At 68.1% G+C, this 57,671-nt stretch carries 49 protein-coding genes and 1 pseudogene (2 of these 50 cut by a window edge); 37 read left to right on the forward strand and 13 right to left on the reverse strand.

Translation table 11 applies throughout. The annotated features are described in order from the left end of the window. From EJ903_RS09795 to EJ903_RS09815, 5 genes are all read right to left on the reverse strand, one after another. Window positions 1-747, reverse strand: partial view of a polysaccharide deacetylase family protein gene (locus tag EJ903_RS09795; RefSeq protein WP_126614605.1) — the 5' portion only. Its footprint begins 69 nt before the window's first position; 747 of the gene's 816 nt are visible here — the first part of the coding sequence; the start codon lies at window positions 745-747; its stop codon lies beyond the left edge, outside the window. Between the two features lie 154 nt (window positions 748-901). Next, on the reverse strand, window positions 902-1,918 hold the full coding sequence (locus tag EJ903_RS09800) for a TRAP transporter substrate-binding protein (protein WP_126614607.1): 1,017 nt from the start codon (window positions 1,916-1,918) through the stop codon (window positions 902-904). A gap of 61 nt (window positions 1,919-1,979) precedes the next feature. Next, entirely contained in the window at window positions 1,980-3,257 is a 1,278-nt protein-coding gene (locus EJ903_RS09805; RefSeq protein ID WP_126614609.1) for a TRAP transporter large permease, read from the reverse strand. Between the two features lie 37 nt (window positions 3,258-3,294). Then, window positions 3,295-3,819 carry a TRAP transporter small permease gene (locus EJ903_RS09810; RefSeq protein ID WP_126614611.1) on the reverse strand — a complete coding sequence of 175 codons (525 nt, stop codon included), beginning with the start codon at window positions 3,817-3,819 and terminating at the stop codon, window positions 3,295-3,297. Continuing rightward, window positions 3,816-4,361 (reverse strand): gluconokinase, encoded by a 546-nt coding sequence (locus tag EJ903_RS09815; protein WP_246015408.1) that lies wholly within the window; start codon window positions 4,359-4,361, stop codon window positions 3,816-3,818. The genes EJ903_RS09810 and EJ903_RS09815 overlap by 4 nt, the downstream gene beginning before the upstream one ends. Window positions 4,362-4,680: 319 nt before the next feature. On the opposite strand from EJ903_RS09815, the gene EJ903_RS09820 reads away from it, so the two are divergent. From EJ903_RS09820 to EJ903_RS09845, 6 genes are all read left to right on the forward strand, one after another. After that, a complete protein-coding gene (locus tag EJ903_RS09820; protein ID WP_126614613.1) occupies window positions 4,681-5,385 on the forward strand; it encodes a GntR family transcriptional regulator in 705 nt (234 codons plus the stop codon). A 184-nt stretch (window positions 5,386-5,569) separates the two neighbouring features. Further along, window positions 5,570-6,775 carry a D-mannonate dehydratase ManD gene (gene manD / locus EJ903_RS09825; RefSeq protein ID WP_126614615.1) on the forward strand — a complete coding sequence of 402 codons (1,206 nt, stop codon included), beginning with the start codon at window positions 5,570-5,572 and terminating at the stop codon, window positions 6,773-6,775. Between the two features lie 5 nt (window positions 6,776-6,780). Beyond that, complete coding sequence (locus EJ903_RS09830; RefSeq protein ID WP_246015410.1) at window positions 6,781-8,262, forward strand: mannitol dehydrogenase family protein; 1,482 nt, start codon at window positions 6,781-6,783, stop codon at window positions 8,260-8,262. Between the two features lie 48 nt (window positions 8,263-8,310). Further along, window positions 8,311-9,330: a Zn-dependent oxidoreductase gene (locus EJ903_RS09835; RefSeq protein WP_126614617.1), complete on the forward strand. Its 1,020-nt coding sequence runs from the start codon at window positions 8,311-8,313 to the stop codon at window positions 9,328-9,330. 56 nt (window positions 9,331-9,386) lie between these two features. Continuing rightward, window positions 9,387-10,409: a TRAP transporter substrate-binding protein gene (locus EJ903_RS09840; protein ID WP_126614619.1), complete on the forward strand. Its 1,023-nt coding sequence runs from the start codon at window positions 9,387-9,389 to the stop codon at window positions 10,407-10,409. Window positions 10,410-10,500: 91 nt separating this feature from the next. Continuing rightward, window positions 10,501-12,381, forward strand: a complete 1,881-nt coding sequence (locus EJ903_RS09845) for a TRAP transporter large permease (RefSeq protein ID WP_246015412.1) — start codon at window positions 10,501-10,503, stop codon at window positions 12,379-12,381. Window positions 12,382-12,422: 41 nt separating this feature from the next. Here the strand turns inward: EJ903_RS09845 and EJ903_RS09850 are convergent, their stop codons facing one another. After that, window positions 12,423-15,020, reverse strand: a complete 2,598-nt coding sequence (locus EJ903_RS09850) for a methyl-accepting chemotaxis protein (protein WP_126614621.1) — start codon at window positions 15,018-15,020, stop codon at window positions 12,423-12,425. A 279-nt stretch (window positions 15,021-15,299) separates the two neighbouring features. Next, complete coding sequence (locus EJ903_RS09855) at window positions 15,300-16,115, reverse strand: GntR family transcriptional regulator (RefSeq protein ID WP_174237275.1); 816 nt, start codon at window positions 16,113-16,115, stop codon at window positions 15,300-15,302. Window positions 16,116-16,302: 187 nt separating this feature from the next. Here EJ903_RS09855 and EJ903_RS09860 point away from each other — a divergent pair, with 187 nt between their 5' ends. The 10 genes from EJ903_RS09860 (at window position 16,303) to EJ903_RS09905 (ending at window position 25,774) form a co-directional block, all read left to right on the forward strand. Continuing rightward, entirely contained in the window at window positions 16,303-16,890 is a 588-nt protein-coding gene (locus EJ903_RS09860; RefSeq protein ID WP_126614623.1) for an amino acid synthesis family protein, read from the forward strand. Continuing rightward, window positions 16,883-17,728, forward strand: a complete 846-nt coding sequence (locus EJ903_RS09865; protein WP_126614625.1) for an alpha/beta fold hydrolase — start codon at window positions 16,883-16,885, stop codon at window positions 17,726-17,728. Before EJ903_RS09860 ends, EJ903_RS09865 begins: the two co-directional genes overlap by 8 nt. Before the next feature lie 47 nt (window positions 17,729-17,775). Beyond that, a complete protein-coding gene (locus EJ903_RS09870) occupies window positions 17,776-18,702 on the forward strand; it encodes a flavin reductase family protein (RefSeq protein ID WP_126614627.1) in 927 nt (308 codons plus the stop codon). 56 nt (window positions 18,703-18,758) lie between these two features. After that, entirely contained in the window at window positions 18,759-19,796 is a 1,038-nt protein-coding gene (locus tag EJ903_RS09875) for an LLM class flavin-dependent oxidoreductase (protein WP_126614629.1), read from the forward strand. 24 nt (window positions 19,797-19,820) lie between these two features. Next, window positions 19,821-21,296: an aldehyde dehydrogenase gene (locus tag EJ903_RS09880; protein ID WP_126614631.1), complete on the forward strand. Its 1,476-nt coding sequence runs from the start codon at window positions 19,821-19,823 to the stop codon at window positions 21,294-21,296. A gap of 118 nt (window positions 21,297-21,414) precedes the next feature. Next, window positions 21,415-21,729, forward strand: a complete 315-nt coding sequence (locus EJ903_RS09885) for an NIPSNAP family protein (protein WP_126614633.1) — start codon at window positions 21,415-21,417, stop codon at window positions 21,727-21,729. A gap of 105 nt (window positions 21,730-21,834) precedes the next feature. Continuing rightward, a complete protein-coding gene (locus tag EJ903_RS09890) occupies window positions 21,835-22,860 on the forward strand; it encodes an ABC transporter substrate-binding protein (RefSeq protein ID WP_126614635.1) in 1,026 nt (341 codons plus the stop codon). Between the two features lie 125 nt (window positions 22,861-22,985). Continuing rightward, on the forward strand, window positions 22,986-23,864 hold the full coding sequence (locus EJ903_RS09895) for an ABC transporter permease (RefSeq protein ID WP_126614637.1): 879 nt from the start codon (window positions 22,986-22,988) through the stop codon (window positions 23,862-23,864). A gap of 3 nt (window positions 23,865-23,867) precedes the next feature. Beyond that, window positions 23,868-24,665: an ABC transporter permease gene (locus EJ903_RS09900; RefSeq protein ID WP_126614639.1), complete on the forward strand. Its 798-nt coding sequence runs from the start codon at window positions 23,868-23,870 to the stop codon at window positions 24,663-24,665. Beyond that, complete coding sequence (locus EJ903_RS09905; RefSeq protein WP_126614641.1) at window positions 24,662-25,774, forward strand: ABC transporter ATP-binding protein; 1,113 nt, start codon at window positions 24,662-24,664, stop codon at window positions 25,772-25,774. Before EJ903_RS09900 ends, EJ903_RS09905 begins: the two co-directional genes overlap by 4 nt. A gap of 85 nt (window positions 25,775-25,859) precedes the next feature. Here the strand turns inward: EJ903_RS09905 and EJ903_RS09910 are convergent, their stop codons facing one another. Continuing rightward, complete coding sequence (locus EJ903_RS09910) at window positions 25,860-27,182, reverse strand: ammonium transporter (RefSeq protein WP_126614643.1); 1,323 nt, start codon at window positions 27,180-27,182, stop codon at window positions 25,860-25,862. Between the two features lie 374 nt (window positions 27,183-27,556). Here EJ903_RS09910 and EJ903_RS09915 point away from each other — a divergent pair, with 374 nt between their 5' ends. The 11 genes from EJ903_RS09915 to folD all read left to right on the forward strand — a co-directional run bounded on the left by EJ903_RS09915 (window position 27,557) and on the right by folD (window position 40,006). Beyond that, entirely contained in the window at window positions 27,557-28,237 is a 681-nt protein-coding gene (locus EJ903_RS09915) for a helix-turn-helix domain-containing protein (protein ID WP_126614645.1), read from the forward strand. A gap of 282 nt (window positions 28,238-28,519) precedes the next feature. Next, window positions 28,520-29,359, forward strand: coding sequence for a class II glutamine amidotransferase (locus EJ903_RS09920; protein WP_342772164.1), 840 nt, complete (start codon window positions 28,520-28,522; stop codon window positions 29,357-29,359). After that, window positions 29,356-30,051, forward strand: a complete 696-nt coding sequence (locus tag EJ903_RS09925; RefSeq protein ID WP_126614649.1) for a GltB/FmdC/FwdC-like GXGXG domain-containing protein — start codon at window positions 29,356-29,358, stop codon at window positions 30,049-30,051. The genes EJ903_RS09920 and EJ903_RS09925 overlap by 4 nt, the downstream gene beginning before the upstream one ends. 16 nt (window positions 30,052-30,067) lie before the next feature. Next, window positions 30,068-31,399 carry an FMN-binding glutamate synthase family protein gene (locus EJ903_RS09930; RefSeq protein ID WP_126614651.1) on the forward strand — a complete coding sequence of 444 codons (1,332 nt, stop codon included), beginning with the start codon at window positions 30,068-30,070 and terminating at the stop codon, window positions 31,397-31,399. A 98-nt stretch (window positions 31,400-31,497) separates the two neighbouring features. Next, entirely contained in the window at window positions 31,498-32,814 is a 1,317-nt protein-coding gene (gene glnT, locus EJ903_RS09935) for a type III glutamate--ammonia ligase (RefSeq protein WP_126614653.1), read from the forward strand. Between the two features lie 110 nt (window positions 32,815-32,924). Then, window positions 32,925-34,175 carry a sarcosine oxidase subunit beta family protein gene (locus tag EJ903_RS09940; protein WP_126614655.1) on the forward strand — a complete coding sequence of 417 codons (1,251 nt, stop codon included), beginning with the start codon at window positions 32,925-32,927 and terminating at the stop codon, window positions 34,173-34,175. Window position 34,176: 1 nt separating this feature from the next. Further along, window positions 34,177-34,470: a sarcosine oxidase subunit delta gene (locus tag EJ903_RS09945; protein WP_126614657.1), complete on the forward strand. Its 294-nt coding sequence runs from the start codon at window positions 34,177-34,179 to the stop codon at window positions 34,468-34,470. Continuing rightward, on the forward strand, window positions 34,467-37,466 hold the full coding sequence (locus tag EJ903_RS09950) for a sarcosine oxidase subunit alpha family protein (RefSeq protein ID WP_126614659.1): 3,000 nt from the start codon (window positions 34,467-34,469) through the stop codon (window positions 37,464-37,466). The genes EJ903_RS09945 and EJ903_RS09950 overlap by 4 nt, the downstream gene beginning before the upstream one ends. Then, window positions 37,459-38,064: a sarcosine oxidase subunit gamma gene (locus tag EJ903_RS09955; RefSeq protein WP_126614661.1), complete on the forward strand. Its 606-nt coding sequence runs from the start codon at window positions 37,459-37,461 to the stop codon at window positions 38,062-38,064. Before EJ903_RS09950 ends, EJ903_RS09955 begins: the two co-directional genes overlap by 8 nt. Window positions 38,065-38,194: 130 nt before the next feature. Then, complete coding sequence (purU, locus tag EJ903_RS09960; RefSeq protein ID WP_126614663.1) at window positions 38,195-39,058, forward strand: formyltetrahydrofolate deformylase; 864 nt, start codon at window positions 38,195-38,197, stop codon at window positions 39,056-39,058. 27 nt (window positions 39,059-39,085) lie between these two features. Further along, window positions 39,086-40,006, forward strand: a complete 921-nt coding sequence (folD, locus tag EJ903_RS09965; protein WP_126614665.1) for a bifunctional methylenetetrahydrofolate dehydrogenase/methenyltetrahydrofolate cyclohydrolase FolD — start codon at window positions 39,086-39,088, stop codon at window positions 40,004-40,006. A gap of 4 nt (window positions 40,007-40,010) precedes the next feature. On the opposite strand, the gene EJ903_RS09970 is transcribed toward folD, so the two are convergent. After that, window positions 40,011-41,294: a LysR family transcriptional regulator gene (locus EJ903_RS09970; RefSeq protein ID WP_210211412.1), complete on the reverse strand. Its 1,284-nt coding sequence runs from the start codon at window positions 41,292-41,294 to the stop codon at window positions 40,011-40,013. 284 nt (window positions 41,295-41,578) lie between these two features. On the opposite strand from EJ903_RS09970, the gene EJ903_RS09975 reads away from it, so the two are divergent. The 7 genes from EJ903_RS09975 (at window position 41,579) to gntR (ending at window position 49,392) form a co-directional block, all read left to right on the forward strand. Beyond that, on the forward strand, window positions 41,579-42,697 hold the full coding sequence (locus EJ903_RS09975; RefSeq protein ID WP_126614667.1) for a 4-oxalomesaconate tautomerase: 1,119 nt from the start codon (window positions 41,579-41,581) through the stop codon (window positions 42,695-42,697). Between the two features lie 21 nt (window positions 42,698-42,718). Further along, on the forward strand, window positions 42,719-44,080 hold the full coding sequence (locus tag EJ903_RS09980; RefSeq protein WP_126614669.1) for an MFS transporter: 1,362 nt from the start codon (window positions 42,719-42,721) through the stop codon (window positions 44,078-44,080). Window positions 44,081-44,140: 60 nt separating this feature from the next. Then, a complete protein-coding gene (locus EJ903_RS09985) occupies window positions 44,141-45,442 on the forward strand; it encodes a gallate dioxygenase (RefSeq protein ID WP_126614671.1) in 1,302 nt (433 codons plus the stop codon). A 10-nt stretch (window positions 45,443-45,452) separates the two neighbouring features. Then, window positions 45,453-46,481 carry an amidohydrolase family protein gene (locus EJ903_RS09990; protein ID WP_126614673.1) on the forward strand — a complete coding sequence of 343 codons (1,029 nt, stop codon included), beginning with the start codon at window positions 45,453-45,455 and terminating at the stop codon, window positions 46,479-46,481. Window positions 46,482-46,483: 2 nt separating this feature from the next. Then, window positions 46,484-47,185: a 4-carboxy-4-hydroxy-2-oxoadipate aldolase/oxaloacetate decarboxylase gene (gene ligK, locus EJ903_RS09995; RefSeq protein ID WP_281274759.1), complete on the forward strand. Its 702-nt coding sequence runs from the start codon at window positions 46,484-46,486 to the stop codon at window positions 47,183-47,185. Window positions 47,186-47,189: 4 nt separating this feature from the next. Continuing rightward, complete coding sequence (locus EJ903_RS10000) at window positions 47,190-48,119, forward strand: DUF1932 domain-containing protein (RefSeq protein WP_126614675.1); 930 nt, start codon at window positions 47,190-47,192, stop codon at window positions 48,117-48,119. A 184-nt stretch (window positions 48,120-48,303) separates the two neighbouring features. After that, the gene (gene gntR, locus EJ903_RS10005; protein WP_246015414.1) at window positions 48,304-49,392 is read left to right on the forward strand and encodes an HTH-type transcriptional regulator GntR; all 1,089 of its coding nucleotides are present in this window, start codon (window positions 48,304-48,306) and stop codon (window positions 49,390-49,392) included. Between the two features lie 66 nt (window positions 49,393-49,458). On the opposite strand, the gene EJ903_RS10010 is transcribed toward gntR, so the two are convergent. The 3 genes and pseudogenes from EJ903_RS10010 to EJ903_RS28145 all read right to left on the reverse strand — a co-directional run. Further along, window positions 49,459-49,776 carry a hypothetical protein gene (locus EJ903_RS10010; protein WP_126614677.1) on the reverse strand — a complete coding sequence of 106 codons (318 nt, stop codon included), beginning with the start codon at window positions 49,774-49,776 and terminating at the stop codon, window positions 49,459-49,461. A gap of 78 nt (window positions 49,777-49,854) precedes the next feature. Further along, window positions 49,855-51,072 (reverse strand): aminotransferase-like domain-containing protein, encoded by a 1,218-nt coding sequence (locus EJ903_RS10015; protein WP_210211413.1) that lies wholly within the window; start codon window positions 51,070-51,072, stop codon window positions 49,855-49,857. Window positions 51,073-51,104: 32 nt separating this feature from the next. After that, a pseudogene (locus tag EJ903_RS28145) lies at window positions 51,105-51,470 on the reverse strand (GntR family transcriptional regulator); the annotation flags it as partial. On the opposite strand from EJ903_RS28145, the gene EJ903_RS10020 reads away from it, so the two are divergent. The 3 genes from EJ903_RS10020 (at window position 51,388) to EJ903_RS10030 (ending at window position 55,665) form a co-directional block, all read left to right on the forward strand. Next, on the forward strand, window positions 51,388-52,011 hold the full coding sequence (locus tag EJ903_RS10020) for an FMN-binding negative transcriptional regulator (RefSeq protein ID WP_126614679.1): 624 nt from the start codon (window positions 51,388-51,390) through the stop codon (window positions 52,009-52,011). The pseudogene EJ903_RS28145 and the gene EJ903_RS10020 overlap by 83 nt on opposite strands. Window positions 52,012-52,441: 430 nt before the next feature. Further along, the gene (menD, locus tag EJ903_RS10025; RefSeq protein WP_126614681.1) at window positions 52,442-54,376 is read left to right on the forward strand and encodes a 2-succinyl-5-enolpyruvyl-6-hydroxy-3-cyclohexene-1-carboxylic-acid synthase; all 1,935 of its coding nucleotides are present in this window, start codon (window positions 52,442-52,444) and stop codon (window positions 54,374-54,376) included. A 101-nt stretch (window positions 54,377-54,477) separates the two neighbouring features. After that, window positions 54,478-55,665, forward strand: a complete 1,188-nt coding sequence (locus EJ903_RS10030; RefSeq protein ID WP_246015416.1) for an MFS transporter — start codon at window positions 54,478-54,480, stop codon at window positions 55,663-55,665. Window positions 55,666-55,769: 104 nt separating this feature from the next. Here EJ903_RS10030 and EJ903_RS10035 read toward each other — a convergent pair whose 3' ends face one another. Next, window positions 55,770-57,671: the 3' portion of a methyl-accepting chemotaxis protein gene (locus tag EJ903_RS10035; RefSeq protein ID WP_126614685.1), read on the reverse strand. Its footprint extends 132 nt past the window's final position; only the last 1,902 of its 2,034 coding nucleotides appear in the window; its start codon lies off the right edge, out of view — the gene reads right to left on this strand; it ends in the stop codon at window positions 55,770-55,772.

Genomic DNA, 57,671 nt, shown 5'->3' on the forward strand with positions numbered 1-57,671 from the left:
GTGGCCAGCCTCCAGGATGGTCGGCAGGGCTTTCACCGTTTCGGCCTTTGTGCTGTGCATCAGCACCACCGCCCCCGGGGCCAGCCGGTCGGTGACGCGGGCGGCGATGGTGGCCGCCGGGGTGTTCTTCCAATCCTGGCTGTCGATGGTCCACAGCACCGTCTGCATCCCCTGGGCGGTGGCCAGCCCCGTGGTGGTGTCGTCAAAATCACCGAAGGGCGGACGAAACCAGCGGGGACGAACGCCGATGGCGGCCAAGGCGGCGTTGGCGCGGGACAGGTTGCGCTCTTGTTCGGTTGCCGACAGGTCGCTCATCATCGGGTGGGTGTGGCTGTGGCTGCCCACCTCGTTGCCGGATTCGGCGATGGCCTTGGCGATCGGCACGCCAGCCCCGGCGATCTTGCGCCCGATGCAAAAGAAGGTCGCCCGCGCCTCGTGCTGTTTCAGCAGATCGAGGATGCGGCGGTCGTTGGCGTCGGGACCGTCGTCGATGGTCAGCGCGACGACGCGCGCGCCCGCCGCCGCCGGGTTGATCCGGGCCAGATCGAGCGACGCGCCGGGAATCAAGTGTCGAGTGTCGAAGGGGACCGAGCCATGGGTCGCGGCGAAGCTGCGCGGCTTGTCCACCGGCCCAGTGGCGGAACCAGCCACAGCGGCGCGCGGTCCCACCGCCACCAACGCGGCGGACCCGGCCAGAGCGGCGCGCCGGGACAGGGCAAGGCGGTGCGGCGGGCAACGGCTGGTCATCACGCAAAAACCCCGGTCAGCGAAAACCGGGGCAGAGTGTCCGGGCAAACGGCGCAACGCAAGGCCGTTCGCCCGGACGCGTTCACCCGGACACCCCCGCAGCCTTACCCCTTGGGGGAGACGGCGGGGGTGACGGGCACCCGTGGCTTTGGCCTTACGGCTTGCGGACCTTGGCGATTTCGGCCTGGAGATCCTTCAGCAGCTCCGCCCCACCCTCGGCGGCGTATTTGTCAAAGGCGGGCTTGACCATCTCGCGCATGCGGGCGACCTCGGCCGCGCTCAGCTCGTTGATCTTCATGCCCTTTTCCTTCAACAGGGCCAGGCTCTGGGTGGTGGCCTCGCGGCTGTCCTTGCGCTCGAAGGCGCGGGACGCGACGGCGGCCTCGTTCAGGATCTTGCGCTCGTCGGCCGACAGGCCGTCGTACCAACGCTTGCTCGCCAGCACGATCCACGGGCTGTAGACGTGGCGCGAGATCGTCATGTAGCCCTGGACCTCGTAGAATTTGGAGGACAGGATCGTCGTCACCGGGTTTTCCTGGCCGTCCACCGTGCCGGTTTCCAGCGCGGTGAAGAGTTCGGAGAAGGCCAGCGGAACCGCGTTCGCGCCAAAGCGGTTGAACATGTCGATGTAGACCGGGTTCTGCATGACGCGCAGCTTGATGCCGCTCAGATCCTCGATCTTCGTCACCGCGCGCTTGCTGTTGGTCAGGTTGCGGAAACCGTTTTCCCAATAGACCAGCCCGACCAGCCCCTTTTCGTTCAGCGACGCGATCAGCTTCTGGCCGAACGGCCCGTCGAGCACGGCGTCGGCCTCCGCCTCGTCGTTGAACAGGAAGGGCAGGTCATAGACGCCGAAATCCTTGACGATGCCGACCAGCGTGGCGGTGGAGCCGACCATCATCTCCTGCGCGCCGCCGATCAGCGCGTTCTGCATCTGGATGTCGTTGCCCAGGCTGGCGTCGCCGAAGCCCTTCAGCTTCAGCTTGCCGCCCGACCGCTTGGCCAGCTCCTCGGCGAAGAATTTCACCGCGCGGCCCTGGTTGCTGGACTCCGACAGGCCATAGCCGAAGCGGATGATGCGCGGCTTGATGTCCTGCGCAGAGGCCGCGACCGGAGCGAGGATGGCGGCGGCCAGCCCGGTGGCCAGCAGCAGTTTGCGGAACAGCGTCATGGTGTCGTTCTCCCAACGGTGTGTTTTGCGGTTTTTGGCAACGGCGTTTTGCAAGGGGGGCTTATTTGAAGGCGCGCAGCGGGACCGTGATGATCTCCGGCACGGCGATCAGCAGGCCGGTCAGCACGATGTAGGTCAGCAGGAAGGGCCAGATGCCGCGCGTGGCGCTTTCCAGCGAGATGCGGGCGACGCCGCACACCACGTTCAGCACCGTGCAGACCGGCGGGTGGATCAGGCCCAGCGTGCCGATCAGCACGAACATCACCCCGAAATAGGTCGGGTCGATGCCCGCCGCCACCGCCAGCGGGGTCAGGACCGGCCCCAGAACCAGGATGGTCGGCGTCAGATCCATCACCGTGCCCACCGCCAGCAGCAGCAGCGCGATGGCCAGCATCAACAGCTTGGGTTGATCCATCAGCGGGTGCAGCAGCTCGGTCATCTGCTGCGGCAGATCGGCCAGCGTGACCATGTAGGACGACACCAGCGCCGCCGCGCACAGGAACATCACCGTGCTGGTGGTGCGCGCCGCCTGGACCAGCAGCGGCACGATCTGCGCCAACGTCACCTGGCGGTAGATGAACAGCGCGACGAACAGCGAATAGACGGCGGCGACCACGGCGGCCTCGGTCGGGGTGAACAGCCCGCCGCGCAACCCGCCGATGATGATGACCGGCAGGGCCAGCGCCCACACGCCGTCGACCAGCGCCTTCACCCGCTCACGCCCGCTCGCCTTGGGTTGCAGCTTCACCGTCATGTCGCGGACCACGAACATCCAGGCCGCGACCAGACCGATGCCCATCAGCAGGCCGGGCACGATCCCCGCCATGAACAGCGAGCTGATCGAGGTGTTGGTGGTGACGCCGAAGATGATGAACGGCATGCTGGGCGGAATGATCGGGGCGATGATGCCGCCCGACGCGATCAGACCGGCCGAACGCGGCACCGGATAGCCATGGTCGCGCATCATCGGGATCAGCAGGGTGGCGAGCGCGGCGGTGTCGGCGATGGCCGACCCGGACAGGCTGGCCAGCATCACCGACGCGCCGATGGTGACATAGCCCAAGCCGCCCTTGATGTGGCCGACCAGGCTGACCGCCAGATTGATGATGCGCTGGGAAATGCCGCCCGCGTTCATCAGCTCACCGGCCAGGATGAAGAAGGGAACGGCCATCAGCGGGAAATTGTCGGCCCCGCTCAGCATGTTCTGGGCGACCAGCTGCGCGTCGAAAAAGTCGAGATGGACCATCAGCGCGACGCCGGTCAGCATCAGCGCGAAGGCGATGGGCATCCCCAGCAGCATGAAGCCGAACAGCGAGGACAGGAAAATCGTCAGGGTCATGGCGTGGGTCCGTCCTTGCGGATCAATGCGACGGGGATCAATGCTCGACCGGCGCGGCGCCAAAGGCCGCGTTCGGGTCGCCGGGGATGCGGGCCTTGGCGTCGCCCGCCAGGATGCGCCACAGATTGGCCAGCACGGTCAGCGCCATGGCGATGGCCGGGAAGAACCCCGCCGCCGCGTAGAAGGCCATGGGGAAGCGCAGCACGGTGGAACGGGTTTCCAGGCCGATCAGCAGCTGAATCCAACTGCCCTCGATGAACAGCCACAGGGCGTAGAGCATCAGCAGATGCGCCACCACCGCGCAGGCCCGCCGCGCCTTGAACGGCAAGCGGGCCTGGAGCAGTTCCAACCCCAGATGCTGTTGGTGGCGCAGCGCCAGCGTCGCCCCCAGGAACACCAGCCAGACGAACATCAGGCGGGAGATTTCCTCCGCCGCGACGATGCCGCTGTTGAAGGCGTAGCGCAGGACCACATTGCCGAAGATCAGCGCGACCATCACGGCCAGCATCGCCGCCATGATCCATTCGGTGATTTTTTCCAGCCGATCAGCCACACCCATCATGCGTTCCCCCCGGCGGTCGCGGTCGCCGCCTTGCCGTTGTTGGTCAGATAACCGCAAGCGTCCGCCACAATCTGGTCGACCGGCAACAGGATCGACCGGGTCAGGGCGTTTTCCTCCGGTCCGGGCGCTTCCAGATCGGCGAATTGGCTGTCGATCAGCGCGGTCGGCATGAAATGGGCGGTGCGCGCCGCCATGCGGTCGGCGATCACCGCCTTGGTCCCGTCCAGATGCAGGAACCGCACCCGCGCGCTGTCGCCGCGCAACTGGTCGCGGTAGCGCCGCTTCAGGGCGGAACAGGCCACCACCAGCGCCTCGCTCCGGCGGTCGGCGTCGGCGATGAAACCGGCCAGCACGGCCAGCCAGCCTTCGCGGTCGGCGTCGGTCAACGGCACGCCCGCCGACATTTTGGCGATGTTGGCCTCGGGGTGGTGGGCGTCGCCTTCGATGAAGGCACAACCCAGCGCCTGCGCCAAGCCGCGCCCGACGCTGGATTTGCCGCAGCCGCACACCCCCATGACCACGACAATGGGTGGACCGATCATGAGCATCCATTTCCGCTGGAAGACCGACGCGCCCAGCCTGGTCAGCCGGTGCGCGATCGTTATGTTAGCGCTATCATTACCGCGCCGCCGCGAGCCACCCGGCGACAAAACCGGGATGGCCAGAGCGGCGATGCGTTGAAGCGGCGTTAGTGTTAGCGCTAACTTTGCCATTCGTAAAGTCTTTTGTTGGAGTCGCGAACCAACAAAAACGCGGATGCGGACGCCCGTCCCGTCACCTTCCCAGATTGGCTGTTGCGCTGGGGCATGAATGCTTGTACGCTAGTATACAAGTTTGTTGACCCAACGGTGCGCACCGATCATGCCCTTGCCCCATTCCGCCACCGCGCGCGGTCCGCGTCAGCACGATGTGTATGACACCTTGCGCCACGCGATCCTGAACGGGGATCTGCGGCCCGGCGAAGGGCTGTCGGAAACCAAGCTCGCCGCGCAGTTCGGCGTCAGCCGCACGCCGGTGCGCGACGCGGTGCGGCGGCTGTCCGACGATGGATTCCTGCGCGTGGTCCCGCAGGTCGGCACCTTTGTCGCCCCCATCCAATTGACGGCGGTGGCCGACAGCCAATTCGTGCGCGAGACGCTGGAATGCCGCACCATCCGGCTGGCCGCCGAACGGCTGGACCCGGTGCAGGCCAGCGCCCTGGACCGCCATCTGGCCGCGCAGGAGCGCGCGGTCGCCGCCAACGACGCCGCCGCCTTTTTCGCCGCCGACGAGGCGATGCACGCCGACCTGATCCGCATCGCCGGTCGCCCGGCGGTGTGGAACCTGATTCTGGACGTCAAGGCGCAGTTGGACCGCGTGCGCTGCCTGTCGCTGGAAAGCGCCGACTGGCTCGCCATGATCTTTGACCAGCACCGCGTCATCATCGAGCGCACGCGCGCCCGCGACGCCGATGGAGCCGAGGCGGCGATGCGCGCGCATCTGCGCAGCGTGTTCGACGCCATCGACCGCATCGCCGCCACCAACCAAGAGTATTTCGAGGACACCCCGGCCGACCCGGCGCGCTGACCCGCAACGGATCCGGGCAGCACCCCCGACACCCGCAACCGACCACCCGCTTCACCGCGCATCGTGCCCCGCCCTTTGGGCGGACCGTCGGCGCGCGCCCCGACATCCCCACGCCCGACGCCGCGCCGGATCCCCCGATTCCGGCCACGCGCTCGCTTGCCCTCATCCTGAGTGGATTTGCGCCATGAAGATCACCAACGCCCGCATCATCGTCACCTGCCCCGGCCGCAACTTCGTCACCCTGAAGATCGAAACCGACGAGGGCGTCACCGGCCTGGGCGACGCGACGCTGAACGGCCGCGAGTTGTCGGTCGCCTCCTATCTGACCGACCACGTCATCCCCTGCCTGATCGGGCGCGACCCGCAGCGGATCGAGGACATCTGGCAGTATCTCTACCGGGGGGCCTATTGGCGGCGCGGCCCCGTGACCATGGCGGCCATCGCCGCCGTGGACACCGCCCTGTGGGACATCAAGGGCAAGATCGCCGGTCTGCCGCTCTACCAGCTTCTCGGCGGGCAGAGCCGCGACGGGGTGATGGTCTACGCCCACGCCAACGGGCGCGACGTGCCCGAAACGCTCGACCGCGTCGGCGAATACATCGAAAAGGGCTACAAGGCGATCCGCGCGCAGTCGGGCGTTCCCGGCCTGTCGGGCGTCTATGGCATCGCCAAGGGAAAATTCTACGAACCGGCGACCAAGGGGCTGCCGCAGGAATCGGTGTGGTCGACCGAAGCCTATCTCGATTTCGTGCCCTCGCTGTTCGAGGCGCTGCGCGTGAAATACGGCATGGGGCCGCATCTGCTGCACGACGTTCACCACCGGCTGACCCCGATCGAGGCCGCGCGGCTGGGCAAGAGCCTGGAACCCTACCGCCTGTTCTGGATGGAGGACCCGACACCGGCGGAAAACCAGGAGGCGTTCCGCCTGATCCGCCAGCACACCACCACCCCCATCGCCGTGGGCGAGGTGTTCAACAGCGTCTGGGATTGCAAGGATCTGATCCAGAACCAGTTGATCGACTACATCCGCGCGTCGGTGGCGCACGCGGGCGGCATCACCCACCTGCGCCGCATCGCTGATCTGGCCGCGCTCTATCAGGTGCGCACCGGCTGCCACGGGGCGACCGATCTGTCGCCGGTCTGCATGGGGGCAGCACTCCATCTCGGCCTCGCCATCCCCAATCTGGGGGTGCAGGAGCATATGGAGCACAGCCCGGAAACCGACACCGTGTTCCCGCACAGCTACACGCTGACCGACGGTTACATGCATCCGGGCGAAACCCCCGGCCATGGTGTGGAGATCGACGAGGAACTCGCCGCCAAATACCCCTACGCCCCCGCCGCCCTGCCGGTCGCCCGGCTGGCCGACGGCACCCTGTGGAACTGGTGAGCGCCATGCACCACTCCACCATGCGCCTTTCCCCCGCCGCCCTGCCCAACCTGCCCACCACCGTCCAGCGCCCAGGCTACGACCGCGCCGCGCTGGAGCCGGGAATCGTCCATCTCGGCCTGGGGGCGTTCCACCGCGCCCACCAGGCCGTCTACACCGACGAGGCTTTGAACCGCGCCTTCGGCCCGTGGGGCATCATCGGCGTCAGCCTGCGCAGCCCCGACACCCGCGACGCGCTCGCCCCGCAGGATGGGCTGTACAGCGTGGCGATCCGCGACGCCGACGGCCAGACCCTGCGCGTCGTCGGCAGCGTGCTGGAGGGGCTGGTCGCCCCGGAGGATCCGGCGGCGGTGCTTGACCGCTTGACCCGCCCGTCGGTGCGCATCGTCACCCTGACCGTGACGGAAAAGGGCTATTGCCACGACCCGGCCACCGGCGCGCTGAACGAAGCCCATCCCGACATCGTGCATGATCTGGCCAACCCGCAACAGCCGCGCACCGCGCTGGGCTTCCTGGTCGAGGCGCTGGCCCGCCGCCGCGCCGCCGGGCTGGTTCCCTTCACGGTGTTGAGCTGCGACAACCTGCCCAGCAACGGCGACACGCTGGCCGGTCTGCTGCGCCGCTTCGCCAGCCTGCGCGACCCCGCCTTTGGCGCGTGGGTGGCCGAGGCGGTGGCCTGCCCCAACAGCATGGTCGACCGCATCGTACCCGCCACCACCGACGACGACCGCGCCCGCATGGCCGCCGCGCTGGGCGTGGCCGACGCCTGGCCGGTGATGACCGAACGCTTCACCCAATGGGTGGTGGAGGACCGCTTTCCCGTCGGGCGTCCGGCCTGGGACACGGTGGGGGTGGAGATGGTCGCCGACGTCCATCCCTATGAAACCATGAAGCTGCGCCTGCTCAACGGCAGCCACTCCACCCTCGCCTATCTCGGCTACCTCGCCGGGTACGAGACGGTGGCCGAGGCCATCGCCGATCCCGGCATGGCCCGCCTGATCCGGGGCCTGATGGACGAGGAGGCCGGGCCGACGCTGCATCTGCCGCCCGGTGCCGATCTGGACGGTTACAAGGCCGCGCTGCTGGAACGGTTCCGCAACCCGGCGCTGCGGCACCGCACCTGGCAGATCGCCATGGACGGCACGCAAAAGCTGCCGCAACGGCTGCTGGGAACCGCGCGCGACCGGCTGGCAGCGGGCCTGACCATCGACCGGCTGGCGCTGGGGGTGGCGGCCTGGATGCGCTACGCCGCCGGGGTGGACGAACGGGGCCAAGCCATCGACGTGCGCGACCCGATGGCCGACCAACTCGCCGCCATCGCCGCCAAGGCGGGGGGCGATCCCGACCGGTTGGCGGATGGGCTGCTGGGCCTGACCGCCGTGTTCGGCACCGATCTGCCCGCCGACCCGCGTTTCACCGACCCGGTGCGCGCCGCGCTGCGCCGCCTGTTCATCGAGGGCGCGCGCGCCGTGCTCACCGCCGCCTGATCCGTCACCGACCCGTTTTCCCCCTGCTGTTTGTGAGGGAGTGATCCCATGGTTGCCCTGCTCGTCGAAAAACCCCACGCCTTGGCCATGGTCCCGGACACCGACCCGACGGTCGCCGCCGGAGAGGTTCTGGTTCGTGTCCAGCGCGCGGGAATCTGCGGCTCCGACATGCACATCTATCACGGAGCCAACCCGTTCGCCGTCTACCCCCGCGTCATCGGCCACGAGTTCGCCGGAATCGTCGAGGCGGTCGGGGCCGGGGTGGAAACGGTGGCGGTCGGCGACCACGTCGTCGTCGATCCGGTGGTGTCCTGCGGGCGCTGCTACGCCTGCCGCGCCGGGCGCACCAACGTGTGCGGCACGCTGGAGGTGTTCGGCGTCCACCGCGACGGCGGATTCCGCAACCGGGTCGCCGTGCCCGCCGCCAACGCCATCAAGGTCCGCCACGACCTGCCCTTTTCCATCGCCGCGCTGGCCGAACCGCTGTCCATCGCCGCGAACGTGCTGTCCCGCACCGGCATCGGAGCCGACGACATCGTGCTGATCTATGGCGCGGGAACCGTTGGGCTGACGGTGGTGCAGGTGGCCAAGCTGCACGGCGCGCGCTGCATCGTCGTCGATCTGGACGACGCCCGGCTGGAGCGCGCCCGCGATTTCGGCGCGGACGTGACCCTGAACTCCACCCGCCAGTCGGTGCCCGACGCCGTGCGCGACGAGAATGACGGGCTGGGGCCGACCATCGTCATCGACGGGGCCGGGGTTCCCGCCCTGCTGGAGGAGGCCTGCCGCGTCGCCAGCCCGGCAGGGCGCATCGGCCTGCTCGGCTTCTCGCCCGCCCCCTGCAACATCAGCCAGCAGGAAATCGTCAAGAAGGAGCTGACGCTTGTCGGTTCCCGCCTGAACCGTCGGTTGCTGCCGCAGGTGATCGACTGGATCGAAACCGGTCGGTTGCAGCCCGAAAAACTCATCACCCAGGTGTTCCCGGCGGCCGACGCCGCCGAAGCCTTTGCCCTGATCGAACGCGATCCGGGCCGCACGGTGAAGGTCCAGTTGGATTTCAGCCTCTGACCGCCGTCACCGCCGCACCCAATCAAAACACCCATCATCCGGGAGGATTATCAATCATGACCACCGCCCTCACCCGCCGCCGCGTCACCGGCGCGCTGGCCACCCTGTGCGCCGCCGTCGCCCTGCTGACCGCGTTGCCGCAGGACGCCGCCGCCCAGGCGAAGTATCGCTTGCGCTACGGGACCGCCTTCCCCGCCGACCACCCCGCCGTGCTGCGCATCACCGAAGCGGCCGAGGCGATCAAGGCCGAAACCGGCGGGCAGGTGGACATCCAGGTGTTCCCCAACAGCCAGATGGGCAGCGAGCCGGAGATGTTCAGCCAGGTGCGTTCCGGCGCGCTGGATTTCATGTCCACCTCCGGCGTCAACCAGACCATCGTTCCGGTCGCCAGCATCAACGCCGTCGCCTTCGCCTTTGCCGATTACAAGCAGGTGTGGGCGGCGATGGACGGCGAACTGGGCGCGCATGTCCGCGCCGCCTTCGACAAGGCCGGGCTGCACGCCTTTGACAAGATGCTGGACAACGGCTATCGCAACATCACCACCAGCGGCAAGCCGGTGAACTCGCCCGACGATCTGAAGGGCCTGAAAATCCGCGTGCCGGGCAACCCGCTGTGGGTGTCGGTGTTCAAGGGGCTGGGCGCGTCGCCGACGCCGATCCAGTTCGGCGAGCTGTACGCCGCCTTGCAGACCCGCGTGGTGGACGGGCAGGAAAACCCGCTGGCCCTGATCCAGAGCGCCAAGCTGTACGAGGTGCAGAAATACGTCGCCCGCACCGGCCACATCTGGGACGGCCATTACATCTTCATGGGCAACAAGAAGTGGGCGACCCTGCCCGCCGACATCCAGGCCAGCATTTCCAAGCATTTCGCCGCCGCCGCCGTGAAGGAGCGCGAGGACGTCGCCATCCTGAACGAACAGGCGGTGGACGCGATGCAGGCCGCCGGCATCGTCTTCACCGACCCCGACAAGAAGCCGTTCCGCGATGCCCTGAAGGCCGCCGGGTTCTATGAGGAGTTCAAGGGGAAATACGGCGAGGCCGCCTGGAGCATTCTGGAAAAATACTCCGGCCCGCTCTGATCGCCCCGCGCCCACGCGCGCCTGGAACCGCGACCGGGAACGGCCCCGCCCGTCCCCGGTCCCCTCCTCCTTCGACAAGGCTTGAGCCGACATGAGCACCGCGATGACACCGCCCCAGCCGCGTTCCGGGCTGGCGGCCACCCAGCGCAGCCCGTTGTTGCATAGGTTCGACAGCGCCCTGACCACCGTCACCGAAGGGGCGGCGGCCCTTCTGGTCGCCGCCGAGGCGGTGTTGCTGGCCAGCGGGACCACGGCGCGTTACGTCTTCCACACCCCGCTCGTCTGGTCGGACGAACTGGCCTCGCTCATCTTCCTGTGGTTGGCGATGCTGGGCGCGGTCGTCGCCCTGCGGCGGGGGGAGCACATGCGCCTGACCGCCTTCGTCCGCAACCTGCCCGACGAAACCCGCTCCTGGCTCGACACGCTGGGCATGGGGCTGGTGATCGCCCTGCTGCTGGCCCTGCTGCCCGCCACGCTGGAGCATTTCGAGGATCTGTCGATCAGCACCACGCCCGTGCTGGAAATCAGCGAGGGGTTCCGCGTCGCCGCCGTGCTGGTCGGCTTCGGCCTGATGCTGGTGACGGCCATCGACGTGACGCTGAAGCGCGCCCGCCTGACGCAGATCGCCGTGGTCGCGCTGGGGATCGCCGCCGCCGCCGGGCTGTTCTGGGTGCTCGCCGCCCGCTTTGAAGCGATGGGCAACGCCAATCTGTTGATCTTTTTCCTGGGCATCGTCAGCTTTTGCATGGTGATCGGCGCGCCCATCGCCTTTGCCTTCTGCCTGGGGACCGTCAGCTACCTGACCTTCGCCACGCAAATCCCGTTGACCATCGTGCCGAGCCGCATGGACGAGGGCATGTCCCATCTGATCCTGCTGGCCGTGCCGATGTTCATCCTGCTGGGCGCGCTGATCGAAATCGCCGGACTGGCCCGCGCCATGATTTCCTTCCTGGTGGCGCTGCTGGGCCATCTGCGCGGCGGTCTGCAATATGTGCTGCTGGGGGCGATGTATCTGGTGTCCGGCATTTCCGGGGCCAAGGCCGCCGACATGGCGGCGGTGGCCCCCACCCTGTTCCCGGAAATGAAGAAGCGCGGCAACCATGAAGGCGATCTGACCTCGCTGCTGTCGGCCTCGGCGGTGATGTCGGAAACCATCCCGCCCAGCATCGTGCTGATCACCGTGGGTTCCGTGACCGGCGTGTCGATCGCCGCGCTGTTCACCGGCGGCCTTCTGCCCGCCGTGGTCGGCATGGCGGTTCTGTGCGTCGTCGTGTATTTCCAGACGCGCAACGAAGACATGTCGCAGGTCCAGCGCTTCACCGGGCGCGACAAGCTGCGGCTGTTCGCCGTCGCCATTCCCGGCCTGGGCCTGCCGGTGGTCATCCGCACCGCCGTGGTGGAGGGGGTGGCGACCGCCACCGAAGTGTCCACCATCGGCATCGTCTACACCGTCATCGTCGGGCTGGTGTTCTACCGCCAATTCGATTGGAAACGGGTCTACCCGATCCTGGTCGAAACCGCGTCGCTGTCGGGGGCGATCCTGCTGGTGGTGGGGGCCGCCACGGCGATGGCCTGGGCGCTGACACAGTCCGGCTTCTCCCGCCAGTTGGTGGAGGTGATGACGATGGTTCCGGGCGGCAAGCTGGGCTTCCTGCTGACCTCCGCCGTCGCCTTCATCATTCTGGGCAGCGTGCTGGAAGGGGTTCCCGCCATCGTGCTGTTCGGCCCGCTGCTGTTCCCCATCGCCCGCATGATGGGGGTGAACGAGGTGCATTACGCCATCGTCGCCGTTTTCGCCATGGGCTTCGGCCTGTTCATGCCGCCCTTCGGCGTCGGCTTCTATCTGGCCTGCGCGATCGGTCGGGTGTCGCCCGATCTGGCGATCCGCCGGGTTTGGCCGCACATGGGGGCGCTGCTGGTGGCGCTGCTGCTGATCGTGCTGATCCCCTGGATCTCCATCGGCTTCCTGTAACCGGACCAACCAGGGGCCGCTGCGCGGTCCGGACCGGCTGGTCAGGAGGCGCGCAGATCACCGACCAGCGCATCGACCTGCCCCGCCAGACGGCGCAGCTCTTCCCGCACCACGCCGGACGCCGACAGCACGCGGCCGGCCGCCTCACCGGATTCACGGGCGGCCCCGGCGACCGACTCGATGCGGTCGTGAACGTGCCGGGTGCTGTCCGACGCTTCCGCCACGTTGCGGGCGATGTCGCGGGTGGCGGCGCTTTGCTGGTCCACCGCCGCCGCGATGACGGTGGCGATCTCGTTCACCTCCTGAATCGTGCCCGCGATGGACCGGATGGCCGCCACCGCCTCGCCTGTCACCGCCTGCATCGCCGCGATCTGGGCGGCGATGTCCTCCGTTGCCTGGGCGGTCTGGGTGGCAAGGCTTTTCACTTCGCTGGCCACCACGGCAAAACCCTTGCCGGTCTCGCCCGCGCGCGCCGCTTCGATGGTGGCGTTCAGGGCCAACAGCTTGGTTTGGGTGGCGATGGACTGGATCAGGCTGATGACGTCGCCGATCCGGCCCGCCGCCTGGGCCAACCCCTCCACCGTCCGGTCGGTGCGTTCCGCCTCCGTCGCCGCCTTGCGCGCGATCTCCTTGGAGGCGTTGACCTGACCGCCGATCTCCCGGATCGAGGCCGACAGCTCTTCGGTGGCCGCCGCCACCGCCTTGACATTGCCTTCGGCGTGCTGGGAGGAGTCGGCGGCGGTCGCGGCCTCGCTCGCGGTCTGCCCGGCGCTGCCGCTCATCCGTTCGGACATGCCCTGCATCTCGGTCGCGGCCTGAGCCACCCGTTCCAGAACCTGCCGCACGCCGCTTTCGAAGGTCTGCGCCACGCCGAGCAAGGTCCGACGGCGTTCCCCCTCGGCGCGGGCGCGTTCGGCCTCGGCCCGCTCGTTCGCCGCATGGGCGGCGCGCGCGGTGTCGCGGAAAACCGTCAGGGCGCGGGTCATCTCGCCGATCTCGTCGGTCCCGGCGGGGGGAATGGCGGTGTCCAGGCCACCCGTGGCGATGGCGTGCATCGCGTCGGACAGACGGCTGAGCCGCCCCACGATGTGACGGCCAACAACCAGCCAGGCCAACGCCCCGGCCCCGACCAGACTGCCCAGAGCGAACAGCACCAGCACGCGCCGGGCCGTGGCGAGCACGTCGCCCGCCTCGTCCACCGCGCGCGCCGCCTCCTGGGTCATGGTCTTGATCTGGTGATCGACGGTGCCGACGAAGCGCTCCGCCAAGCGGCGGCTGTCCGACAGCACCCGGTGCGCGTCATCGGCCGCCGCCAGTTCGGCCCGGCGCAGGCTGAACAGGCCGCCATCGCCAACCCCGAAGGTCATCAGGGTGCGCAGCCGCGCCGCCAGCCCCGCCACCTCGTCGCCACCATCCACGCTCAGCTTGGCCATGCGCGCGTCCAACGCGCTGGCCGTTTCGGAGAAGCGGCGTTCCAGAACCATCAGACGCTGTTCATCGGGGGCCTGCGCCGCCTCGTTCAACGCGCCGACCAGGGCGCTGGCCTGGGTGGACAGTTCCAGATGCGCCCGGAACCGTTCCAGACCACGCCCCAGCAACTCCTGAATCGCGTCCTGCACCTGGGTACGGACCAGGAAATTCGCCCGCTTGATCTCGCTCTGCACCTTGCGCAGCACCGGATCGAGCGCGTCGAGAAGGTCCGTGGCGGTGGTGCGCACCGTCTCCGCCCCGCCTTGCCCCTCAACGACGGCACCGCCCCCAGCCAGCGCCCGGCGACGGCGATCAAAGGGACTCTCCGCGCCATAGCCGATGGCGAACAGCGCGTCGATCTGGGGTCGGATGTCCGGCGGCAAGCGCGCGCCGACCGCCGCCGCCGCACCCGACACCCGCGACGCGGCGTCCAAAAAGGATTGCTGCGCCGAATCGACGGCAGACGCCTCGCCCACCGCCGCCCGCGTCACCGCATCGACCGCTTCGGCAATCGCCCCGCGCAGATCATACACCCCGATCATCGCCCGCACGGCGTCCGACAGGCCGCCCATGTCGCGCGCGGTTCCGTCGCTCAAGGCGTCGCCCTTGCCGCGCAACTCCTCGCCCGCCCGCTCCACCAGGGGGGCCAGCGTGCCCAGAAACCCGTCATACGCGGCGGCCAAGGCCCCGGACGCCGCCTCCCGCCGGTCGCGCAGCGCCAGCCGACGGGCGACGGCCTCGTTCTCCGCCTCCAGGGTCCCGATCAAAGCGTTGCCGGCGGCGCGCACGTCGGCCAGCGCCGCATCACCCGACCGGCGCGCGGCCAGCGTGTCCACCAGAGCCAGAAAGACTCGCGCCCGTTCGGTGTTGTCTGCGTGCAGGCGCGCCCGCTGCGCCTCTGTGCTGGCGGCGTCCAGCGCCGGGGCGGCGGTGGCGATGCGGCCGCTTTCACCCGACAGCCGGGTTGCCAGTTCCATGTCCGGCAGACTTTGCGTTGCCATCCGCAGCATCGGCGTTTCCACCACCGAAAAGGCCATCAACCCCACGGCGCTGGCGGCGACCGTCATGCCCGCCATTCCGGCGAAGGCCATCAACAGCTTGGCGCGAACACCAAAACGGCGAAGTCCCGCACCGGATTCAGGCACGGCAGCGGATGCGGCGGTGAGCATGGCGAAGTCCTCCTGGGCCAGTCCGGGCAGCAGGCGGGCAACACACCCACCGGCCATGGCGGGGGTGTTGGCCAAAGTCCCGGTGACGGTGGCGATGGAACGGGGGGATGGGCGCGGGGCGGTGGGACCGGTCCGGAGCGGGGCATCATCCCTGCGGCCGGTGAGCCATACGGTCGTCTCGCGACGACGGCATGGTTCCGGGCGGGACCGATCCTGTCAACACAATATTCTCTACAGGAAAGACATTATCCTTAGGGTGGATTTTACCGCCACCCGCGCTCAGACGCGCCGTCCGCGCCGACGCGCAGCGGAAGCGGGGGCGGAAGCGGGGGCGGAAGCGGGACCGGGGTCAGGAGCATCGGCGGGGAGCGTCGTCACGCGCCCGGTCATCGACTGGTCGATCGCGATGTCGCCGCGCAGGATGCGCAGAGCGATGTCGCCCGCCTGGGTGACGTGGGACAGGCAGGCCCGTTCGGCGCGGTCGGCGTCGCGGGCGCGCAGAGCGGTCAGGATCGCCTCCATCTCGCTCGGCCCCTTCGTGCTGCGACCGGCCGAACTGATGGTCATGGCCCGCAGATGGGTGATGCGGGCGTTCAGCGTCTGGACGATGCCCCACGCCACCGTCTTGCCGCCGCTGAGGAACATGATCTCGTAAAACAGCGTGGTCGCGTCCAGGATCCGCTTGATGTCGTGATCGGCGTAACCGCTGCGGATGCTGTCGAGCGCGGCGGACAACCGGGCGAAATCCTCCTCCGCCGCCATCAGGGCGCAGGCCCGCGCCGCCGCCGCCTCCAGAATGGAGCGCAGTTCGTAAATCTGCGCGGCGGCCGACACCGACAGATGGGCGACGATCGGCCCCTGGTGCGGGATGGTTTCCACCAACCCTTCCGTTTCCAGATGCCGCAACGCCTCGCGCACCACCGTGCGGCTCACACCCAGCCGTTCGACCAGCGCGCGTTCGACCAACCGTTCGCCCGGCTTGAACTGCAACCCGACGATCGCGTCGCGCAGCTTTTCCAGCGCCAGCACGCGCAGGGTCTTGATCTCGCGGTCCACCTTCATCGGGCTGACGCCCTGGGTCGTCGGATCCGTCATCTCTCTGGTCTCTCCCACCCGTGTTGGCATGCCTTACCACCAAATCCGGGACCGCACAAATCGCGCAAACGACGGGGCACGGCTGCGCTTGACGGTCTACGATATGATGGTATACCATAATACAAGATGATGACTTTGCCAATGCGGCGCACCGTTTCCAGTGCTTCCCCTCGATGGAGAGAGCGGTATGGGTCTCGAACTTCGGAAAACCGTCCTGTATGTCGACGACACGCGGATCGAGGGCGGTCGCCCGGTCCCACAGCCTTTCACCCTGATCGCCGCTGCCGCCGTTTTGAAAAATCCCTGGGCCGGGCGCGGCTTCGTTGAGGATCTGAAGCCGGAGATCCACGCCATCGCCCCGCTGCTGGGCGAATTGCTGACCGATCAGGTGCTGAAGGCCGCCGGCGGCGGCGACGCGGTCGAGGGCTATGGCAAGGCCGCCATCGTCGGCACCTCGGGCGAGGTCGAACACGCCTCCGCGCTCATACACACCCTGCGCTTTGGCAACAAATACCGCACGGCGGTGGGGGCCAAGAGCTATCTGAGCTTCACCAACACCCGTGGCGGCCCGAATTGCCCGGTGGTGATCCCCTTGATGCACAAGCACGACGAGGGGATGCGGTCCCATTACCTCACCATCCAGTTCTCCATCCTCGACGCGCCGGGACCCGATGAGATCGTCGTGGCGCTGGGGGCGTCCATCGGCGGACGGCCGCACCACCGCATCGGCGACCGCTATCAGGACCTCCAGGAGCTGGGAAGCACCAATGGCTGACCCGGCGGCGCAGGGCGACGGGATGGCGGGTCTCACCGCCTTCCGCACGACCGGACCAACAGAGGCGGGGAATGCGGAAGCGCCGCCGCTGCTCTTCATCCACGGTGTCGGGCTGCGCAAGGAGGTGTGGGAACCCCAAATCGCCGCCTTCGCCCGCAACCGCCGCGTCATTGCCTATGACATGCTGGGCCATGGCGGCAGCGGTCTGGGCAACGGCGACATGGGCCTGGATGCCTTTGTGGCGCAGGCCGCCGATCTGCTCGCCGCGCTGGGGATCACGCGGGCCGATGTGGTCGGCCATTCGATGGGGGCGCTGGTGGCTCTGGGTCTGGCCCTGGCCCATCCCGACCGGATCAACCGCCTGGTCGCGCTGAACGCGGTGTACCAACGCACCACCGACCAGCGCGCCGCCGTGCTGGAGCGCGCGGCGGAGATCGAGCGGGTCGGCCCACGCGCCGCCGCCGACCGCGCGGTCGCCCGCTGGTTCGGCGACACCCCACCCCCAGCCTTGCGCCCGCTGGCCACCCAGGTGCGGGAGTGGCTGGAAAACGCCGATCCGGTGGGCTACGCCCGCGCCTACCGCATCTTCGCGTCCAGCGACGCCATACACGCCGGGCGTCTGCCGACGCTGGCGATGCCGGTCCTCTACCTGACCGGGGAATTGGACGCGAACTCCTCCCCAGCCATGTCGGATCGGATGGCGGCGGAAACACCGCAGGGCCGCGCGCGGATTCTGCCGGGCGAACGCCACATGATGGCGATGGTGTCGCCCGACGCGGTGAACACGGCGCTGCGCGCGTTCCTCAATCCCTCCACCCTCGACGGGCAGGCGGCCTGACAGCACGCCTCCCCCACAGGACTCCAACCGGACAAGGACCGTCGGCCATGGACAGAATTGACCCCCGCGAGCTGCGCACCGCGCTCGGGGCCTTCGCCACCGGGGTGACGGTCGTCACCACCATCGATTCCGAAGGTCAACCGCGCGGCTTCACCGCCAATTCCTTCACTTCCGTCTCGCTCGACCCGCCGCTGGTGCTGGTCTGTCTGGCCAAGGGGGCGGCCAGCCGTCCGGTGTTCGAGGCCGCCGCCGGTTACGCCGTCAACATTCTGGCGGAGGATCAGCGCGAGGTGTCCCGCGTCTTCGCTTCCCGCAGCGAGGACCGTTTCGCCAGCGTGACCTGGCACCCCGGCCCCGCCGGAAACCCGGTGTTCGCCGGAACCTCGGCCTGGTTGGACTGCACCCTCGACCGCAGCGTCGACGCGGGCGACCACATCATCCTGATCGGGCAGGTCCGGGGCTTTGGCCAGTCGCCGGTCAACCCGCTCGGCTATTGCCGGGGGGCCTACATCACCTTCGGCCTGGACCAGACGGCGATGACCGGTGCCGGGCGACACAGCGAGGTCGGAGTCATTCTGGAACGGGACGGTGCCGTGCTGCTGCTGGTGGATCAGGGCGGCGGTCTTGCCCTGCCCACCGCCGCCGCGCTGGGCAAGCCCGGACAGGAGGGCGGGTTGCGAGACCGGCTTCAGGCGCTGGGGGGCGGCGCCGACATCGGCTTCCTCTTCGCCGTGTTCGAGGATGACGGGAACCGCCGTCAGTCCATCTATTATCGCGGCACGCTGTCAGCGCCGCCGACCGACGCGACCGCCCGGCTGGTCCCGTTCGATGACATCCCCTGGGATCGGTTGCCGGACGGGGCGGTGCGCAGCATGCTGCGCCGCTACGTCGCCGAACGGCGGGAAGACCGCTTCGGAATCTATGTCGGTGACGCCGAACGCGGGACCGTGCAACCGCTCTCCCACGTCGCCTGATCCATTCCCATCACCGCCGCGCCGACCGGTGCCGGATTTCCAGCGAGGCTCGCGTCATGAAGTTTTCGCTTTTCGTCCATATGGAACGAACCGATCCAGCCAAATCCCACGCCGACCTGTTCCACGAGCTGACGGAGCTGGTGCAGATCGCCGAGGCCGCCGGGTTTGAAGCCGCCTGGATCGGCGAGCATCACGGCATGGAATTCACCATCGCCCCCAACCCCTTCATCAACATCGCCTATCTTGCCGCGAAAACCAGCCGCATCCGGTTGGGAACCGGGACCGTGATCGCCCCCTTCTGGCACCCGATCAAGCTGGCGGGCGAAGCCGCGCTGACCGACATCGCCACCGGCGGGCGGCTTGATCTGGGCATCGCGCGCGGGGCCTATTCCTTTGAATACGAACGCCTGATGCCCGGCCTCGACGCCTGGACCGCCGGTCAGCGGCTGCGCGAGCTGGTGCCGACCCTGCGGCGGCTGTGGGATGGCGATTACGCCCATCAGGGGGAATTCTGGTCCTTTCCCGCCACCACCTCGGCCCCCAAGCCGATGCAGGCGGGCCACCCGCCGCTGTGGGTGGCGGCGCGCGATCCCAACTCCCACGATTTCGCCGTGGTCAACGGCTGCAACGTCCAGGTCACGCCGCTGGCCTCGGGCGATGGCGAGGTCGCCAGCCTGATGGAGCGGTTCAACACCGCCTGCGCGGCCCATCCCGAAACGCCGCGCCCCAAAATCATGCTGCTGCAACACACCTTCGTCGCCGACAGCGCGGCGGAGGCCGACCGGCTGGCCGACGAGCTGAGCGCCTTCTACTGCACCTTCGGCGCGTGGTTCAAAAACCAGCGCCCGATCCGCCAGGGTTTCATCGAACCGCTGACGGCGCAGGACCGGGCCGAAATGCCGATGTACGCGCCCGACCTGATCCGGCGAAATCTGGTCATCGGGCAGCCCGACGAGGTGATTGCCCGACTGTCCGGGTACAAAGCGCTGGGATACGATCAATACAGCCTGTGGATCGATTCGGGCCTGAGCCACGAGCGCAAGAAGAAATCCCTGGAACTCTTCATCCGCAACGTGATGCCCGCCTTCGCGTAACATCTGTCTGCTGAGGGGATGACTATGCCGTTGCCGCGTTTTCCGGCTTACATCGAAGGTGTGTTCGAAGAGGGATCTTCGACCTTTGAGAGCATCGACCCCTCGACCGAACGGCCGTGGGCGGTCATGCCCGCCGCCACCGCCGACGACGTTGATCGGGCGGTGCGCGCCGCCCACCGGGCGCTGAACGACCCCGCCTGGGCCGGTCTCACCGCCTCGGCGCGCGGCGCGTTGCTGCATCGGCTGGGCGATCTGGTCGCCGAACACAGCGAAACGCTGGCCCAGTTGGAAACCCGCGACACCGGCAAGATCATCCGCGAAACCAGCGCCCAGATCGGTTATGTCGCCCAGTATTACCGCTATTACGGCGGCTTGGCCGACAAGATCGAAGGCCGTTGCCTGCCGGTGGACAAGCCGGACATGGACGCCTTCCTGCGGCGCGAACCCATCGGGGTGGTCGCCGCCGTGGTCCCGTGGAACTCGCAACTGTTCCTGTCGGCGGTGAAGTTGGGTCCCGCACTCGCCGCTGGCTGCACCGTCGTTCTCAAGGCGTCGGAAGACGGCCCGGCCCCGTTGCTGGAGTTTGCCCGGCTGGTGGACAAGGCCGGTTTCCCCAAGGGGGTGGTCAACATCGTCACCGGCCATGGCGAGGCCTGCGGGCAGACGCTGACCGCCCACCCGCTGGTGTCGCGCGTCGCCTTCACCGGCGGGCCGTCCACCGCCCGCCACATCCTGCGCAACACCGCTGCCAATCTGGCCCACACCACGCTGGAACTGGGCGGCAAATCGCCGGTGGTGGTGTTCGCCGACGCCGATCTCGACAGCGCGACCAACGCGGTGGTGGCCGGGATCTTCGCCGCCTCCGGGCAAAGCTGCGTCGCCGGATCGCGGCTGCTGGTCGAACGCCCGATCCACGACCGCCTGATCGGGCGGCTGGTGGACAAGGCCAAGGCCATCCGCATCGGCGACCCGCAGAACCGCGCGACGGAGATGGGGCCGTTGGCCACCGCCCGGCAGATCGCCCACATCGAGGATGTCGTGGCCCGCAGCCTGAACGCGGGCGCACGGCTGATGACGGGGGGGCAGCGCCACGGCGCGGCGGGCGGCGGGTTCTTCTACGAACCGACGATCCTGGCCTGCGCCGACCAGTCCGTCGCCTGCGTGCAGGAGGAGCTGTTCGGCCCGGTTCTCAGCGTCATCCCCTTCGACGACGAAGAGGACGCGGTGGCCAAGGCCAACGACACCGCCTTCGGGCTGGCGGCGGGGGTGTTCACCAGCAGCCTGACCCGCGCCCACCGGATGATCCGCCGCATCCGCGCCGGGGTGGTCTGGGTCAACACCTACCGCGCCGTGTCGCCCATCGTGCCGTTCGGCGGCTATGGCCTGAGCGGCCTGGGCCGCGAGGGCGGGCAGGACGCGATCCTGGAATACACACGGGTCAAGGCGGTCTGGATCCGCACGTCGGACGAACCGATCGCCGATCCCTTTGTCATGCGTTAGCGCGGATCGTGTGGCGTCGCAACCGGTGCCACACGCAGATCCGCCCGATCAAGCCCAGCACTGAGCACCGCGCCGTGCGCCACGCGCAGGGCGCGGCGCTCCAACCAAAGGGACTGAGATGCTGTACGAAATGCGCACCTACCGGCTGAAGACCGGTGCCGTTCCCGCCTATCTCGCGCTGGTGGGGGAGGACGGGCTGGCGATCCAACGGCAGCATCTCGGCACCCTCGTCGGCTATTTCCATTCCGAGATCGGTCGCCTGAACGAGATCGTCCACATCTGGGCCTACAGCGATCTCAACGACCGGGACGCCCGCCGGGCCGCGCTGGCGGCGGACCCGCGTTGGCAGGCGTTTCTGCCCAGGCTTCAGGCGCTGATCGAGGAGATGGAGAACAAGATCCTCAAGCCCGCCCCGTTCTCCCCGCTGGGTTGACCGGCGGCCCCGGCAACGGAAGGGCCAAGAGGACCGGACGGCGGCGCGCCGCACGTCCCAAGACCAGGAGCAAACCCGGACGATTCAACGAACAGGAGAGTGTGGATGAGAGCGTTGCAGTCCATCGGCGTCATCGGTGCCATCCTCGGCGCGCTGACCCTGTCGGGCACCCCGGCCCACGCCAAGGACATGGTGTTCACAAGCTGGGGCGGGACCACCCAGGACGCGCAGAAGCAAAGCTGGGCGGTCCCCTTCTCAAAGCAATCCGGCGTGACCGTTCTCCAGGACGGTCCGACCGATTACGGCAAGCTGAAGGCCATGGTCGAAAGCGGCAAGCCCGCCTGGACCGTCGTCGATGTCGAAAATGATTTCGCCGTGAAGGCGGGCAAGGACGGGCTGCTGGAGCCGCTCGACTTCTCGATCATCGACAAGAGCACGCTCGACCCGCGTTTCGTCACGCCCTATTCGGTCGGCAGCTTCTATTATTCCTTCGTGCTGGGCTTCAACAAGGACCAGTTCGGCAAGAAGACACCGAAAAGCTGGGCCGACCTGTTCGATCTGAAGACGTTCCCCGGCAAGCGCACGCTTTACAAATGGTCGGCCCCCGGCGTGCTGGAGCTGGCCTTGCTGGCCGACGGCGTCGCCCCGAACGCGCTCTACCCGCTCGACCTCGACCGCGCCTTCAAGAAGCTGGACACCATCAAATCCAGCATCGTCTGGTGGTCGGGCGGCGCGCAGTCGCAACAGCTTCTGGTGTCGGGCGAGGCCCCCATCGGCATGTTCTGGAACGGGCGCATCGACGCCATCCGCAAATCCGGCGTCGATGTCGGCGTGTCGTGGGAGCAGAATCTGGCGGCGGCCGACGCGCTGGTCGTGCCCAAGGGCGTGGCGGACAAGGACACGGCGATGAGGTTCATCGCCTTCGCCTCCTCCGCCCAGGCCCAGGCCGATTTCGCCCGCGCCAGCGGCTACGCGCCGATCAATCTGGGATCGAAGGCGCTGATGAAGCCCGAGGAGGCCGCCGCCCTGCCCGACAGCCACAGCCAGGGTCAGATCACGCTCGACATGGCCTATTGGGCCGAACACCGGGACGCGGTCGCCAAGCGCTGGTACGAATGGCAGGGTAAGTAACCGGGACCCCGACTCCCCTCGGAGACCCTCCCCCCGGAGGCGGTCAACCGGCGGGCGGGTGTGCATCCATCAGCGGTGCCCGCCCGCCCGCCGCGCCTCCCTCACCGGCCTGACAGGTAGAGGGCATGTCGTCCATTTCCATCCCGAACCGCCGCAACGCCGCCGCCCGGCCGCCACCCGTTCCGTCCAGCGGCGTGTCCTTCGTTCTGCCGGCGCTGCTGCTGATATTGGCCGTCTTCATTCTTCCGGTGGTCATGCTGCTGCTGCGCAGCGTGACCGAACCGGATCCGGGGTTGCAGAATTACCGGGAGCTGTTCGAATCGGCCACCGTCGCCCGTGTGTTCGTCAACACCTTCGTCGTGTCGGGGCTGGTCACGGCGATCGCGCTGCTGATCGGCTTTCCCATCGCGTGGCTGCTGGTGATCCTGCCCAAACGTTGGGCCGACCTGCTGTTCGGAATCGTCATCCTGTCGATGTGGACCAACCTGCTGGCCCGCACCTACGCCTGGATGGTGCTGTTGCAGCGCACCGGGATCATCAACAAGACGCTGATGGGGCTGGGATTGATCGACACGCCGCTGCCGCTGGTCAACAATCTGGTCGGCGTCACCATCGGCATGACCTACATCATGCTGCCCTTCATCGTGCTGCCGCTGGTGACGACGATGCGGGCCATCGAACCCGATCTGCTGCGCGCCGCCGCGCTGTGCGGCGCCGGGCGTTGGGAGGCCTTCCGCCGGGTCCTGCTGCCGCTGTCGCTGCCGGGCATCGCGGCGGGCGGCCTGCTGACCTTCGTCATGTCGCTGGGCTATTTCGTGACCCCGTCGCTGTTGGGCGGGGCGGGCAACATGATGGCGGCGGAGCTGATCGCCCAACTGGTGCAGTCGCTGCTGAATTGGGGGTTGGGCGGGGCGACGGCCTTTGCGCTGCTGGTCCTGACCCTGGCGCTCTACGCCGTGCAACTGCGGCTGTTGCAGCGCGGCCGCAGCCAAAGGGGAGGGTGAGCGATGCTGTTGGATTTCGACCGGCTGGGCGGGTTGAAATGGGTTCTTGTCGGCATCGGGATTCTGGTGTCGGCCTTTCTGCTGCTGCCGATCCTGTTCACCGTGGCGCTGTCCTTCGGTTCCTCGCAATGGCTGCTGTTCCCGCCGCCGGGCTGGACGCTGCGCTGGTACGAGGAGCTGTGGGCCGATCCGCGTTGGATCACCTCCACCCTGACCAGCCTGCAATGCGCCGTGCTCGTCACCCTGCTGGCCACCGGGCTTGGCCTGCTCGCCAGCTTCGGTCTGGTGCGCGGGCGCTTCGCCGGTCGGGAGACCGTGCGCGCCCTGTTCCTGATGCCGATGATCATGCCGGTGATCGTGGTGGCGGTGGCGCTCTACGCCTTTTTCCTGCGGATCGGGTTGGGCGGCACCTTGATCGGCTTCGTGCTGGCGCACACGGTCATCGCCCTGCCGCTGGCCATCACCTCGATCAGCAACGCCCTGGAGCGTTTCGACAAGGCGATTGAGGACGCCGCCATCCTGTGCGGAGCCAGCCCGTGGGAAGCGCGGCTGCGCGTGACCATCCCGGCGATCCGCGACGGGCTGTTCGGGGCCGCCGTCTTCTCCTTCCTGACCTCGTGGGACGAGGTGGTGATCGCCATCTTCATGGCCAGCCCGACGCTGCAAACCCTGCCCGTCCACATCTGGGGGACGCTGCGCCAGGATTTGACGCCGGTGGTGGCCGCCGCCTCGTCCCTGCTGCTTCTCTTCACGCTGGCGGTGATGCTGCTGGCCGCCTGGTTTCGCCGGAGATCGACATGACGCCCTTCCTTGACATTCAGAACATCAAGAAGACCTATGGCGCGACGGTCGCCGTTCAGGATGTGACGCTGGGCATCGGGCGGGGCGAGTTCGTGACCTTCCTCGGCCCGTCCGGATCGGGCAAGAGCACGACGCTCTACGTCATCGCAGGCTTCCTCGACCCCACCGAAGGCGACGTGCGGATCCAGGGCCAATCAATCCTGTCGGTCCCATCGCACAAGCGGAACATCGGCATGGTGTTCCAGCGTTACACCCTGTTCCCCCATCTGACCGTCGCCGAAAACGTCGCCTTCCCGCTGCGCGTCCGCCGCAGACCCAACGACGAGATCGAACGCAAGGTGGCGGAGATGGTCCGCCTCGCCCGGCTGGAGACGGTGCGCGACCGGCTGCCCAGCCAGTTGTCGGGCGGCCAGCAGCAGCGCGTGGCGCTGGCCCGCGCGCTGGTCTATGACCCGCCGGTGCTGCTGATGGACGAGCCGCTGTCCGCGCTCGACAAGAAGCTGCGCGAGGAAATCCAATACGAGATCCGCCGCATCCATCAGGAAACCGGCGTGACCATCCTGTACGTCACCCACGACCAGGAGGAGGCCCTGCGCCTGTCCGACCGCATCGCGGTGTTCAGCCAGGGCCGCATCGACCAGATCGGAACCAGCGCGGAGCTGTACCAGAATCCGGCCACCCGCTTCGTCGCCGGCTTCGTCGGCAACTCCGATTTCCTGTCCTGCCGGATCGACCGGGTGGAAGGGCACAGCGCCCGCATCGTCCTGCCGGACGGGGCCTGCGTCAGCGGGGTCCGCTCGCACGGAACGGTGCGGGCGGGCAGCGAAGGAACGCTGATGCTGCGCCCGGAGCGGGTGCGCATCCGCAACGCCGCCTCCAACACCACCCCAAGCGAGAACGGCGCCGCCGGGTTGAGCGTGACCATCCGCGACATCACCTTTCTGGGCGACAACACCCATTTCGCGGTGGAGACGGACTGGAAGCAACCAATGGCCATCCGGGTCCCCTTCGGCCGCGCCGGGGCGGAAGGGTTGGCGGTGGGCGACCGCGCCCGCGTCGATTGGGTGGCGGAAGACGCCCATGTCTTTGCGGAGAGCGCCAACGGCTGACACACCCCGCAGACGGCGGTGAACAGACGAAAAGGCGGCCCACCGGACCGCCTTTTGCGTTTCAAGCACCGGCATCGGCACAGGGTCAGCTGTGAACCGTCTCGCCGTGCAAAGCCAGGTCGAGACCGTCGGTTTCCACCTCCGCATCCACCCGCAGGCCCATCACCACGTCGATCAGCTTCAGCGCCACGACCGACACCACGGCGGTCCACAGCACCGTGACGACGACGCCCTCGATCTGAAGCCCGATCTGGGCGAAATTGCCGTCGATCCAGCCCGATTTGCCCTCACCGCCATAAGCCGCGCTGGCGAAGACCCCGGTCAGCACCGCGCCCAGAATGCCGCCCACGCCATGGACGCCGAACACGTCCAGCGCGTCATCCACGCCCAGCGCCTTTTTCATCACGGTGGCACCGGCGCAGCAGGCGATCCCGCCCGCCAGCCCCATCACCATGGCGCTGCCCGGGCTGACAAAGCCGCAGGCCGGGGTGATGACCACCAGACCGGCGACCGCGCCCGACACCGCCCCCAGCAGGCTGGGCCGCCCCTTGGCCAACCATTCCACCACAACCCAGGACACGGTCGCGGCGGCGGCGGCGATCTGGGTGTTGATCAGCGCCAGACCGGCCAGCGCGCCGGAGGTCAGCGCCGACCCGGCGTTGAAGCCGAACCAGCCCACCCACAGCAGCGAACCGCCGACCATCGTCAGCACCAGATTGTGCGGGGCCATCGGTTCGACCCCACCGCCCTTGCGGCGGCCGATCATCAGGGCGGCGACCAGACCGGCAACCCCCGAATTGATGTGGACCACGGTGCCGCCCGCGAAATCGAGCACGCCGGCGTTCATCAGGAAGCCCCCCGGCCCCCACACCATGTGCGCGACCGGGACATAGGCGAACAGCATCCACAGCGCCAGAAACACCATGGCCGAGGAGAATTTCATCCGGTCGGCCGGGCCGCCCATGATGATCATCGGCGTGATGATGGCGAAGGTGCATTGGAACATGACAAAGACGAATTCCGGAATCGTGCCGGACAGGGTCTCCGGCTTGATGCCGGTCAACATCGCCTTGCCCAGCCCGCCGAAGAACGGGTTGCCTTCGGTGAAGGTCAGGCTGTAGCCGACCGCCACCCACAGCACCGTCAGCAGGGCCGCGCTGAAAAAGCTCTGCATCAGCATCGACAGGACGTTCTTCTTGCGCACCATGCCGCCGTAGAACAGGGCAAGGCCGGGCACGAACATCAGCAGGACGAACATCGAGGCGGTGATCATCCAGGCGGTGTCCGCCGCGCTCAACTCCGGGGTCGGGGCGGGGGCGGCGGTTTGGGCGAGGGCCTGGGACAGGGGAAGGGCGCTGGCCACGGCCAACGCCGACAGGAACGGTACGGAGCGACGCGGGAATCCCATCAAAACCCCTCCTTGTGTTGAGCGCATCCGTGGAGAGCATCCGTTGAGCGCATCGGGCGGCACGGGACCGGTCGCGACGCTTGTGGATGCGCCAATTTTCTTCACAGTGAAAAATTTTTATTCAAAATTCATGCCGCCCGGCTGCGTTGCGGTGTTTCCTGGGAGTCCATCGCCCTTCGCCCCGGCGACGGTGTGGTGGTGGTGGTGCCGGGACGGTCAAAGGCCGGGCAATCGCCCGTCACCGCTGCCTGTTTCTGCGGCATTGCGATCCGCCCCGCCCTTGTGGAAAATCTCCGCGCGCTTGCGCCGACGCCTGATACACTGCCCGGCCACGCCGCCCGATCACCCACGCCAGCGCCGGAGACGACCGCACCGTGCCGAAGACCGCCACCCCGCCACGCACGGACAAGACCACGCCACAGGCCGAGGAAACGGCAACCGACGCCTACACCACCGGCTCCAGCGCCCCCGGCGTGGCGACGCGCACGTTGGAACAGGCGTTGGGTGCGCAAATCCGCAGCCTGCGCCGACAGCATGATCTGACCGTGTCCGATCTCGCCACCGCCGCCGGGATTTCCAACGGCATGCTGTCAAAGATCGAAAACGGGCAGATTTCCCCGTCGCTGGCCACCTTGCAGGCGGTGGCCGGGGCGTTGAGCGTGCCGATCACCGCGCTGTTCGCGTCCTTCGAGGAAAAGCGCGGCTGCTCCTATGTCCGCGCCGGACAGGGCGTGACCATCGAACGGCGCGGCACCAAGGTCGGCCATCAGTATCAATTGCTGGGCCACGCCCTGGGCGGGGAGATCGGCGTCGAACCCTACCTCATCACCCTGCGCGAGGACGCGGCCCCCTACACCGGCTTCCAGCATGGCGGTGTGGAGTATCTCTACATGCTGTCCGGTGAACTGCTCTACCGCCACGGCGATCGCAGCTACGAGCTGCGCCCCGGCGATTCCCTGATGTTCGACAGCAGCGCTCCCCATGGACCGGAGCGGTTGAGCGGCCTGCCCGCCACCTATCTGTCCATCATCGTCTACCCGCGCGACGACGGCTGATCCACAGCGCCCCGGCGGGCGCTGTCAGGCCCGCCCGCCGCCCGTCCCCATCATCCGGATGGCTGGCCCGCCCTTTGCTGCGGGATCGCGCGTTTGCGCCCTTCATCCGCTTCGGACGCCTCCAAATTTTCCTGAAAAGAAAAAATTATTCTCTGCGGTTGACTCGTTCGCGCCGAGCGGTCTATAAGACAGACACGAGAGACTTGAACCACGGAGCCCCACATGTGCGGCATCGTCGGATTGTTCATCAAAAATCCGAAATTTGAATCCGAGCTTGGGACCATGCTGTCCACCATGCTCGACGTGATGACCGGGCGCGGCCCCGACAGCGCGGGCTTTGCCGTGTACGGCAAGGGCCACGATGGCGTCGTGAAAATGTCGATCCGGGGCGGCACCGCGACCGATTTCAACGCGGTCGCCGCCGACCTGGAACGGGCCACGGGGGCGGCGCTGTCGCTGACCGTGCGCTCCACCCACGCGATCCTCGAGCTTCCGGCGGATCGGGAGAGCGCCGTCCGCGCGGCGTTGCACGACCGCCACCCGGATCTCGGCGTCGTCGGTTCCGGCCAGCGGATCGAGATCTACAAGGAGGTCGGGCTTCCGGCGGATGTCGCCCGCCGCTTCGATCTGGCCCGCATGACCGGGACCCACGGCATCGGCCACACCCGGATGGCGACGGAATCGGCTGTGACCACCGCCGGTGCCCATCCCTTCTCGACCGGCCCCGACCAGTGTCTGGTCCACAACGGATCGCTGTCGAACCACAATGTGCTGCGGCGCACCCTGATCCGCGAGGGCATCGGCTTCACCACCGACAACGACAGCGAGGTGGCCGCCGGGTATCTGACCGCCCGCCTGCGCCAGGGCGACACGCTGAAACAGGCGTTGACCCGCTCGCTCGACGCGCTGGACGGCTTTTTCACCTTCGTCGTCGGCACCGAAAGCGGCTTTGCCGTGCTGCGCGATCCCATCGCCTGCAAACCGGCGGTGATGGCGGAAACCGATGATTACGTGGCGTTCGGATCGGAATACCGGGCCTTGGCCGATCTGCCGGGCATTGCCAAGGCCAAGGTCTGGGAACCGGAACCCGCCACCGTCTATTCCTGGGAGCGCGCGGCATGACCCCTTCCCCGCACTGCATCGACCTCGCCACCGCAACGGTGCGCGAGCTGAACCAGCGGCTGCATCATCTGACCGCCGACGGCGATCCCGGAATCTGGCGGGTGCTGAACCCGGCGGGCGGCCACGCCATCGCGGTTGGCCTGAACGCCCCCGTCACCGTCGAGATCGACGGGCATGTCGGCTACTACTGCGCGGGTATGAACAAGAGCGCCAGCGTGCGGATCAACGGCAACGCCGGGGTCGGGGTCGCGGAAAACATGATGTCGGGCCTTGTCCATGTCCGGGGCGACGCCAGCCAGGCGGCGGGGGCCACCGCGCATGGCGGCCTGTTGGTGATCGACGGCAACGCCTCGGCCCGCTGCGGCATTTCGATGAAGGGCATCGACATCGTCGTCAAGGGGTCCATCGGCCACATGTCCGCCTTCATGGGGCAGGCGGGCACGTTGACCGTGCTGGGCGACGCGGGCGAAGCGCTGGGCGATTCCCTGTACGAGGCACGGCTGTTCGTGCGCGGTTCCGTCGCCAGCCTGGGGGCCGACTGCGTCGAAAAGGAGATGCGCGACGAACACCGGGCGGTGCTGCACGCCCGGCTTGAGGCCGCCGGGCTGGCGGGCGAGGTCGATGTGTCGGAGTTCCGTCGCTACGGCTCGGCACGCGGCCTCTACCACTTCCACGTCGACAACGTGTATTGACCGGGGAGCGCCCGTCATGGACCACACCAACATCCCGCGCACGGTGCCGCGCAAGTCGGCGACCTTCGACGACTACACTCTGTCGGAAATCCGCCGCGCCGCCGCCACCGGCCTGTACGACATCCGGGGGGCCGGAACCAAGCGCAAGCTGCCGCATCTGGACGATCTGCTGTTTCTGGGCGCGTCGATCAGCCGTTACCCGCTGGAAGGCTACCGCGAGAAATGCGGAACCAACGTGGTGCTGGGGGGGCGGTTTGCAAAGAAGCCGATCGAGATCAGGATTCCGATCACCATCGCGGGCATGAGCTTCGGTTCGCTGTCCGCCCAGGCCAAGGAGGCGCTGGGGCGCGGCGCGTCGGCGGTCGGCACCTCGACCACCACCGGCGACGGCGGCATGACGGCGGAGGAGCGCGGCCATTCCTCCACGCTGGTTTACCAGTATCTCCCCTCCCGCTACGGCATGAACCCCGACGACCTGCGCAAGGCCGACGCCATCGAGGTGGTGATCGGCCAGGGGGCCAAACCGGGCGGCGGCGGCATGCTGCTGGGGCAGAAGATCTCGCCGCGCGTCGCCGCGATGCGCACCCTGCCCCAAGGCATCGACCAGCGGTCGGCCTGCCGCCATCCCGATTGGACCGGGCCGGACGATCTGGAGATCAAGATCCAGGAGCTGCGCGAGATCACCGACTGGGAAAAGCCGATCTACGTGAAGGTCGGGGCGGCGCGGCCCTATTACGACACCGCGCTGGCGGTCAAGGCCGGGGCCGACGTGGTGGTGCTGGACGGCATGCAGGGCGGCACGGCGGCAACGCAGGAGGTCTTCATCGAACATGTCGGCATCCCCCTGCTCGCCGCCATCCGCCCGGCGGTGCAGGCGTTGCAGGATCTGGGCATGCACCGCAAGGTGCAGTTGATCGTGTCCGGCGGCATCCGCAACGGGGCCGACGTCGCCAAATGTCTGGCGCTGGGGGCCGACGCGGTGTCGATCGGCACCGCCGCCCTGGTGGCGCTGGGCGACAACGACCCGGCGCTGGCCGCCGACTACGCCGCACTCGGCACCGTTCCCGGTGCCTATGACGACTGGCAGGACGGGCGCGATCCGGCGGGCATCACCACCCAGGATCCGGCGCTGGCCACCCGGTTGGACCCGGAAAAGGCCGGGCGGCGGCTCGCCAACTATCTGTCGGTGCTGGCGCTGGAGGCGCAGACCATCGCGCGGGCCTGCGGCAAAAGCCACGTCCACAATCTGGAGCCGGAGGATCTCGTCTCCCTGACCATCGAGGCGGCGGCGATGGCGCGCGTGCCGCTGGCCGGAACCGACTGGATCCCCGGGGCCGGGCGTTACTGACCCGGCGCATGACGGGCAGAGGAACAACGAAGAGACCCAAAAAAAGGCCGCGAAAACCAACCAAACCGGCTTTCAAAAGACAGGAACAGGGGTTTCCCATGGCCATCGATCCGACCCACATCGATCTGACCCAGGCCGCCAAGGAACGCGGCGTCAAATTCTTCCTGGTCTCCTACACCGATCTGTTCGGGGCGCAGCGGGCGAAGCTGGTTCCCGCCGCCGCCATCGCCGGGATGGTGGCGGACGGGGCCGGGTTCGCCGGGTTCGCCACCTGGCTCGACCTGTCGCCCGCCGACACCGACCTGCTGGCGATGCCCGATCCGGCCAGCATGATCCAACTGCCGTGGAAGCCCGAGGTCGCCTGGGTCGCCGCCGATCTGTGGATGGGCGGCCAGCCGATCGAGCAGGGGCCGCGCAACGCGCTGAAGCGGATGATCGCCGCCGCCGCCGACCAGGGGTTCCAGCTGAAAACGGGGGTGGAGTGCGAGTTCTTCCTGACCGGCCCCGACGGTGCGGGACCGTCCGACCCGGCCGACCGGGGGACCAAGCCCTGTTACGACCAGCAGGCGCTGATGCGCCGCTACGACGTCATCGCCGAGATCTCCGACGCGATGTCGGCGCTGGGTTGGCAGCCGTACCAGAGCGACCACGAGGACGCCATCGGCCAGTTTGAAATGAACTGGGAATACGACGACGCCCTTGTGACCGCCGACCGACACGCCTTTTTCAAATACATGGCGCGTTCCATCGCCGAGAAGCACGGAATGCGCGCCACCTTCATGCCCAAGCCCTTCATCAACCTGACCGGCAGCGGCTGCCATGTGCATCTGTCGCTGTGGCGCGACGGGGTCAACCTGTTCCGCGATCCGGCGGGCGAACTGGGGATGTCGGCGCTCGGCTACCAGTTCATCGCCGGGCTGCTGAACGAAGCGACGGCGATGTGCGCCATCACCAACCCCACCGTCAACTCCTACAAGCGGATCAACGCCCCGGTCACGGTGTCGGGATCGACATGGTCGCCCAACACCGTCACCTACACCGGCAACAACCGCACCCACATGATCCGCATTCCCAACGGCAACCGGTTCGAATTCCGCCTGCCCGACGGCGCGGTGAACCCCTATCTGCTGCCCGCCGCCGTGCTGGCCGCCGGGTTGGCGGGGATCAAGGCCAAGGCCGATCCGGGGCCGCGCCTGGACATCGACATGTACACCCAGGGCCACACCGTCACCGACGGGCGCAAGCTGCCGCTCAACTTGCTGGACGCGCTGCGGCTGCTCGACGGGTCCACGCTGCTGCGCAACGCGCTGGGCGACGGGCTGATCACCTCCTTCCTGACGCTGAAGGAGCGGGAATGGAACGCCTACGCCCGTCATCTGACCCAGTGGGAACGCGACAACACCCTGGATTGCTGACGTCGCTGGATGTTGACATTTAAGATTGTTGACTCCGTGGATGGCGGATCCGGTGCTGTCCGAATCCGCGCCATCCCGACCCCTTCCTTTCAAGACAACCGAGCGGGGCCATGCGCTACTCGTTCCTATCGCTGCTTGCCAACGCCGTCAGCGGCCAACGGTTGTGGACACCGGCCTGGCGCGACGCCGCGCCCAAACCGTCCTACGACGCGGTCATCGTCGGCGGTGGCGGCCATGGTCTGGCGACCGCCTATTACCTCGCCAAGGAGCATGGCCTGCACAACATCGCGGTGCTGGAAAAGGGGTGGATCGGATCCGGCAACGCCGGGCGCAACACCACCATCATCCGCTCCAACTACGGGCTTCCCGGCAACATCCCCTTTTACGAATGGTCGATGACGCTGTGGGAAGGGCTGGAGCGGGATTTGAACTACAACACGATGGTCAGCCAGCGCGGCATCCTGAACCTCTACCACTCCGACCCGCAACGCGACGCCTACGCCCGCCGGGGCAACGCCATGCGGCTGCACGGCGTCGATGCGGAGCTGCTGGACCGCGAGCAGGTCCGCGCCATGCTGCCTTTCCTGAACTTTGACAACGCCCGCTTCCCGATCCAGGGCGGGTTGTTGCAACGGCGGGCGGGAACCGCGCGTCACGACGGCGTGGTGTGGGGTTACGCCCGCGCCGCCAGCCGGTTGGGCGTGGACATTGTGCAGAACTGCGCGGTCACGGGCTTCCTGCGCGACGGCGAGCGGATCGTCGGGGTCGAGACCAGCCGGGGGCCGATCCACGCGCCCAAGGTCGGGCTGGCCGTGGCGGGCCACAGCTCCCACGTCGCCCACATGGCGGGTCTGCGGCTGCCGATCGAGTCCCATGTGCTGCAAGCCTTTGTGTCGGAGGGAATCAAACCGCTGATTCCCAACGTCATCACCTTCGGGGCCGGACACTTCTACATCAGCCAGTCCGACAAGGGCGGGCTGGTGTTCGGCGGCGACATCGACGGCTACAACTCCTACGCCCAGCGCGGCAACCTGCCGGTGGTGGAGGATGTCTGCGAAGGCGGCATGGCGCTGATGCCGCGCATCGGGCGGCTGCGGCTGCTGCGCGGCTGGGGCGGCGTCATGGACATGTCGATGGATGGCAGCCCGATCATCGACCGCACGCCGATCCCCGGCCTCTACCTGAACGCCGGATGGTGTTACGGCGGGTTCAAGGCCACCCCGGCGTCGGGCTGGTGCTTCGCCCACGCCATCGCCCGCGACGAACCGCACCCGGCGGCGGCAGCCTTCCGGCTCGACCGTTTCGCCACCGGCCACCTGATCGACGAAAAGGGAGTCGGCGCCCAGCCGAATTTGCACTGACATGCGCATTCCCTGCCCCTATTGCGGCCCGCGCGACGCGCACGAGTTCACCTGTCTCGGCGACGCCACGCTGACCCGCCCCGACCCGGCGGCCCCCGACGCCGCGAGCGCCTTTCACGATTATGTCTATCGGCGCGACAACCCGGCGGGGCCGCACCGCGAGCTGTGGTACCACGGCGGCGGCTGCCGGAGCTGGTTGGAGGTGACGCGCGACACCCGCACCCACGCCATCACCGACGCCCGCTTCGCCGCCGACCGGTCCAGCGCCGCACAAGGGACGGAGGACCGGCCATGACCGCCCCGACCGCGCAGAACACCGGTCCCAGCCGCCGCCTGGCCAAAGGCGGGTTGATCGACCGCAGCCAGCCCCTGGAGTTCGACTTCGACGGCCGCCCGCTGTCGGGGGTGGCGGGCGACACGCTGGCCTCCGCCCTGCTGGCCAACGGGGTGACGCTGGTCGGCCGCTCGTTCAAATACCACCGGCCGCGCGGCATTCTCACCGCCGGATCGGAAGAACCCAACGCGCTGGTCGAGCTGCGCAGCGGCGCGCGCCGGGAACCCAACACCCGCGCCACCATGGTGGAGCTGTATGACCGCTTGAGCGCCACCAGCCAGAACCGCTGGCCGTCGCTGGAGCATGATGCTCTGTCGATCAACCGGCTGGCCGCACCGCTGTTCGGGGCTGGCTTCTACTACAAGACCTTCATGTGGCCGGCGGCCCTCTGGGAGAGGCTGTACGAACCGCTGATCCGCCGCGCCGCCGGTCTGGGCCGCGCCGCCGACCACGAGGATCCCGACCGCTACGAAAAGGCCACCGCCCATTGCGACCTGCTGGTGATCGGGGCCGGACCCGCCGGGTTGATGGCGGCGCTGACGGCGGCCCGGTCCGGTGCCCGCGTCATCCTGGCCGACGAGGATTTCCGCCTTGGCGGGCGGTTGTTGAGCGACGCGCCGGAGGTCGACGGCGCGCCCGCGCCCCTCTGGGTCGACCGCGTTCTGGGCGAACTGGCCAGCTTCCCCGACGTCACCGTGATGCCGCGCACCACCGTGTTCGGCGTGTATGACGGCGGAACCTACGGCGCGGTGGAACGGGTGTCCGACCATCGGGCGGAGCCGCTGCCCTGGCAGCCGCGCCAACGGCTTTGGCGGATCGTCGCCCGGCGCAGCCTGCTGGCGGCGGGGGCCATCGAACGGCCCATCGTGTTCGGTGGCAACGACCGGCCCGGCGTGATGATGGCCGGGGCGATGCGGGCCTACGCCAACCGCTTCGCCGTCGCCGCCGCACGGGAGGCCGTCGCGGTGTTCGCCAACAACGACAGCGCCTGGAGCGCGGCCCGCGACCTGTCCCGCCTCGGCGTGCGGGTGGCGGCGGTGATCGACGTGCGCGAGCGGGTGGATCCGGCCCTGACCGCCCCGCTTGCGGCGGCGGGCGCGCGGCTGATGCTGGGATCGCGGGTGATCGCCACCAGCGGCAAACGCCTGTCGGTTGTCGAGGTGCTGACCGGCGGGAAACGGGAAACTCTGAAGGTCGATGGGTTGGCCATGTCCGGCGGCTGGTCGCCCACCGTCAACCTGACCTGCCACCTGGGCAGCCGCCCGGTGTGGAACGACGCGCTGTCGGCCTTCCTGCCCGGCTCCCTGCCGCCCGGCATGACGGTCGCCGGGGCCGCCAACGGGCGTTTCGGTCTGGCCGCCTGTCTGGCCGACGGCGCGGCATCGGCAACGGCGGCGCTGGCCGATCTGGGTTTTGCGGTGCCGTCCGCAGCGCTTCCCCGGGCCGACGACGACCCGGCGGGGCTGATCCCCTTCTGGCACGTCGCCGAGTCCAAGGGAGCCGCCTTCGTCGATCACCAGAACGACGTGACCGCCAAGGACATCGCCATCGCCCACCGCGAGGGGTTCCGGGCGGTGGAGCATCTGAAACGTTACACCACGCTGGGGATGGCGACCGACCAGGGCAAGACCGCCAACCTCACCGGTCTGGCGATCATGTCGGCCTTGACCGGCAAGGACATTCCCGAAACCGGAACCACGATGTTCCGCCCACCCTACAGCCCCGTCGCCATCGGCGCGTTCGGCGGGTCCCATCGCGGCAAGGCGTTTCGCCCGACCCGGCTGACCCCGACCCATGGCTGGGCGACCGAACACGGCGCGGTCTTCGTCGAAACCGGCCCGTGGCTGCGCGCGCAGTATTTCCCACGCCCCGGCGAGCGCGATTGGCTGGAAACGGTCAACCGTGAAGTGACCGCCGTGCGCACCGGTGTGGGTCTGTGCGACGTCTCCACCCTGGGCAAGATCGACATCCAGGGGCCGGACGCCGCCACGTTGCTGGAGCGCGTCTACATCAACGGCTGGTCCGGTCTGGAGGTTGGCAAGGCCCGCTACGGCGTGATGCTGCGCGAAGACGGCATGGTGATGGACGATGGAACCACCGCCCGGCTCGGCCCCACCCATTTCGTGATGACCACCACCACCGCCAACGCGGTCAAGGTGTTCCAGCATCTGGAGCACGCCCTTCAGGTGCTGTGGCCGGAACTGGACGCCCGCATCGCCTCGGTCTCCGACCAGTGGGCGCAGATCGCGGTGGCGGGGCCAAAGGCGCGGGAAACGCTGGCCCGCATCGTCGATGCCCCGTTCGACCTCGGCAACGCCGCTTTTCCCTACATGGCGGCGGCGGAGTTGACGGTTCTGGGCGGCCTGCGGGCGCGGCTGTTCCGCCTGTCCTTCTCCGGTGAACTGGCTTACGAGATCGCCGTTCCCGCCCGCCAGGGCGACCGGCTGGTGCGCGCGTTGATGGACGCGGGCGCGCCTTTCGGCATCACCCCCTATGGGACCGAAGCGCTGGGCGTCCTGCGCATCGAAAAAGGCCACGCCGCCGGCAACGAGCTGAACGGCCAGACCACCGCCCATGATCTGGGGCTTGGCCGCATGATGTCGGGCAAGAAGGATTTCATCGGTCGGGTGATGAGCAACCGGCCCGGCCTGCGCGATCCCGACCGCCCGGCGTTGGTCGGCCTTCGCCCGCTCCCCCCCGGCGCGCGGCTGCGGGCCGGGTCCCACCTGATCCCGGTCGGTCAACCGACGGACGCGGCGAACGACCAGGGTTATCTGACCTCGGTCGCCCATTCGCCAACGTTGGGCCACGCCATCGGTCTGGCGCTGTTGGCCGGAGGCCCGCGCCGCATCGGCGAACGGTTGCGCGCCGTCGATCCGCTGCGCAACGAGGAGGTCGAGGTGGAGGTGTGCAACCCCGTCTTCGTCGATCCGCAAGGGGAGAAGCTCCGTGTCTGACAGCCGCCTGAACAGCGTGCGCCATGGCCGTGCCGACGGCGCGGCGGGCGTGCGCGCCACCCCGCTCCACCACCGCGCGCTCGCCACCCTGGTGGCCGGGCGCGGCCAGACAGCGGCCCTGGCCGAGCGGATCGGGACCCGGTTCGGCCTGTGCCTGCCAACGACGCCGCGCCGGGTGTCGTCCGGCTCCGTCGCCTTTGTTGGCGTCGGGCCGGGTCGCTGGCTGGCGATGGACGAGACCGGCGACGGTCTGGCCTTTGAAACCGCGCTGGTCGAGGCCGCCGCCGGACACGCGTCGGCCACCGACCAGAGCGACGGTCTGGTTCTGCTGCGGCTTTCCGGCCCCGACCTGCGCCGTGCCTTGGCGAAAGGGATCGGGATCGACCTGCACCCGGCGGTCTTCCGCCTTGGTGACGCCGCAACCACGCCCTTTGCCCTGATCGGAACCACCCTGTGGCGGATCGACGGCGGCGGCCACGCGCATGACCTCACGGTTGAGATCGCTGTGGCCCGCAGCTACGCCGCCGATTTTCTCCAGGCGCTGACCGAGGCCGCCGCCGAATTCGGCTTCGACCTGCACCCCACCGCGCGAGGTTGAGGGGCAGCGCGGCGCGCGCCTCCCATTCCAGCCCTCCACCCCATTGATCGCGGCGCTTGACCGCGCGGTCCCGCCTCACGCCGTGCGGGACCGGCGCGCCGCCGCGCCCTTCCTTCCCGTGGACCGTCCCATGCCCCTGCACAAAGCCGTTCTGACCCTGTCCTGCCCGAACCAGCCGGGCATCGTCGCCCGGGTTTCGACCTATCTCTTCGAACAGGGCTGCAACATTCTGGAAGCGCATCAGTTCGACGACACCGAAACCGGGCGCTTCTTCATGCGCATCCTGTTCAACGCGGTCGATCCCGCCACCGCGCTGGAACCGATCCGCGATGGTTTCACCGCCACCGCCGATGCGTATGCCATGCGCTGGACGATGCGGGATTGCGACGAGCAGCGGCGCGTCATGCTGCTGGTGTCGAAATTCGATCATTGCCTGGCCGATCTGCTCTATCGCTGGCGCATCGGTGAAATCCCGATGAAGATCATCGCCATCGTCTCCAACCACCCGCGCGCGACCTATGGCGAGCAGGATTTCGCCGACATCCCCTTCCACCATCTGCCCGTCACCAGGGACAACAAGGCGGAGCAGGAGGCCAAACTGTTGCGGCTGGTGGAGGAGACCGGGACCGAGCTGGTCGTGCTCGCCCGCTACATGCAGGTGCTGTCGAACGCGCTGTCGGCCAAACTGTCGGGCCGCTGCATCAACATCCATCACTCCTTCCTGCCCGGCTTCAAGGGGGCCAAGCCCTACCATCAGGCCCACGCGCGCGGGGTGAAGCTGATCGGGGCGACGGCGCATTACGTCACCGCCGACCTCGACGAAGGCCCCATCATCGAACAGGACGTGGAGCGCATCAGCCACCACGACAGCGCCGACGATCTGGTGCGCAAGGGACGCGACATCGAACGCCGGGTTCTGGCCCGCGCCATCGCGTGGCATCTCCAGGATCGGGTGATTTTGAACGACCACAAGACCGTGGTCTTCCGCGACTGATCCCCCTGGGACGGAAAGGACGACGCCATGCGCATCAGCCTGCGTGGGCAGCCGGTCCCGGAGGACACCGATCCCCGGATCATCGACGGCAAGGCCATCGCCAACGCCCTCTTGGCCGACCTCGCGAGGGAGGTTGCGGCCCTCATCGAAACGGGGCAGCCCGTTCCCGGTCTGGCCGTCGTGCTGGTCGGCGACGACCCGGCCAGTCAGGTCTATGTGCGCAGCAAGGCCCGCCAGACCGTCGCCGTCGGCATGCGGTCCTTCGAACACCGTTTGCCCGCCACGGTGACGGAGGATGCGTTGCTGACGGTGATCGACCGCCTGAACGCCGATCCGGCGGTGGACGGCATCCTGGTGCAACTGCCCCTGCCCCGTCCTCTGGACGCCGCGCGGATTCTCGACCGCATCGACCCGGCCAAGGATGTCGACGGGTTTCATGTGGTCAACGCCGGGCGGCTGTCCGCCGGTCTGGACGCCCCGGTTCCCTGCACGCCGCTGGGGTGTCTGCTGCTGCTGCGGCAGGCGGTCGGCGCGCTGTCCGGGTTGCACGCGGTGATCGTCGGGCGCTCCAACATCGTCGGGAAGCCGCTGGCGCAGGTGCTGTTGCGGGAGAATTGCACCGTCACCATCGCCCATTCCCGCACCCGCGATCTGGCGGCGCTGTGCCGACAGGCCGACATCCTGGTGGCGGCGGTGGGCCAAGCCGGTCTGATCCGGGGTGATTGGGTCAAGCCGGGGGCGACGGTCATCGACGTCGGCATCAACCGCATCCCCACCGCCGACGGCCGGACCCGGCTGGTCGGTGACGTGGCTTTTGACGAGGCGCTGGCGGTGGCGGACCGCATCACGCCGGTCCCCGGCGGGGTCGGCCCGATGACCATCGCCTGCCTGCTGCGCAACACGCTGGCCGCCGCAGCGGCACGGCGCGGCGCTGCACACGGCCTTTGATCGGTCAGTCCCGGCCCTCGCGCGCCACGCGCAGCGGTGTGGAGGCGGCACGGATCGCGTCCAGAACGGCCAGCGCGGCGGGGGACAGCATCGCCCCGTCCCGCAGCGTGATGCCGATCTGGCGAACGGTCCGCCCCAACGCCACCGGCAACTCCACAAGATCGCCGGAGGCGATTTCATGGTGCAGTTGGTGGGGCGAGATGGCGGTGATCAGGTCGCTGGTCTTCAACAGGCCGCGCAGCACCGCCAGATCGCCGGTTTCCACCGACGGAACCGGCGGTTCGATCGCAAATTCGCGGAATGACTGATCGATCAAGCGCCGCCCCGGTGCCCCGGGCCGGGGCAGGATCCAGCGCTGGGGCAGCAGATCGCGCAACGACAGCGGCTGTCCCGCCAGGGGATGGACCGCCAGGGGATGGACCGCCAGGGGGTGGCCCGCGCGGGCGATGATGCCCAGGCGGTCCTCGAACAGGCTTTCGATGAGGAGTCCGGTGTTGCGCTCTCCGGTCCGCAGCGCACCGACGATCACGTCGATGTCGCCGTCGCGCAGACCGGCGACCAACGCCTCATACGGGCTTTCGACCGTGGTGACGCGGATGTCGGGATGGCGTTGCAGCGTCGCCGCGATGGCGGTGGGCAGAAGATGGGTCCGGCCCAGCGGCAGGGCACCGATGGTGATGTGGCCGCGCAGGGTCCCGGCGATGGCGGCGACGTCGGCGCGCATGTGCCGCAACTCCGCGACGATGCGCTTGCCGCGTGACACGATCAGCGCCCCGGCGTCGGTGACAACCATCCCCTGCATCATGCGTTGGAACAACGGTTGCCCCAGCGCACCTTCCATCCGCGACAGGGCCATGCTGGCCCCGGCCTGCGACAGGCCGACCTCGACGGCGGCGGCCGACAGGTTGCGCAGCTCGGACAGGCGGATCAGCAGCAGCAGCCCGCGACCGTTGAACAGCAGGCTGGTGATGGCGTGGCGTTCGACGGTCGGTTGCAGTTTGGCCAGACGCGACACCTCGTCCAGCGCGGCGGCGATCTCGTCGGTGATCCGACGCGCCCGGTTGCGCACGGCCTCGCCATAGGCGTTGAGCAGCATGCCCCGTGGTCGGCGTTCAAACAGGCTGACGCCCAAATGGCGCTCCAACTCGCCAACCGCGCGGGCGATGGCCGACGACGCCTTGAAGATCGCCTCGGACGCCCGCGCGATGGATCCGCTGTCCGCCACCGACAGAAAATCACGGATGTAGCGCAGGCTGTCTTCCAGCCGGACCGCGTCGGTGTCGCTCATTCGCCGCTCGTCTCCGCCAAGGTCCTGCGCCGCTCCATCCTAACCGATCCGACCGCTTGGGGAAACACCGCATCACGCGATGCGGTCGCAGTCATAGGAGTTGATCCAGCGGGGCCGCCTGAACCAAGGGTGCAAAACGGTGTCGGTTCCTCATGTTCTGGAAGCCGACCAACGGTCAAGGTCAGGCATCACGAAATTCGAACGCATGATCAGGCGGTGGCAACGGTGTGGTTGGCGCAACCGACTATAGTGCCACCCATCGTTTCCCCGCCCTGAGCATTGCGATGACCCACCACGCCGCGACGGTCTCCGGTCTTGTTCCAATCCCCTGCGTGTGGATGCGCGGCGGCACGTCCAAGGCCGCGTTCTTTCTTGCCCGGGATTTGCCCGCCGATCCGGACGCGCGCGACCGCCTGTTGCTGGCGGCGTTGGGCAGCCCCGACGCGCGCCAGATCGACGGGATCGGCGGCGGCACGCCGCTGACCACCAAGATCGCCATCGTCTCCCCCGCCACCGACGCCGGGGCCGATGTCGATTATCGGTTCGGCCAGCTCGTGATCGGTGCGGGCCGCATCGACTACGCGCCCACCTGCGGCAACATCCTGGCGGGCGTCGGTCCCTTCGCCATCGACCGGGGGCTGGTTCCGGCGGAGGATGGTGAGAGCGTCGTGCGCATCCGCATGGTCAACACCGGCGGCCTGTGCGCGGCGGTGGTGCGGACGCCGGGGCGGCGGGTCTCCTACGCGGGCGACCTGCGCATCAGCGGCGTTCCGACCCCGGGCGCGCCCATCGAACTGCGCTTCCGCGACATCGCCGGGTCAAGCTGCGGTGCCCTTTACCCCACCGGCAACCGTCTCGACCGGATCGAGGGGGTACCCGTGACCTGCATCGACAACGGCATGCCGGTGGTGCTGATCCGCGCGGAGGATGTCGGGGCCACCGGATACGAAACACCGGCCGAGCTGAACGCCGCCACCGCTGTGAAGGCGCGGGTCGAAGCGATCCGTCTGGCCGCTGGTCCATTGATGGGGCTGGGGCCGGTGGCCGGGAAGGTGGTGCCGAAAATGACGCTGGTGTCGGCCCCGCGCGACGGCGGCGATCTCAACACCCGCAGTTTCATCCCCCACACCTGCCACGACGCCATCGGCGTGTTGGGGGCGGCGTCGGTCGCCACCGCCTTCGCCGACGCGGGCACGGTCTGCGCCCCGCTGGCCGCCGCGCGCGCGCGGGACGGTCTGACGGCGATGGCGGGACCGCAAGATGTTTCGGTCGAACACCCGACCGGCGAATTCACCATCCGTTTGAGCGGCGGCCCGGACGGCGCGCCTGCGGTCGCCCTGCTGCGCACCGCCCGCCCCCTGTTCGAGGGCCATGTTCTGGTCCCGTCCAGCGCCGCACCCTGAACAAGATATTGGGAGGACACCATGACCGCGCCCGCCACACTGGAAATACGATCCTTCATCGACGGACGCCGCATGTCCGCGCGCCAATGGATCCTGACGGTTCTCTGCTTTCTCATCGTGCTGGCCGACGGCATGGATGTGGCCATCATGGGCTTTGTCGCCCCCTCCATCATCGGCGAATGGGGCATTTCCCGCCCGGCCTTCGGCATGGTCATGGGGGCGGCCCCCATCGGTCTGGCGGTCGGGGCGATCCTGGCGGGATCCTCGTCCGACTGGTTCGGGCGGCGGCGCGTGCTGCTGATGTCGGTGTTGAGCTTTGGGGTGTTCACCCTGCTCACCGCCTTCACCCGCGACCCGATGGAGATGGCGATCCTGCGTTTCCTGACCGGGCTTGGTCTGGGGGCGGCGATGCCCAACACCACGACGCTGCTGTCGGAGTATCTGCCGGAGCGGTCGAAATCCTTCCTGCTGGCGACCATGTTCACCGGCTTCAACTTCGGCTCGGCCCTGATCGGCTTCGTCGCCGCCTGGTTGCTGCCGGTCCATGGCTGGCAATCGGTCCTCTATTTCGGGGCCGCCGTGCCGCTGGCGCTGTTCCCGCTGCTCTGCGTCGCCCTGCCGGAATCGGCGCGCTACATGGTGGTGCGCGGCGTTGAGACCGACCGCATCCGCGCGGTGTTGTCGCGCATCACCGGCACCGATCTGTCGGGCTTTGCCCGCTTCACCCTGAAGGAGGAGGCGGTCGCGGCCAAGCAGCCCTTCGCCGTCCTGTTCACCCGTGCCTTTGCGCTGCGCACCTTCACCCTGTGGGTGACGTATTTCATGGGCCTGCTGGTCATCTATCTGACCACGAGCTGGCTGCCGACCATGATGAAGGACGCGGGCATGTCCATCGACCGGGCGGCCAACGTGACGGCGATGTTCCAATTGGGCGGGACCATCGGCGCGGTGCTGGTCGGGCTGGCGATGGACCGTTTCGGGGCCAACCGCACCATCGGGGCCGCCTATTGCCTGGGCGGTGTCGCCCTGGTGTTTCTCGGTGTCGGCGGGCTGCAATCGGCCTGGCTGGCCCTGGTCGTCGGAATCGTCGGCTTCTGCATGAGCGGCGCGCAGACCGGTCTGAACGCCTTTGCCCCCGGCTGCTACCCGACGCTGGCCCGCGCCACCGGGGTCAGCTGGATGCTGGGCGTCGGTCGGCTCGGCAGCATTCTTGGGTCGTCCATCGGCGGGCTTCTGCTCAGCTTCGGGTGGGGGTTCGAGGGGATTTTCTCCGCCCTGGCCCTTCCCGCCGTGCTGGCCGCCGGGGCCATCCTGCTGAACGGTCTGGCGTTGCGGTCGGTCGTGACCGATGACGCCGGACAACCCGCCCAGGCCCGGGGCTGAACACCCATCATTGCGCCGACCATTGCGCCCGACCGCGCGCGAGCAAGGAGACACCACAGCATGGCACGGATCATCGGCGGCATCGCCTGTTCCCACACCCCGACCATCGGATTCGCCGTGGATGGCGACAAGCGCCACGACCCGGTTTGGGCACCGATCTTCGAAGGGTTCGAACCGGTGCGCCGCTGGCTGGTGGAGAAGAAGCCCGACGCCCTGTTCATGATCTTCAACGATCACGTGACGTCCTTCTTCTTCGACCATTATTCCGCCTTCACCCTGGGCATCGACACCCAATACGGCGTCGCCGACGAGGGCGGTGGCGCGCGCGATCTGCCGCCGGTCCCCGGCCACGCCGCCCTCGCCCAGCACATCGGGGCCTCGCTGATGGCCGACGAGTTCGACATGTCCTTTTTCCAGGACAAGCCGCTCGACCATGGCTGCCTGTCGCCGCTGTCGGTGCTGTGCGACCGCCCGGACGGCGCATGGCCGGTCCCGATCGTGCCGCTGGCGGTGGGCGTGCTGCAATTCCCGATCCCGTCGGCGGCGCGCTGTTACAAGCTGGGCCGGGCGCTGCGCCGGGCCATCGAATCCTACCCGGAGGATATGACGGTCGCCATCGTCGCCACCGGCGGCCTGTCCCATCAGGTGCATGGGGCCAGGGCCGGTTTCAACAACACCGAATGGGACCGCCAGTTCCTGGACCTGTTCGCGAACGACCCGGAGGCGCTGACCCGCCTGACCATCGCGGATTACGCCGAGCTGGGCGGTGTCGAGGGGGCCGAGGTCATCATGTGGCTGATCATGCGCGGCGCGCTGTCGGCCAGCATCGAGACGGTGCACCAGTCCTATTGCCTGCCGTCGATGACCGGGATCGCCACCGCGATCTACGAGAACCGCGACCGGCCGCTGCCCAAGGACAAGGAGGCGGAGCAGCGCGCGCACATCGCCCATCAGTTGGCGGGGGCCGAGGCCATCGCGGGCATCCACCCCTTCACCCACGCGGTCAGCGTCCGCGCCTACCGTCTCAACAAATTCCTGCACCGCATGATCGACCCGGCGCACCGCCAACGCTTCCTGGACGAGCCGGAGGCGAGCTTTGCCGCCGCTGGCTTGACCGAGGAGGAAAAGGACATGGTCCGCCGCCGCGATTGGGACGCCCTGATCCGCTACGGCGTCATCTTCTTCATGCTGGAAAAGCTGGGGGCGGTCGTCGGCGTGTCGAACCTGCACATCTACGCCGCCATGCGCGGCCAGACGCTGGAGCGGTTCCAGGCCACCCGCAACGCCCCGAACGCCCTTTATTCGGTCGCGGGCAAGCAGGGCCGGGAAGCCCTTGCCTGGAACACGGACACGAGCAAGTGAGCGCACGCCCATGATCATCGACATTCACGGCCATTACACCACCGCACCCAAGGCGCTGGAGGACTGGCGCGCCCGGCAGATCGCCGGTCTGACCGATCCGTCCCAAGCGCCCAAGGCGTCGGACCTCTCCATCAGCGACGACGCCTTGATCGAGAGCATCGAGACCAACCAACTTGCCAAGATGCGGGAACGCGGTCTGGACCTCACCGTGTTTTCGCCACGGGCGAGCTTCATGGCGCACCACATCGGCGATTTCCAGACCTCCGCCACCTGGGCGGCGATCTGCAACGAGCTGTGCCACCGGGTCGCGCGACTCTTTCCCGACCATTTCATCGGCGCGGCCATGCTGCCGCAATCGCCGGGCGTCGATCCCAAGACCTGCCTGCCGGAACTTGAAAAGTGCGTCACCGAGTATGGCGTCGTCGCCATCAACCTCAACCCCGACCCGTCGGGTGGGCATTGGACGTCGCCGCCGCTGTCCGACCGTTCCTGGTACCCGATCTACGAGGCGATGGTCGCCTATGACCTGCCGGCGATGATCCACGTCTCGACCTCCTGCAACGCCTGCTTCCACACCACCGGCGCCCATTACCTGAACGCCGACACCACGGCGTTCATGCAATGTCTGACCTCGGACCTGTTCAAGGATTTTCCCACGCTGAAATTCATCATCCCCCACGGCGGCGGGGCCGTTCCCTACCATTGGGGCCGGTTCCGTGGTCTGGCGCAGGAGCTGAAGAAGCCGCAGCTCCGCGAGCATCTGCTGCACAACATCTTTTTCGACACCTGCGTCTATCACCAGCCGGGGATCGACCTGCTGACCACGGTCATTCCGGTCGACAACATCCTGTTCGCGTCGGAGATGATCGGCGCGGTGCGCGGCATCGATCCGGAGACCGGGCACGCCTACGACGACACCCGCCGCTACATCGACGCGACGCTGAACCTGTCCGATGAGGACCGCTTCAAGGTCTATGAGGGCAACGCGCGCCGCGTCTACCCGCGCCTGGACCGGGCGCTCAAGGCCAAAGGACGCTGATCATGAGCATGACCAACCGCATGAACACTCTGGGCATCGTGAAGCGCACCATCCTGCGGGCCGACCGGGCCGCAGTGGACCGCCTGTCCGCCTTCGGCGTCTCAACCGTGCACGAGGCCATGGGGCGGGTCGGGCTGATGAAGCCCACCCTGCGGCCGATCTACGCCGGGGCACGCCTGTGCGGCACGGCGGTGACGGTGCTGCTGCAACCGGGCGACAATTGGATGCTGCACGTCGCCGCCGAACAGATTCAGCCCGGCGACGTGGTGGTCGCGGCGGTGACGGCCGACAGCAGCGATGGATTCTTCGGCGATCTGCTCGCCACCTCCTTCCGGGCGCGGGGGGCGGTGGGGCTGGTCATCGACGGCGGCGTGCGCGACGTCCGCGATCTGACCGCGATGAATTTTCCCGTGTTCTCCAAGGCGATCAGCGCCAAGGGGACCGTCAAGGCGACCCTGGGCAGCGTCAACGTCCCGGTCGTCTGCGCCGGGGCGCTGGTCCATCCCGGCGATGTGGTGATCGCCGACGACGACGGGGTGGTGGTGGTTCCGGCGGCGGCCGCCGCCGCCGCCGCCGACGCCGCGCACGCGCGCGAAGCCAACGAGGCGGGCAAGCGCGCGCGTCTGGCCGCCGGGGAACTCGGCCTCGACCTGTATTCCATGCGCGAGGGGTTGGCGAAGGCTGGCCTCACCTATGTGGACTGACGCCATGACCCAAACCGCAACCCCTTGGCAGGACTGGACCATCGGCCTGATCGGCTATGGCGAGGTGGGCCGCATCCTGGCCGAGGATTTGGCCGCGCGCGGCGTGACCCGCCTGCTCGCCTCGGACATCAAGCTGGGCGGCCCGGACGAACAGCCGCTGATCGACCACGCCGCACGCCACGGCGTCGCCCTGATCGCCGATCCGGCCCGGCTGGCGGCGGCGGCCGATCTGGTGATCGTCGCCGTGACCGCCGCCCAGGCGGTGGCGGTGGCCGAAGCCGCCGCGCCGGGGGTGCGCGCGGGCGGCTGGTATCTCGACCTCAATTCCGCCTCGCCCGGTGCCAAGGCGCGGGCGGCGGAGCGGGTGGCGGCGGTGGGTGGCCGCTTCGTCGAGGGGGCGGTGATGACGTCGGTCCCGCCCTACCGGATCAAGGTGCCGCTGCTGCTGGGCGGCCCCGACGCCGCCGGGCTGGAACCGGGGCTGACCGCGCTCGGCTTTGCCGCCACGGTGGCGGACGCGCGGCTGGGCGTGGCGTCGGCCACCAAGATGTGCCGGTCGGTGATGATCAAGGGGCTTGAGGCCATGGTGATCGAAAGCTTCACCGCCGCGCGCGCCTATGGGGTTGAGGACGCGGTGCTGGCGTCGCTGGCGGAAACCTTTCCCGGCATCGATTGGGAACAGACCGGGGCCTATTTCTTCCAGCGGGTGATCCAGCATGGTGCCCGCCGGGCGGAGGAAATGCGCGAGGTGGCGCAGACGGTGCGCGAGATCGGCCTGACCCCCTGGTCGGCGTCCGGCACCGCCGACCGTCAGGCCTGGGTGGCCGAACAGGCCGGACAGGGCGTCTTCGGACCGAAGGACAGCCCCGCTTTCGCCCGGTCCGACGACTGGCGCGTCGAGGCCGACCGCATCCTGTCTCGCCCCCCATCGTAGGGGCTGGCGGCTGGAAGGGGACCGTCAGGGCGGAACCGGGGCACGAAGGTCCCGGCACAGGCCCGGCGGGCGGGTTTGAGGGCAGGTCAGACGACAATCGCCTTGCGCTGCGACGATGACGACCGCCATCATCCACCTCCGCGCGGCGTCATCCGCGTGGCCAGCGCCAAGGAACCGCCACCCCGTGACCAACCGCCGCCCGGAACCGCCCGCCCCCGCCACCGCCAGCCCCTCCGGCAGCAGCGCCGGAAAACCGCGCAAGCCGCGTTCCTCGCGCACCGGGCGGGCCACCATGGCCGATGTGGCGGAACGGGCCGGGGTCAGCGCCATCACCGTGTCGCGCGCCTTCAAACGCCCGGAACTGGTCGCCCCCGATCTGCGCACCCGGATTCTGGAGGTGGCGCAGGGCATGGGCTATGTCCCCAACCAGGCCGCCAGCGCGCTCGCTTCGGCCCGGTCGATGACCGTCGCGGTGCTGATTCCATCGATGACCAACACCGTGTTCGTCGAAACGCTGGCCGGGATCCACGACGTGCTGCACCCGCGCGGCTATCAGCTTCTGATCGGTGTCTCGCACTATTCGCCGGTGGAGGAGGAGCGGCTGCTGCGCGCCTATCTGCAATTCCAGCCCGACGGCATCCTGTTGACCGGCAACGACCACACCGCCGCCACCCAGACCTACCTTGCCGCTCTGCGCAGCCCGACCGTCCACATGATGGAACTGCTCGACGACCCGGACCGCTACAGCGTCGGCTGTTCGCAGTTCGAAGGCGGGCATTTGATGACCCGCCATTTGCTGGAACGCGGCTACCGCCGCATCGGGTTTGCCGCTGTGCAGTTGGACCCGCGCACGCTGGCCCGGCTGGACGGCTACCGACAGGCGTTGCGCGAGGCCGGGCTGTACGACCCCCGCCGGGTGTTGCAGGTGCCGGAACCCTCCTCCCTCAGCCTGGGCGCGGCGATGCTCGACCGCATCGTCGATGGCGAGGTCGATTGCGACGCCATGTTCTTCTGCAACGACGATCTGGCGCAGGGCGCGCTCTACCAATGCCAACGGCGCGGCGTGCGTGTGCCGGAGCGGTTGGCCATCGCCGGGTTCAACGATCTGGCCGCCTCGGCCTGGACCACCCCGGCGCTGACGACGGTGGCCACCCCGCGTTACGAGATCGGGCGGGAATCGGCGGCGATGCTGCTGGAGTTGATGGAAGGCCGCAAACCGAAGAGCCGCCGCCTGGATCTCGGCCTGCGCTTCGTCGGGCGGGAGAGCACCTGACCGAACCGGCGCGGCGTCGGAACCGCCACGGACGGAACCGACGCCGCGTTCACACACCGACCGGCGTCAGCTGTTCCAGCCGGAATAGCGTTCGCACAGCTTGTTCATGGCCGCACCCTTGTCGGTTTCGGCGAACTTCGCCAGGCTGCCCCGGAAATCGTCGGGGGTTTCGTTCCACATGCAGGTGCACCAAGCCTGGGCCTTGGTCTGGCCGGGGATCAGGCTGGCTTCGTCGCCACCGGTGTAGATGGACTTGGAATAGCTCAGGCACTGGGCGTATTGGGCATCGCCCGCCGGAACCGTGTTGTAGGTGTCGGCGGCAAAGGACGCACCCGCAGCGCAGAGAACAATCGCCGAAACAACCGTCGCAAGCACGCGTTTCATTCTTGTCACTCCCCATTGTCGCCAGGATGAGGCCCGGCGCGGCGCGCGCAGGGCTGTGCAACTCATATCAGATTTTTATCAATCCGATGAGCGGTTTCGCGCCACGACCAGCCCGGCCAGCACCGCCACCCCCCGGCGCACCGTCTCCGCGTCCAACGCGGCGTAGCCCATGACCAGACCGGCGCAGGCCGGGCGCTCCCCGCCCGGCGCGTAAAGCGGTGACACCGGATACAGCCCGATCCCGGCAGCCTGCCCCTCGGCCACCAGCGCGGCCTCCTGATCGGCGGGGATTCCCGGCAGCCACAGCACGACGTGCAACCCGGCCTCGGTTCCGGCCACCAGGGCGGAATCGCCCAGCTCAGTCGCCAGCGCCGCCAGCAGCGCCGCCCGCCGCTCGGCGTTCCTGCGGCGGACGCTGCGGACATGGCGGTCATAAGCCCCGCTGATCATCAGGTCGGCCACCGCCTCCTGCTCCAACAGCGGGGCGTGGCGGTCGGTCAGGCGCTTGGCCTCGGCAAAGGGCCGCTCCAACCCCGGCGGGACGACGAGGTAGCCCAGCCGCAGGGTTGGCGACAGCGTTTTCGACAGGGTGCCGACATAGATCACCGACTCCGGGGCCAGCGTCTGGAGCGGCGGAATCGGGGCGACGCCGTGACGGTACTCCCCATCGTAATCATCCTCGACCACCACGCCGCCGCCGCGCGCCGCCCAGTCCAGCAAGGCCCGCCGCCGCGCCGCCGACAGCACCCCGCCCAGCGGAAACTGGTGCGACGGCGTGACATAGGCCAGCGCCGCCGCCGCCAGCGCCTCGCCGCGCAACCCGTCGGTGCGCAGGCCCTCGGCGTCCACCGCAACCGGAATCTCCACCCCGCCAACCGCCGCAAAGGCATGGCGCGCCAGCGCGTAGCCGGGGTTTTCGAACAGAAACCGGTCGCCAGGGTCGAGCAGCAGCCGCGCGCACAGATCCACCCCCTGTTGCGAGCCGTTGACAATGATGATCCGCTCCGGCGTGCAACGGATGCCACGCGCGCGCCACAGATAACCGTGCAGCGCGTCCCGCAGCGACTCCGACCCGCGCGGGTCGTCGTAGCGCAGCCGCGCCGGACGCCGCAGGCAGACCCGGTTGACCGCCCGTCGCCACGCCAAAACCGGAAAATCCGCCCCCGACAGGTCGCCATAGCGGAAATCCGCCACCCGCACCGACCGCGTCGGAGCCGGAGGCGGCAGCGCCAGCAGCCGCTGGGCAAAGGCCGACAACCGACGCGCGCCGTCCGGCGGCGGTTCGGCGGTGGGCATCGCCGCCCCACCCCCGGCACCACCACCGCCCGCGCGCCGGGGCGGCTGTCCAGAAAGCCCTCGGCGATCAATTGCCCATAGGCCGCCGTCACCGTGGTGCGCGACACTCCCCACTCCGCCGCCAGGGCGCGGGTGGCGGGCAGACGGCTGCCGGGCGGGTGAAAACCGTTGTGGATCCGTTCCTTGATCGCCGCCACGATCCGCCGCGCCACACCGTCCTGCATCAACTGGCCCACCAAAATGCGTTGGAACTGGATGTTCCCCCAATCCAGATTGTCTGTCATCCGTGGGGAACGACGCAAGGAGACCACACCGATGCACATTCCCCCCGCCTTTCGCGACGACGACACCGACCGGGTGCGGGACACCATCCGCGCCACCCGGCTTGCCCAGATCATCACCGCCACCGCCGATGGGCCGCTGGCCACCCCGCTGCCGCTGCTGTTCGACGAGACGGAGGGCGAGCACGGAACCCTCTACGGCCATTTTTCGCGCGCCAACCCGCAGGCCCACACCCCACCGATCGGCGACGCGCTGGCCCTGTTCATGGGGCCGGACGCCTATGTCTCCCCCGGCTGGTATCCGACCAAGCGGGAGACGGAAAAGGTGGTCCCGACCTGGAACTACATTGCCGTCCAGGCCTTTGGTCCGCTGGAGGTCTTCGACGACCCCGCCCGCCTGCTGGCGCTCGTCACCCGCCTGACCGACCGGCACGAGGGCGGACGCCCCACCCCCTGGTCGGTGGCGGACGCCCCGCCCGACTTTATCCAGGCCCAGTTGCGCGGCATCGTCGGCCTGCGCCTGCCGATCCGGCGGCTGGAGGGCAAGCGCAAGCTCAGCCAGAACCGCAACGCCGCCGACCGCGCCGGTGTGGCCGCCGGTCTGGCCGCCAGCCCGCTGGACAGCGACCGCGCGGTGGCTCCGCTCATCCCGCTGTAACACCGACCCGCCCATGACGTGACACGCCGCGTTGCGTTCAAACGGACCGCATCACACCACAAACCGCCTTGAAAGGCAGGGGCCGCACCGGCAACGGACGGCCCTTTCTTTTGCGCCTGCCCGGACGCCGGATCGAGGTGCCAATGGGATAAAACCTTAAGGTGTTTTGCGATTGCACAAAATCTCTGATCGGTGGTCAAATTTTTTGATAAAATGCGAGTTGTTTCCAAGAATCATCGTCTCAATCCGACACACATTCGTGTTTCACGCAATTTAAACCACGCTCAATTGCAGTTTTATGATTCGAAAATAGTTCGCGCTGCGCTGCACATTCATCGAATGAGAGGAAATCTTTTTATTTTTTCCCTCAATGGTGCAATAACCGGGTGTCCGCGCTGTGTTGGCGGCCGTCGCAAAGGAGATTCACCGCATGAGTGCAACTGGCAGTCTCGACCTCGTCAAAGCCGCGCCCGCCGCCGCGACGAGCGCGCCGCCGACCGACAACCGCCCGGCGGAAAAGGACAACACGACCTTTCGCGGCATCGTCCAGGGCGACGCCGAACTGAATTTTGAATGGGCGGCCTTCCTGATCGATTCGCTGGTCGCCGCCGGTGTGACGCACGCCGTGATGTGTCCGGGTGCCCAGATGGCCCCGCTCGCGCTGGCCTGCCGCGCCAACCCGAAGCTGCAAATCTCTGTGGTGATCGACGAACGGTCGGCCGCCTTCTTCGCGTTGGGCCTGTCGCGCGTCAGCCGCCGCCCGACCATCCTGATCTGCACCTCCGGTTCGGCGGTGGGCGAGTTCTTCCCGGCGGTGATGGAGGCGTCGACCGGCCTCATCCCGCTGATCCTGCTGACCGCCGACCGCGCGCCGGAAAATCAGGACCGCTGCTCGGCCCAGGCGATCGACCAGATCCGCGCCTATGGCGAGCATGTCCGCTCCTCCCACAGCCTGCCGCTGCCGGACGCCAGCATCGGCACCCTCTCGGCCCTGGCCTCGCGCATTTACGAACAAAGCCTTTGGCCGATGCCCGGCCCGGTCCATGTCAACCAGCCCTTCCGCGACCCGCTGGTCCCGAAGACGCGCAACAAGCGCGCCGTTCCCCAGCCGCCGACCATCACCGAACCGGTGATCCAACTGCGGGCGGAGGATGTGGAGCGGATGGCCGACACGCTGTCGGGCCGTCGTGGCGTCATCGTCTGCGGTGCCACGGAGAATGTCGAGGAGCCGGGCTTTGCCGACGCGGTCTATGAGCTGGCCCGCCAACTGGCCGCGCCGATCATCGCCGATCCCTTCAGCAACCTGCGTTTCGGCGCGCCGGCCGACGCGGGCGTGATCGCGCGGGCCGACGCCTTCCTGCGCGCCAACCGCTTCACCGAAACCCATCAGCCGGAATGGATCCTGAATTTCGGCGGCCCGGCGATGTCCAAGCCGGTGCTGAGCTACATGCAGGAATCCAGCGCGTCGGATTACATCGTCGTCGATCCGACCACCCGCTGGTCCGATCCGCTGCTGCGCGCCACCCACCTCGTCCGCTCCAGCCCGGAAACCCTGTGCCGGGCGCTGACCGGATCGGGCCGCCTGAAACCCGCGCCCGATGTGTGGCGTCAGTCCTTCATGGCCTGCGACGCCTTCATCGACACGCTGTCGCGCAGCGCCTTCGACACCACGCTGTGGGAGGCCCCCATCGTTCGCCGCCTGATCAAGGCCGCCCCGGACGGGGCGGTGGTGTTCTCCGGCAACTCGATGAGCGTGCGTGATTTCGACAGCTTTTCGGGCAGCACCGACACCCGCCTGCGCCTGCTGGCCAACCGGGGGACCAACGGCATCGACGGATCCATCGGCACCCTGACCGGCATCGCGGCGGCCCAGCGCCACACCAAGACGGTGTGCATGATCGGCGACATGGCCTTTTCCCACGACGTCGGCAGCCTGCAGCTGGCGGGCGATCTGGACATCGTGGTGGTGGTTCTGAACAACGGCGGCGGCGGCATCTTTGAGTATCTGCCGACCGCCAACGTGCCGGAATATCAGGATTTCCTGTCGCCGCCGACGCTCAGCATCGGCACGGCGGCCAAGGCCTGCGGCTGGCAGCATTGGGAAATCGCCGATCTGGACGGCTTCAACCGCGCTCTGGAGGCCGCGATGGCGGCCAAGGGACCCTGCCTGATCGAAGCGGTGATCGACCGCAAGGAGTCCGTCCGCCAGCACAAGCTGTTCTGGTCGGCGGTGAACGGCATCAACGCCACCATCCGCCTGCGCGGTCCGGAGGGCATGATCGCCACCTTCGGCCAGACGCAGCCGACCTCGCAACCCGCCTCGCAGGACGCCACCGACGACAGCCTGGATTTCGACCGCGACTGATCGGCCTCCATCGCGTTTGACCACCACGTCCGTGTCCGGGTGGGACAGGGGGAGCACCCCCCTGCCCTGCCCGGACACAAACGTTTATGGGAGGGGTTCCCTTGTCCACACTGGCACAGGATGCCACCACCGCCGTCCGGCTTCAGGAACGGATCGCCGTGTTCCTGCTTGGCTTTTCCGCCTTTTTGCCGCTCTACGCCCCGCAATCGGTGTTGCCCCAACTGGCCGCTGATTTCGGGACCACCCCGGCGGCGACCGGCGGGGTGATCGGCGCAACCACGCTGGCGGTGGCCTGCTCCGCCCCGGTCGCCGGGCCGCTGACCGACCTGTTTGGCCGCAAGCGCGCGATGCTGACCGCCATTCTGCTGTTGGTCCCGCTGACGCTGCTGCTGACGCTGTGCCATGACCTGACGCAGCTTCTGGGCGTGCGGTTTTCCCAGGGAATCGCCCTGCCCGCCTTGTTCACCGGGGCGGTGGCCTACATCAGCAGCCGCTGGAGCGGATCGCAGGCGGCGGCGATGACCGGGCTGTTCGTGTCGGGGTCGGCGATGGGCGGTTTTGCCGGGCGCTTCGTCGCCGGGCTGCTGGCGGAGTTGGTGAGCTGGCAAAGCGGCTTCACCGCGCTCGCCCTCATCTCCGCGCTCTGCGCGCTGGTCGTGCTGCTGTGGCTGCCCGCCGACCGGGGCCGCCCGATCGAGGGGATCGCCGCGCACGTCGCCGGGATGCGCGCCCATCTGGCCAACCCGCGCATCCGCGCGGTGTGCGCCTTTGGCTCCACCGTGCTGTTTTCAATGACCGCGACCCTGTCCTATGTCGGTTTCCACCTCGCCGGACCGCCCTTTCTGCTGACGGCGAGCGGCATCGGTCTGGTCTTTCTGGTCTACCCGATCAGCGCCTCGGCGGCCCCGTTCAACGGGCGGCTGATCCAGCGCTTTGGCACACGCGGGGCCTTTCTGGCGGCGCTGGGGGTGTGTTTCTGCGGCCAGATGGTGCTGCTGCTTCCCCATCTCGTTGCGGTGATCGCCGGCATCGGCCTGTTCATCGCCGGGATCTTCCTGTGCCAATCCCTCGCGCTCGGCTATGTCGGCCGGACCGCCACCGTCAACAAGGGGGCGGCGGCGGGGCTGTATGTCTGCTTCTTCTACATCGGCGGCAGCCTGGGCGCTGTGCTGCCCGGCCTGTCCTGGACCGCCGCCGGTTGGCCGGGCTGCGTCGCCCTGGTCTGCACCGCGCTGGGGGTGGGGGCGGTGATCTCCCGCGCCATGAGCGACGCGCCCCGCCCGGCCTGACGCCACCGACCCACCCCAGCGCCCAAACAACAAAAGCCCCTTCCCCGCTGCCGCAGGGAAGGGGCTTTTGCGTGAAACGGACGGCCGATCGCGCCCTGTGACGGTCAACCGACCCGGATGCGGTCGGTGAAGGAGTTGACCTCCTGCTTCAGAACCGCCGTCTGGTCGGACAGCATGCCGGAGCTGCCCAGCAGGGTTTCCGCCGACGATCCGGCGTCGGTCGCCTTGTGCAGCACATGGGTGATGGTGCTGGCGACCTCGGTGGTCCCGAGTGCGGCCTGGCGGAGATTCTCGGAGATCTCCTGCGTCGCTTCGAACTGGTGCTGCACCGCCGTGGAAATGCTGATGGCGATGCTGTCCATCCGGTTGATGGTTTCACCGATGCGGCGGATGGCGTCGACCGCGTTCTGGGTGGAGGATTGGATGGCGTCGACCTGCACGCTGATTTCGCCGGTGGCGACCGTGGTCTGGTTGGCCAGCGTCTTCACCTCGCTCGCCACCACGGCGAAGCCCTTGCCCGCTTCGCCCGCGCGGGCGGCTTCGATGGTGGCGTTCAGCGCCAGCAGGTTGGTTTGCTTGGCGATGTTTTCGATCAGATGGATGACGTCGCCGATCCGGCGGGCCGCTTCCGACAGGGCGGCGACCACGTCGTTGGTCTGGCGCGCTTCGTCCACGGCGTTGCGGGCGATGTCGGTCGATTCCGACGCCTGGGAGCTGATGGCCGCGACCGAGCGCGACAGCTCTTCCACCGCCGCCGCCACCATCTGCACGTTGGTGCTGGCCTCCTCCGTCGCCGACGCGCCTTGCGCAGCGAGTTGGAGCGTCTGTTCGGCCACCTCCGACACCATCTTGGCGTTGGTCTGGACGATTTCCGATTCCCGGACGACGTGTTCGACCACGTCCATCACGGTGCTTTCGAAATTCTGCGCCAGCCCGTTCATGGTCGCGCGCTTTTCCGCCTCGTTGCGGGCGCGGGATTCCTCCTGCTCGTGCCGCATGCGGTCCATGTTGATGGCGTTTTCCTTGAACACCTGCACCGCGCGGGCCATGTCGCCAACCTCGTCGTGGTTGCCGGTGGCCGGAATCTCGGTCGCGGTGTTGCCCTTGGCCAGCGCGGCCATCGCGGTGGTCATGCTGCGGATCGGCCGCACGATGGAGGCCGCGATCAGAGCAGCGAACACAATGCCGCCCAACAGCGCGATCAAGGGTGTGACCACGGCCTGCCGTCCACTGGAGTCGATGGACACCAGCGCCCGCTCCTGCGTCTGCTTTTGCAGATCGGAGAAGGAGGTCACGATGGCGCGCACACCGGAAATAAGCTGATCCAGGATCAGGCGGATCTTGTTTTGGGTCTCCAGCAGCTTTTGCGTGCCGCCGACGGCGGTTTCCAGCCCTTTGGCAAAGGCCGCGATCTGCGGCTCCATCGCGGTCAAGAAGCGCTGGATGCGACGATTGGCGGCGGTCTTGGCCTTGGCGTCGGCCACCGCCTCACCCAGACGGGTCAGTTCGTTCTTGGCCGATCCGGCGTCGTTGGGATCGAAGGTTGAGAAATAGCGGGCCGCCGACATCCGGGTTCCCTGCAGGGCCTGCTGCAACCGCAGGGCGGCCTGCATCGTTTCGGCTTCCGTGCCGGACTGGGCGGCGTCGACGATGGCCATCGCCGTGGTGTTCAGCTGCGCGCCGACCAGAAAGGTTTGCCCCACCCCCTCGCGCCGCAGCACCACCGCGTTGACGACGTCGTCGAACGCCGCGCGGTATTGGCTGGCGATGGTGGTCAGGGCCGACATCTTCTGTTCATCGACCGGCGAATTGGTCTGGGTCTTGAGATTGGCCAGCGCCTTTTCAAACTCCTCGACCTCCTTGCGCGCGCCCGCAAGGTCCAGTTCGGTCTGCGAGGCGATGTAGGTCAGGACCGCGCGGTCCATGCGCTCGCTGAGATCGGCCAGATGGGAGGTGGTCAGCGCGTCCTGGCCGGTGTCCATGACATGATCCAGCTCTTCGCCGAT

Origin of the sequence: Azospirillum griseum, from assembly GCF_003966125.1 — a bacterium.
GTDB classification, from domain to species: Bacteria; Pseudomonadota; Alphaproteobacteria; order Azospirillales; family Azospirillaceae; genus Azospirillum; species Azospirillum griseum.

Excerpts from the sequence above, each read along its gene's own strand:
- EJ903_RS09800 (WP_126614607.1), bottom strand. The coding sequence starts at position 1,918 with ATGACGCTGTTCCGCAAACTGCTGCTGGCCACCGGGCTGGCCGCCGCC.
- EJ903_RS09805 (WP_126614609.1), bottom strand. The coding sequence starts at position 3,257 with ATGACCCTGACGATTTTCCTGTCCTCGCTGTTCGGCTTCATGCTGCTG.
- EJ903_RS09810 (WP_126614611.1), bottom strand. The coding sequence starts at position 3,819 with ATGATGGGTGTGGCTGATCGGCTGGAAAAAATCACCGAATGGATCATG.
- EJ903_RS09815 (WP_246015408.1), bottom strand. The coding sequence starts at position 4,361 with ATGATCGGTCCACCCATTGTCGTGGTCATGGGGGTGTGCGGCTGCGGC.
- EJ903_RS09820 (WP_126614613.1), top strand. The coding sequence starts at position 4,681 with ATGCCCTTGCCCCATTCCGCCACCGCGCGCGGTCCGCGTCAGCACGAT.
- manD (WP_126614615.1), top strand. The coding sequence starts at position 5,570 with ATGAAGATCACCAACGCCCGCATCATCGTCACCTGCCCCGGCCGCAAC.
- EJ903_RS09830 (WP_246015410.1), top strand. The coding sequence starts at position 6,781 with ATGCACCACTCCACCATGCGCCTTTCCCCCGCCGCCCTGCCCAACCTG.
- EJ903_RS09835 (WP_126614617.1), top strand. The coding sequence starts at position 8,311 with ATGGTTGCCCTGCTCGTCGAAAAACCCCACGCCTTGGCCATGGTCCCG.
- EJ903_RS09840 (WP_126614619.1), top strand. The coding sequence starts at position 9,387 with ATGACCACCGCCCTCACCCGCCGCCGCGTCACCGGCGCGCTGGCCACC.
- EJ903_RS09845 (WP_246015412.1), top strand. The coding sequence starts at position 10,501 with ATGAGCACCGCGATGACACCGCCCCAGCCGCGTTCCGGGCTGGCGGCC.
- EJ903_RS09850 (WP_126614621.1), bottom strand. The coding sequence starts at position 15,020 with ATGCTCACCGCCGCATCCGCTGCCGTGCCTGAATCCGGTGCGGGACTT.
- EJ903_RS09855 (WP_174237275.1), bottom strand. The coding sequence starts at position 16,115 with ATGACGGATCCGACGACCCAGGGCGTCAGCCCGATGAAGGTGGACCGC.
- EJ903_RS09860 (WP_126614623.1), top strand. The coding sequence starts at position 16,303 with ATGGGTCTCGAACTTCGGAAAACCGTCCTGTATGTCGACGACACGCGG.
- EJ903_RS09865 (WP_126614625.1), top strand. The coding sequence starts at position 16,883 with ATGGCTGACCCGGCGGCGCAGGGCGACGGGATGGCGGGTCTCACCGCC.
- EJ903_RS09870 (WP_126614627.1), top strand. The coding sequence starts at position 17,776 with ATGGACAGAATTGACCCCCGCGAGCTGCGCACCGCGCTCGGGGCCTTC.
- EJ903_RS09875 (WP_126614629.1), top strand. The coding sequence starts at position 18,759 with ATGAAGTTTTCGCTTTTCGTCCATATGGAACGAACCGATCCAGCCAAA.
- EJ903_RS09880 (WP_126614631.1), top strand. The coding sequence starts at position 19,821 with ATGCCGTTGCCGCGTTTTCCGGCTTACATCGAAGGTGTGTTCGAAGAG.
- EJ903_RS09885 (WP_126614633.1), top strand. The coding sequence starts at position 21,415 with ATGCTGTACGAAATGCGCACCTACCGGCTGAAGACCGGTGCCGTTCCC.
- EJ903_RS09890 (WP_126614635.1), top strand. The coding sequence starts at position 21,835 with ATGAGAGCGTTGCAGTCCATCGGCGTCATCGGTGCCATCCTCGGCGCG.
- EJ903_RS09895 (WP_126614637.1), top strand. The coding sequence starts at position 22,986 with ATGTCGTCCATTTCCATCCCGAACCGCCGCAACGCCGCCGCCCGGCCG.
- EJ903_RS09900 (WP_126614639.1), top strand. The coding sequence starts at position 23,868 with ATGCTGTTGGATTTCGACCGGCTGGGCGGGTTGAAATGGGTTCTTGTC.
- EJ903_RS09905 (WP_126614641.1), top strand. The coding sequence starts at position 24,662 with ATGACGCCCTTCCTTGACATTCAGAACATCAAGAAGACCTATGGCGCG.
- EJ903_RS09910 (WP_126614643.1), bottom strand. The coding sequence starts at position 27,182 with ATGGGATTCCCGCGTCGCTCCGTACCGTTCCTGTCGGCGTTGGCCGTG.
- EJ903_RS09920 (WP_342772164.1), top strand. The coding sequence starts at position 28,520 with ATGCTGTCCACCATGCTCGACGTGATGACCGGGCGCGGCCCCGACAGC.
- EJ903_RS09925 (WP_126614649.1), top strand. The coding sequence starts at position 29,356 with ATGACCCCTTCCCCGCACTGCATCGACCTCGCCACCGCAACGGTGCGC.
- EJ903_RS09930 (WP_126614651.1), top strand. The coding sequence starts at position 30,068 with ATGGACCACACCAACATCCCGCGCACGGTGCCGCGCAAGTCGGCGACC.
- glnT (WP_126614653.1), top strand. The coding sequence starts at position 31,498 with ATGGCCATCGATCCGACCCACATCGATCTGACCCAGGCCGCCAAGGAA.
- EJ903_RS09940 (WP_126614655.1), top strand. The coding sequence starts at position 32,925 with ATGCGCTACTCGTTCCTATCGCTGCTTGCCAACGCCGTCAGCGGCCAA.
- EJ903_RS09945 (WP_126614657.1), top strand. The coding sequence starts at position 34,177 with ATGCGCATTCCCTGCCCCTATTGCGGCCCGCGCGACGCGCACGAGTTC.
- EJ903_RS09950 (WP_126614659.1), top strand. The coding sequence starts at position 34,467 with ATGACCGCCCCGACCGCGCAGAACACCGGTCCCAGCCGCCGCCTGGCC.
- purU (WP_126614663.1), top strand. The coding sequence starts at position 38,195 with ATGCCCCTGCACAAAGCCGTTCTGACCCTGTCCTGCCCGAACCAGCCG.
- folD (WP_126614665.1), top strand. The coding sequence starts at position 39,086 with ATGCGCATCAGCCTGCGTGGGCAGCCGGTCCCGGAGGACACCGATCCC.
- EJ903_RS09970 (WP_210211412.1), bottom strand. The coding sequence starts at position 41,294 with ATGAGCGACACCGACGCGGTCCGGCTGGAAGACAGCCTGCGCTACATC.
- EJ903_RS09975 (WP_126614667.1), top strand. The coding sequence starts at position 41,579 with ATGACCCACCACGCCGCGACGGTCTCCGGTCTTGTTCCAATCCCCTGC.
- EJ903_RS09980 (WP_126614669.1), top strand. The coding sequence starts at position 42,719 with ATGACCGCGCCCGCCACACTGGAAATACGATCCTTCATCGACGGACGC.
- EJ903_RS09985 (WP_126614671.1), top strand. The coding sequence starts at position 44,141 with ATGGCACGGATCATCGGCGGCATCGCCTGTTCCCACACCCCGACCATC.
- EJ903_RS09990 (WP_126614673.1), top strand. The coding sequence starts at position 45,453 with ATGATCATCGACATTCACGGCCATTACACCACCGCACCCAAGGCGCTG.
- ligK (WP_281274759.1), top strand. The coding sequence starts at position 46,484 with ATGAGCATGACCAACCGCATGAACACTCTGGGCATCGTGAAGCGCACC.
- EJ903_RS10000 (WP_126614675.1), top strand. The coding sequence starts at position 47,190 with ATGACCCAAACCGCAACCCCTTGGCAGGACTGGACCATCGGCCTGATC.
- EJ903_RS10010 (WP_126614677.1), bottom strand. The coding sequence starts at position 49,776 with ATGAAACGCGTGCTTGCGACGGTTGTTTCGGCGATTGTTCTCTGCGCT.
- EJ903_RS10015 (WP_210211413.1), bottom strand. The coding sequence starts at position 51,072 with ATGCCCACCGCCGAACCGCCGCCGGACGGCGCGCGTCGGTTGTCGGCC.
- EJ903_RS10020 (WP_126614679.1), top strand. The coding sequence starts at position 51,388 with ATGCACATTCCCCCCGCCTTTCGCGACGACGACACCGACCGGGTGCGG.
- menD (WP_126614681.1), top strand. The coding sequence starts at position 52,442 with ATGAGTGCAACTGGCAGTCTCGACCTCGTCAAAGCCGCGCCCGCCGCC.